Origin of the sequence: Polaribacter sp. 20A6, assembly GCF_011378915.1 — a bacterium.
In the GTDB taxonomy this organism is placed as follows: domain Bacteria; phylum Bacteroidota; class Bacteroidia; order Flavobacteriales; family Flavobacteriaceae; genus Polaribacter; species Polaribacter sejongensis.
This window is the reverse complement of sequence record NZ_WTPZ01000001.1, coordinates 922744-967860: the sequence shown is the minus strand read 5'-3', so window position 1 is coordinate 967860 and position 45117 is coordinate 922744. Positions and strand designations below refer to the sequence as shown.

Here is a 45117-nt window from a genome sequence, read left to right as displayed (position 1 = left end):
AGGAATCCCATCATGCTTAAGCCAACTTTTGATCCTCCTTATATGATTCCTCCTTTGTCGGAATGACAAAACTGTGTGTTGAACTCAAAGTTCTCATTACAAACAACGCCTATGTCATTCCGAAGAATTGAGGAATCTCATCATGCTTGAACCAACTTTTGATCCTCCTTTGTCGAAATGTCAAAACTGTGTGTAAAACTCAGAGGTAACATTCCAAACAACGCCTGTGTCATTCCGAAGTAATGAGGAATCCCATCATGCTCGATCCAACTTTATCCTCCTTATGAGATTCCTCCTTTGTCGGAATGACAAGATTGTGTTTAAAACTCAGAGGTAACATTCCCAACAACGCTTTTGTCATTCCGAAGTAATGAGGAATCCCATCATGCTTGAACCAACTTTTAATCCTCCTTATGAGATTCCTCCTTTGTCGGAATGACAAAACTGTGTATAAAACTCAATGGTGTCATTCCAAACAACGTCTTGTCATTCCGAAGTAATGAGGAATCTCATCATGCTCGATCCAACTTTATCCTCCTTATGAGATTCCTCCTTTGTCGGAATGACAAGATTGTGTTTAAAACTCAGAGGTAACATTCCCAATAACGCTTTTGTCATTCCGAAGAATTGAGGAATCCCATCATGCTCAAGTAAACCTTAAACCTCCTTATGAGATTCCTCCTTTGTCGGAATGACAAGACCTATAGTATTCTAATCTTCTTCTATAATAAAGACAGTTTCATAGATAAAATGTGAAATATTATCTATTTTGTTTTATTTAAAGAAATAATACAAATACTTTTAAACTTTACTAGATCAAATAATTAAAGATACATATGTATAAAAATATTTTAATAGTAGTTTCTGTGCTATTTCTTGGTTTTACAACACAAAGTAATTCACAGAATAACAAAAACACAAATATTCCGGTTTTAAATTTTGAAACTTTAGAGCCTTATTTATATACAGATTCGGAAGAAATACATATTGTCAATTTTTGGGCGATGTGGTGTGCACCTTGTGTAAAAGAATTGCCAATATTAGAAGCGTATCAAAAGCAGCATCCTAATGTAAAAATTACATTGGTAAGTTTAGATTTTCCAGATGATCTAGAAACAAAAGTAAAACCGTTTTTAAAACGAAAAGGAATTACATCTAATGTAGTTCTTTTAGACGACCCAGACGCTAATAGTTGGATCGATAAAATAGACCCAAATTGGTCTGGATCTATACCATTTACAATTATATTCAATAATAAAAAAAGGACTTTTCATGAACGTATGTTTGAGAGTTTAGAAGACCTTGAGAATGAAATAAAAAAAATAAATTAAAACCACAATCATGAAAAAAAGCAAATTAGTTTTCGCTGCCATTATTTTAATGAGCAGTCTATTTATTACCCATACAGCAACGGCACAAGATAGAAAAGGTCCACCACCAAACGGAGATAGAAAAGGTCCTCCAAGAGGCGGACACAGCCCCGTACAATCTAAAACATTAGAAGAAATTGGTGGATATAAAATAGGAGATGTGGCTGCTGATTTTAAATTAAAAAATGTAGATGAAAGTACGTTTTCTTTATCAGATATTAAGGATGCAAAAGGATACATTGTCGTTTTTACGTGTAATGAATGTCCGTTTTCTAAATTGTATGAAGACAGATTAGCAGCGCTTCATAATACCTACGCTTCTAAAGGATATGCTGTGGTTGCTATCAATCCGAACGTAAGTGAAGATAATGACAAAGAAAGTTTTAAAGCCATGCAAAAAAGAGCGTCAGAAAAAGCATTTCCGTTTGTGTATTTAGCTGATGAAAACCAGGAAGTATCTCCTAAATTTGGAGCTGTAAGAACGCCACACGTGTTTTTATTAGACGCAGATAAAAAAGTACAATACATTGGTACTATTGATGATAATGCAAGGTCTGCAGAAGCTGTTAAAGTAAAATATGTAGAAGATGCTATTACGGCTTTAGAAAATGGTAAAAAACCGACACCAAACTTTACAAAAGCTATTGGATGTCCTGTAAAAGTGAAATAGTACGTTATTAAAATACGTCATTATTTATAGAGTAACATCGTAAAAAGACTGTTAAAATACTAGTGCGTGTGTGTTTGTGTTTCTTTTTTCTTCGGAAAATATCACAAACATTTGCGCACTTTTTATTTTATATCCATAAAAATAAACATTCAAAATAGTATTATGAAGCTGTTTCGTAAAATAAGAAGAAATTTAATAGACTTAGGCAAGTTTAAATCCTATGCCTTGTATGCTTAGGTGAAATAGTTTTGATTGTAATTGCTGTTCCTATTGCTTGGAAGATAAATGATTTAAGCGATATTCAAAAAAACAACAGTCTGGTAGATGAAATTTACACCAATCTACATGATGAATTAACAACCAATTTGCGTTTGTTAAAACGTTCTATTGAAGAAAACACAGAAACTATTACGGGGTTAGAAAACACGTTAAATTATGTAGGTAAAAGCACCAATAAATTGACACAAGGTGCAAAAGATACCATTTTGAATGTAGCCGTAAATGAAGTGAATTTACAAGACAGTTCTGTAAAATCTATTCTTAGTACAGCTAAAATGGAATTGATAGAAAGTAGTAAACTAAAAGATTTAATAGCTACGTATTTAACCAAAATTGAGCAATTTAATAATCAGGATAAGAAAAATAAAAACATCGTAGAAAACAAGATAAAACCTACTCTAGAAAAGTTTATTTCATTAATAGACATACTACCTAATAATGATCTAAAATATAAACAGATTAAAGAATTTGGGCGTAAATCTGATTATAAAGCCTTACTTTCTAGTCAAAAATATCAGAATAATGTTATCGATCGCTTAATACAAACTCAAATACAATTAGGGTATGCAAGAACTTTACATAGTAAAACTAAAATACTGATTACTAGATTACAAGAAGAAATAGAATAGCCTATCATAAATCGTTTGTTTACACCAATATTGAGTTAACAAAAACCGCTTTATAACGATCATTTACCCATGTATTATTGCAGAGTTTTGAGTGTTTTGTTCTAATCATTTAATAAATCATAAAGTCAATTTAATTTCATCTATTGTGAGCTCTAATTAAGCGGCAAATACATGGAGTTTGTCTATTTCGTTTTATCAAGCCAACCGATAAAAGTACTTTTGATGCAACATAAAATCATAGATATATAACATGAAAAAAGTCGCATTAACTTTAGTATTATCAGCTACAATGTTTAGCTGTAATAGTATTCAGAATATTGGTTCTTCATCTAACCTTAAACAAGCAGCAACCTTATTAGGTTCTTTAAGCTCTAATTCTACAGTACAGCAAATTACAACTCTTTTTACTTTATTAGATACCAATAAAGATGAAGCAATTAGCACAACAGAAGCAATTGGTTCTGTAGCAGAAAACTTTAATGTATTAGATACAGATAGTAACTCTACTTTAAATCTAACTGAATTAACAGGTTTATTAGATTTATTGAAATAATATAGTTTTGAATTGGAGAGAGGGCATACTTTAATAAGTATGCCTTCTTTTGTTTTTAATAGCATTTGCTTAATCTTGATTGTATGGTAAAACAATTAAAATTAAAAAGGCCTTACTAAGCCTATTAAAGGATGTTTTATTTATCAAGCAATTCTACAATGCGCTCTAACTGACAATGGCATGTTAAAATGAATAAAGAGTAGGTGTTTATTGGTTGACTTTTGTTCGTGCATAATTCCATCTATAAAATTTACTAGTTGATAGATATAAATATCCCGTTTGTCTATTCATTTAAAAAGTCATTAAACCTAAGATATATCTAAGAGTCTTAGAAGTATACAAAAGGAAGTTTAATTTAAAACATTAAAATTATGAAAACATTTATAAAATCATTCGTGTTACCATCTTTGTTTATTGTTGCGGTTGCAACACAAGTTTCTGCACAAAAGCGTACAACAACAACTAAAACGACTACAACCATTAAAAGAAGTACAGCAAGTAAAAGAATTCCTAGTAAAAAAGTAACTTATAAAAAACCTACCAAGAAAGTTGTTTCTGTAAGAAATGTACCCAACAGAACGGTTGTTACTTATAAAAATCAAAACTACTATTATGCAAATAATAAGTATTACACACAATCTAGAGGACGTTATATAGTAATAGCTCCAAAAATTGGATTTAGAGTACGTGTTTTACCAACAAATTATAAAAGAATCATGTTTAACAATTACAACTATTACAATGTAAATGGTACTTTTTATATACAAATAAATAATGAATATGAAGTAGTAGAACCAGAAGTAGGAACAGTAGTTTATGAGTTACCAGATGATTATGAAAAAGTTGTGATAGATGGACAAAGCTATTATGAATATGCAAATATTCTATATGAAAAAGTACAAGTAGATGGTACAAGAGCTTATGAAGTAGTGGGTATTATTGATGTGAACTAACACAATTATATTGGTTGATTTATTGAAAAGTGGTTGTCTAAAAAAAAAGTATTTGTCAATCTGAATTCATTTCAGATTCTTATGAATATTAAAATTCAATAAGTAGAGATACTGAAACAAGTTCAGTATGACAAGGTTTTATACTTTTAGACAGCCACTTTTTATGTTTGATTCTTAAAAAAAATGATAGGTAATACTATTCTTTTTTATAATTGATAAAACTAGAATTACTAGGCAGTTCAAAAATTTCTAAGTTAAAATAGGGAACCGCTGCAATTACATGATCAAAAATATCAGACATAATGTATTCGTAGTTTTTCCACCGTTTGTCACTACTAAAAGCATAAATTTCAATCGGAATACCTTGCGTATCTGGTGGCATTTGGCGCACCATAATCATCATATCTTTGTTGGTTCCAGAATGATTTTCTATATACGTTTCTATATATTTTCTAAAAACACCAATGTTCGTAAGGTTTCTACCGTTTAATAATAGTTCTTTATTGATGTTATTTTTTTCATTATACGCATCAATGTCTGCTTGTCTTGTTTCTAAATAAGCGCTAATAGACTGAATTTTCTTAAAGTCTTCAACTTCTTGTGTCGATAGATAATGAATGCTCTCTAAATTGATATTCAAAGATCTTTTAATACGTCTACCACCAGAATTGGTCATTCCCCTCCAGTTTTTAAACGAGTCAGAAATTAGCGCGTAGGTAGGGATTGTTGTAATCGTTTTGTCAAAGTTTTGAACCTTTACAGTAGATAAATTAATTTCAATAACATCTCCATCTGCACCATATTTTTCAAACGTAATCCAATCGCCAATTCTCACCATATCATTGATAGACACCTGAATACTAGCAACAAAACCTAAAATAGTATCTTTAAAAATCAAGATAATAACAGCAGAAGCAGCACCAATGGTAGTAATAAATTTGATAAACTCGATACCTGTAATAATAGCAAAGGCTGATAAAATACCGATTGCCCATGCAAAAATCATAAACACCTGAATGTAACTATCTATCGGTTTATCCTTTAAATTTGGTAAGGTTTTAAAATAGTCTTTTAGAGAATTTAAGAAACTTCTTACTATCCAAAGGACTAAAACAATGGTAAATACCTCTAAACTTTTCTGAATTATATTTTCTATATATTGAAAATCAAAAAACACAAAAGGCACACATTCTAAAGCAAAAATTAACGGAACGATATGCGCTATATTTCGAGGTACTTTATTTTTTACTAAAATATCATCAAAATTAGTCTTACTTTTTGAAGCAAATTGACTGAACAACTGTACAAGAATTTTTCTAATGATATAATCAATTAAAAAGGTAAGAATCGATACAGTAATTAGTAAAGCAAACATGTTTATATATGCTGCATAGGTTTCGGGGATTCCTGTATTTACTAAATAATCGTATAATAGATGTGTAATTTTCATAAATGAAGATTTTAAATAAGCCTTAATGTTAAAAAAAGGGGCGACTTATTATATAATTGTATTTAAAACAAACCAAATTATTCAGTTCGTTTTATAAAGTAGTAGCATTTTAGCCTATAGCTAACATGTATAATAATTATATAGAGCTAGGCATAAAGTAAATTATTGAGATTAAAAAGTGTGTCGTTGCTCTTGTGTAGAAGACGCATTTAACAATTCATTGAACTTTTTAATAGAATCAAAGTTTTGTGAAATTGCATCCGAAACCGCAATTCCAGAAACTCCAGTTTCTAAAATGGCAGCAACATCATCTGTCGTGATTCCTCCAGCTCCAATAATAGGAGTTTCAGTTTTTAAAGCTTCCACAATTAAAGAAAAACCATTTAAACCTAAATCCTTTGTAGAATTCTCTTTCGTTTCTTTATCCTTAAACGGACTTAAAGTAATATAATCTACTTTTTTGCTAATTAAGGCGTTACAATCTTGCAAGGTGTTTGCTGTTGCGCCAACAATTTGCCAAGTGTACAAATGTTCTAAAGCCGTTGTAGCGCAGAAATCTATGTCCTCTAAATGAACACCATCTGCTTTTACTTCTTTCGCAATTTTAAAGTGATTGCTTAAAATTAATCTAGTTTGAAAATGAGATGTAATTTCTCTCGCTTCCAGTGCTAATTTTAAATATTTCTTTTCAGAAATACCTGCAATTTTTAATTGTACCAATTCTGCTCCAGACGAACACGCTTTCTGAATATTTTCTAGATGTTCTTTTAGAGAATTACCTTGAGATATATAGTGTAGTTTAGGAATCATTTTGTGTTCGTTTTGGGTGAGAGTTAAAACTTTTAAAAAGTATTTTATTTAACAGATACTGTTTTAGCGTATTGCATAAAATAAGACTCAAATCGTTTTAAAATAGGGTCCATTTTTTCTGAATACAATACATATTGGCATTTATGTATACTTTGTGTAATTGCCATTAATGCTGCATAGGCCGTTTTTTCAACCAAAAAAGATGCATCATCGATACTTAAAATCTTTAATTGTGTGGTATTTACACCTTCTAATAAAAGCAATTTATTCATGGTTTTAGGCGTAGCAATAAGTACGTCCACTCCTTCAAAAATTTCAGATTTTAACAATTCTATGTGTTCTCTTTCATCACAAGCATAGACACGTAAAGCATCGTATTTACTAAGTTTTATAAATTCGTCATGCAATGCAAGTGCTTTTTCAGAATTCTCTACTAAAACCAATGCCCTTGGTGCAGAACCAACTTCTTGGCACTTTAACTTATGCAAAGTAGTAAGTACTAGTGTAGTCGTTTTTCCGCTGTTTGCTGGAGCTGTACAATAAATGTTTGCACCACTTTTAATAACAGGTATACTTTTACTTTGAAATGGAGTAGGAGTTGTTATTTCTAAAGATTCTAAAATCTCTTTTATATCAGCGTGTAATTTTTTAAAAGGCATATCGAGTAAAAAGCTAATTATGTATTGTGAAAATGAACGGCAAATATACAATTTAATTGACGTATTTATTTCTTTTGAGGCCTCCATTTTATAGCAACCTTGACAGGAAATTTACACCAAACAATTCCTAATGTTTTTTTAACTTGGATTAAAATAATTGTTAGGACTAGTATTTAGGATTGAAACTGAGTTAGAAATGCATATATCAGAATAATAGATAAAATAAAAACACTTTAAAAAGCTCAATTAAATAGGTCGCTTTAAGCGTATGTATTCTTCCTTTTCTTTAAACACATATAAGACCTATTTTTATGATTTTTTGCAGGTTTAAAAAGAGGATATATGTGTGTAAATATTTTAAGAAAAATATATCATAATTACTTAGGTTATAAAGAACTAATTCAATTGTTTTGCAGATTCAAAACTTTAGAATAAATGGATAATTTAATAACCTTTGCAATAACTGTTTTTACAGGCTTTTTTGCAATAACTAACCCAATCTCGAACATGACGGTTTTTGTGTCTTTAACGAGAGGTTTGGACAAAGAAACGAAAAGAGACATTAACAAACGAAGTAATATTATTGCTTTTGTAATTGTAACTGTTTTTGTGCTTTTAGGTAAATATATTTTTGAATTGTTTAATATAAGTGTCCCTGCATTTAAGATTACAGGAGGTATTTTAATATTTTACATAGGATTTGAAATGCTACAATCTAAAAAATCTGATGTAAAAAACATTAAAAATGTAGATGTTGATGAAGATATTGCGGTGTCTCCATTGGCAATTCCTATTTTGGCAGGTCCAGGAACCATTGTAACTGCTATGAATTTTGTAGCAAATGTAGAAACTATACACATTATTTTAGTGATTGCTATCTTCGGAACTATGAGTTTAATTACTTTTTATACGTTTAGATTGAGTGATTTAATTGTAAAAGTAGTAGGGAATAACGTAATTTCTGTGATTGGTAAAATAATGGGTTTAATTATTGCCATTATTGGTACAGGTATGGTAATTACAGGTATTAAAATTTCTTTTGATTTGATTACTACATAATTCCAAAGTATATTTTTTAGTTGAAATTTTTATTTCAAAGGTTTCAATACAATCATAAATAAAAAAAGCCAGTTAGTAATTTTACTAACTGGCTTTTACTTTTTAAAAAGAATGCTTAATTCTTTACAATTTTCATGGTCGTATTCAATTCAGCAATGTGTAAGACATAAACTCCTGAATGCAACCTAGCCATATTGTCTAAGGTTACTTTACCAGTTGATACATCCACTTTTTTACTAAAAACAACAGCACCTAACATATCTATAATTTTTACGGTAGCTATTGTTATATTCGTTGATGTATTTAGTTGTAAGTGTAATTTATCATCAAAAGGAATAGGAAACGTTTTAACCGTATTTACTGCATTTCTGTCAACACTTAAAACAGTTCCTTTATTTCCTGGTGAACCAATAGCAGCTTCATTTGAATCATTTACTGCGGTTGCATTCGCAAAATAAGGCGCTTTATTAATTTCACTGAATCCAGCTTTTTCAACATCATACGATTGTCCTGGGTTAGAAGCCGTATCCGGATAGGTTTCAAAATCAACGATTGTTCCAACCGCAGTTGGTTCTCCAATCCATAAAGTCACAGCATCTCCACCGCCAGATAAACCAGCACCAGCATAGGTTCCTATTTGAACATCTGAAATTGAATAAGCTCCGCCCCAAACTGAAATATAATTGTCTGTGTCTGAAGCATCAATTGCAATTACAGATTCTCCTGGTTGAATAGAAGTAATCCCAGAAATTAAAACTGCTGAAGCAGCATCTTGAGAATCATCATCAAAATAAAGTCCACCTAATTCTGGAGTCCAAGGCAATGGTCCGTTATTCGTAATTTCAAACCAATCTGCAGTAAGATTATCTCCTTCACCGTTCCCTGGCCAGATTTCTGTAATATTTAAAACAGGTCCCACAAGTTTGTTGTAAGAATTTGGTGTATTAATTGCTTCACCTTCTACCGGAGTTCCTGTAACCCCATCAAAACCTTCACCATTATAGTCATTTCTTACCCAATCGCTTGTACTATCTGTGTCTATACCATTTGGAATACGAGAAGCACCTCCAACTTGATTTTCATTTCCATCAAAACCAGGCGCTAAATCTAATGCATATAATAAATCTCCCGATTGACCTTCCGAACTTGCAATACCATCTAGAATTGCAGACCAATAAGTGGTATCTATAGTTCCATCATCGTTGGTATCAATATCATCACCAAGTGTTCCTGTATAATCTTTCACTAATAAAAATGTAGTTGCTCCGTTTTCAAGAATATTCTCTTGGAAAGGAGTGGTCCAATATCCATTTTCATCCGTAGTACCAATTGTAAAAGTTGCATCATCTATTAAACCTGTATTACCACTGTCTCCTTCAATTTCTACAATGGTATAATTTGAATAATCTGTAAAAGGATCTCCATAAATTTCTATAAACTCTCGTGTATCTGTACCAGAATGATCTATTACAAACTCGTTAATTACCGGAGTTTTAACAAATGGTGTACCAACAGTACCTAAAGTAACCACATCACTTCTAAATTTTTTCCATTGATCACGTAAACCTTTATTTTCTTCACCATCATTATAAATAACGGTTGCACCTAAATCTACCAATAATTTTACAGTATCTGCATCTCCATCAGTTCCTAAAAAGGTTGAATTTGGTAACGAAACCAAACCTTCAAAAGAACCATTCGCGTTTAATGCTGTTAAATCTGCATTTCTTAGTTCTGGTTGGTCAGCCTCATTTCCGGTCCAAGTATATAATTTAAAGTCTATTTTTGTTCCGAAAGGACCACCGATTAAAATGCATCCGTTTTCGTTACATTCCATACTTCTTAAACTTCTACCAGCCAAATCTAATAAAATAGGCGTTCCAAAAGTTGCAGAACCAGCTTCCATACCAGGCAAACTTGTAAAATTAGTAACCGGTATAACAATCGCTTTATTTTCTACAGTAGAACTACGCAATCCTAAGTAAGCAGTGGTTGTGCTGTTTGGTGCTAGTGCCAATGCTTCAACTTCTAAAACAGTACTTAATTGAAAATAGTTAGCACCTAATCCATGTAAATTATTCTCATCCCAGTTTAATAAATCTGCTTGTAAACTGTTGTATTTATCGTTGTAGGTTAAGTTTGATGTTGCTCCAGTTCCTGATAAAGTAGTTGTAAAAATTACTGATCTATCAGCTTCTGCAGTAGAACCAATCCAATAAATAGTATCATCCAATCTAAAAGAACCTTCTAAATCTGCTTCTTTGGTTGAACCTAAAAAACTATTAAAATCGATTTCTTTTACCGGTAAACCTGATTGATTTGCGTTATACAAACGAATCGTTTGATCTTCATCATCACCAATCCAAATATAATTTTCATCAATTGCAATTCCTGTAGAACCGTCTGCAGAACCAGTATGAAAACGACTAGTATTTGGTGTAACAGAAGCTGCTGAAGCTGCATAATTAATGGTATACGTTGCAGTGTTATCTTCTGTATCTTTTACAGTGATTGTTATCGTTGAGAAACCAAAAGTACTTGGTATAATTTTTAATAGTCTTTCTCCACTAGCACCCGTAAGAACTAAGTTCGAGTTAGAAACAACCGCTTCATTACTACTGTTTACTGAAACAGTTAAATCTGATAATGCTGTATTAGAGTCAGAAATTAAAAAAGGAATACCAATGGTGCTTGCAGGATCGGTAGTATCATTTACAACACCACTTACAAAGCCAGCATTTGTTTCAGATACATCTAAAAACGATGTTAAATTAGCGGTATCTACAACGATATTTATTGTAGAAGCAGCTACTTTTTCTAAATTACCAGGAGACCCTATTGCAGATTCACCTTCATTATTTACAGCCGTAGCTGCAGGTACAAATGGCCCTTCTCCAAGAATACTAAAACTTCCTTTGGTAACATCGTAAGACTGACCAGGATTTGTTGCTGTATCTGGATACGCTTCAGAATCTACTCTTGTGCTATTATCCGTTGGAGTAGTGGTACTTACAAATAAATTAACGATATCTCCACCGCCGCCTAATCCTTTTCCATCATGCGTAGCAACCTGAACATTGGTTAAGTTGTAAACGCTTTCCCAAACAGCAATAAATTCTGTAGAATTTTCATCTTTTATAGCAATAATAGATTCTCCTGGTTGTATTATGGTAACGCCATTTAACATTACAGCATCGTCTACATAGTCAATTTCATCTCTATCATCTACATAATAAAGGTTTCCTTCGGCAGAAGTCCATACCCCAGAACCTGTATTTGTTATTTCGAACCAATCACCAGTAAGATTATCACCTTTGCCGTTACCAGACCATATTTCTGTAATTTGTAAATTAGGTGCTGTAGAACCTGTGTTTCCTGGAGATGCAATGGCAGATTCACCTTCTTCATTAACTGCTGTAGCAACCGGAACATACGGTGCTTCACCAGTAACACTAAAAGCGCCTTTTATAACATCGTAAGACTGACCAGGATTTGCTTCTGTATCTGGATACGCTGCAGAATCTACTCTTGTGCTATTATTCGTAGGAACCGTTGCACTGATAAATAAATTAACAACATCACCACCTTTCCCTAATCCTTTTCCGTCGTGTGTTCCTATTTGAACATCTGTTAGATCATAAACGTCATCCCAAACCGATGTAAATTCTGTAGCATCTTCATCTTTAATAGCAATAATAGATTCTCCTGGCTTAATAACAGCAATACCGTTTATAAGTACAGCGTCATCTATATAATCAATTTCATCTCTATCATCAATAAAATAAAGGTCTCCCATGGCAGGAGTCCATGCTTCTGAGCCTGTATTTGTTATTTCAAACCAATCACCTGTAAGATTATTCCCCTTACTATTACCGGACCATATTTCTGTTATTTTTAAGGTTGTTTGTGAAAAACCAACAAAATAGCTAAATAAGGCTGCAGTTAAAATTGTAATTTTTTTATACATATTTTCTCTTTTAGAATAGTCACAATATTAATCTTACATCGTTAAAATAATTGAAACTTATTATTACAAATTGGTTAATTAAATAAGGGTATGTAAATAAATTGTTTATTCTGAAAGTGTTTTTTAAGTTGTAATTAGTTTATTTAAGTGATTTTAAAGGAGGTAAACTGTATTCTTTTGGCGCTGCTATAGAGGTTCTTTTATTCTTGACTCTTCATCCTTATTTAAAGTAGAAACCCTTTGTTTTTTTCAGCAATGATAAAAAAAGGTCTTTTAATTAAAACTAATTTTTAACATTCGATTTCTTAAAAAAATAAGTAATTAATTTAATAATCGTGATATCTTTGAACTTAATATAATGATTTGCAACTTTTGCATTTGTAATTATAAAAAAGGAACAAAATAAATAAAGTAAAAATATGACAGGAAGTTTACTTTTTGTAGCAATTATATTGTTAGCAGGAGCAATTATTTGCGTGTCTATTGCCAAACGATTGGGCTTAAGTTCTGTATTAGGCTATTTGATAGCAGGTGTAGTTATTGGGCCTTATATGCTAGGAGTTATTGGGGAAGAAGGACAAGATATTATGCATATTTCTGAATTTGGAGTTGTAATAATGCTGTTTTTAATTGGTCTAGAAATTGAACCGAAGAATTTTTGGGAGATGCGAAAAACCATTTTAGGAATGGGAGGTATACAGGTTTCCCTAACCATGTTGTTGTCTTATTACCTCTTTACTTCTTTTGATTATGAGTCTAAAGTTGCCTTGGTATTATCTATGGCAGTCGCACTTTCTTCTACTGCCATTGTACTACAAACGATAAAAGAAAAAGGATTGATGCATACCACTTCTGGGGCTTCTGCTTTTTCAATTTTACTATTTCAGGATATCATTGTTATTTTTATGATTGGTTCTATTCCGTTAATGGCGAGTTCTAGTCCAAAGATGCCTGCAGATAATCATGGTGGTCATGTTAACTTATTAGATGGTTTGCCAATGGAATTGCAAACGCTAGCCATTATTGCATCCGTAGTTTTTATTATTATAGCAGGTCGTTATTTAATTGTACCAATGCTACGTAAGGTTGTAAAATCTGGAGTTAGAGAACTCTTAATTGCAGCTGCTTTTTTAATTGTTTTCGGAATTTCCTTTGTTATGGAATACGTAGGCTTAAGTCCGGCATTGGGAGCCTTTTTAGGTGGTGTAGTATTATCTAATAGTGAGTTTAAGCACGAGCTAGAAAGTACTTTAGAACCTTTTAAAAACTTAATGCTAGGGCTGTTTTTTATAGCTGTTGGAGCTTCTATTAACTTTATTGTAATTCAAAATAATCCTTTTACTATTGGAGGTATTTTAGTTGCCGTTATATTTATTAAAGCCATTGTTTTATTTATAGTAGGACTTGTTTTTAAATTAAAAATAGATCAAAATTTATTGTTGACTTTTAATTTATCACAAGTAGGGGAGTTTGCTTTTGTATTGTTGTCATTTGCTTTTCAGTCTAGTATTTTAGAGCAAGAACAATTAGATATTATGCTTGTAGTTACCGCCTTAACAATGGGAATTACACCTATTGCAAGTATGATTAACGAACGCTTAATTCTTCCTAGAATAGGTACAAAAGAGTCTATAAAAAGGCCAATGGATGAACATACTAAATCTGAAAAAATTATATTGGTTGGTTTTGGTCAATTTGGTAGTACTGTAGGTCGTTTTTTAAAATCTCATGATATAGAAACCACTATTTTAGATCACGATTCTAATCGTGTAGATTATCTTAGAAGATTAGGTTTTGAAGTGTATTATGGTGATGCAACACGTATGGGATTGTTAGAATCTGCGGGTATTGCAGAAGCAAAGATTTTAATTTGCGCAGTAGACAACCCTGATGCTGCACATCAAATAAGTAAACAGGTTAAGAAAAAATATCCGCATGTAGAATTAATGGTTCGAGCAAGAAACAGATATGATGCTTATGAGTTGGTGAATTTAGGAATTGAAAATATTTATCGTGAAACATTAGACACTTCCTTAACCTTGGCTTGTGATGTTTTAACTAAAGTTGGTTTCGAAAAAGAAACATTAAAAAGCCAAGTAGCCAAATTTATTAAGTACGACGAAGAAAGTATAAGACGTTTGGCGGCTGAACCAAAAGGAGACGATGATTATATATTTAAAAAGCGTGAAGAGTACAAACAACAAGTAGAATCTTTGAAAGAAGATTTTAAAAGAGATAAAAAACAATCTTAAACTAATTGTTTGGCACATGTGTTTTAATGTATTGAAATAAAGCATCTTACTCTTTTTTCTTGTATAGTTTTATAACAAGCTATATTAAGAAATAAACTTGTTATTAGCGTAACGCTACATGATGTAAATGAAAATATTTGTCCTGCTTCGGTAGGACTTTTTTTGTGATTAGATTCTAATAGAAAGGAGTAAATTACTTGAATATTCAAGGTTTATTTGAATCTTTAAGTAGATTATCTACGTAGTAAAAAAGGTATTAAAGTTGATCTTTATCAATGATAAAAAAGTAGAAGTTAAAAAGTGATAGGTAAGAAGATACTGTTTAATAAAATGGAAGAAGATAAAAAAAAATGGTTGTCTAAAAGGAAGTTTTACATCAATCTGAAGCTAGTTCAGTATAACATGATTTAAAACTTTTTAGACAACCACTTGTACTTAAATAATAATACTATTTTTTACTAGAACCACTAAATTTATAAGTAACTCCAAAGTTTAATCCGAAAGAAGAATAAGGTACTTTTTGAGATAATTCAGTAGTATGAGATGAGTCTCCTGATGCAATTGCTGCTGCTTGTGCTGCTGCATCCGCATGTGATAATTCATCTACATATGTTGTATTTAAAAAAACATCAGTTGGAGCACCAGTAGGAGTTGGTAAATTATTTAAAGATTTAAATCCAGGAAATGCTACACTACCATCGGCAGCAACAATGTTTGTGTTAAACTCTGTTAACTCAGAATCTTTTCTTTTTAAACTAATTCCGTAATATTCTGCTTCTACAAAAAGAGAAAAATGTTCATTTAAATCAAAAGAATATCCCAATGCACCTACAAAACCTAAAGGAAATTGTCCGTGAAAGTCTTCAACATAATTTGTTTCAGAATAAGAACCACTAGTTAATCCAAAAGCATTGTACTCTGGTTCACTTAAGAAAGCTTTATTATAAACAACCGCTTCTGTTTTACCACCAACTTTTATTAAAGCACCAATACGCCCGTAAAAGTTGTTTGTAAAATTGTATACCATAGATGCAGATGCTCCAAATGCACGTGCTCTAGCTATAGCATTTACTTCTTGACTAGGTACAGAAACTTTTGTAATAGTTTGATCTGCACCATGTAAATATCCTACACCTAATTCTAATCCAAATTTTTCATTAAAAAAATAAGTTCCTCTTAATTGAAAATTTGAACCTTCTCCGTAACTACCATAATTGTTTTCTGTACTTGTTGTAGTTGTTGTAGTTCCTGTAAGCATTCCGGCACTACTCATTGCGTAACCGCTACTTGCAGATACTTGAAATTGTGCAAAAGATGCTGTACTCACTAAAATTGCTGCTACTGCTGTAATTAATTGTTTCATACTATTTAATTTTTGAATTATTTATAAAAAGATAGAAATTATAGGCGCTACCGTATCTCAAATAAAAGGATTTGATATCTAACTATTGGAGATCATTTTAAGTGCCATAAATTAAAATCGAAGGCAAATATACTTTTTTTTTGATAAGGTTGATGAACCTAACTAAAGGTAAATAAAAACCATTGAATTATTTCGTTTTAAAGTAAAAATATTACTTATTAATTCTTAGCCATATTCGTTAAAAAGCTGATAATATTGGTATTTAATTCCCGTTTTGGTGTGTAAATGAAAATCTAAAGCATTTAATTATTAAAAAATAGTTTAACTATTTTGTGACATTAGTCTAAAATCAATTTCCCTAATTTATTATTCCCAGATAACCAAGCGGTTTTACGATCTACAAACTGAATAGCGTAATAGGCTTCTTTACTGACTTCTACCCAAGTTAGACCTCCGTTATTAGAGAATGAAATTCCTGTTTTACCAACAGCAAAAACCTCTTTTCCGTTGGTTTTAGGCACATACTGCACACAGCTTTTGTAATTAGGGTTTTGTCCGTCTGCAACTAAAGTCCAAGTGAGTCCACCATCATCTGTTATGGCTTTATTGGCTTTGTTTTCTAATGGTTTTGAGTAGTCACCACCTATAACAATTCCGTTATTTTTATCAGTAAAATCAATAGAATAAATACCTTGTGGTCCATTTCCTTGTACAATTGGCGTGTTGTAAATCTGCCAAGTAGTTCCATAATCCTCCGACTTTAAAACGTGTGCTTTTTTTCCTCCGGATGCAATCCATACTGTGCTTCCAATCGTTTTTATATTGGTATTACTTGCCGCAAAAAAAGCTTCACCATCTTCAAATTCAGGTAAATTAGCACACGGAATTTTATGCCAAGTATCTCCACCATCCGAAGTTAAAAGAATAGACGCACAGTTTTCCGTAGGATCTCCAACTGCAATTCCGTGTTGGTTATCATCAAAAAATTGCAAAGCATCATAAAAAACTTTCTCGTGGTTCTCTGTATATTTTAAGGTTTCTTTTCCATCTGAAAGATGATATAATAAAGCAGGATTACCAATACTTAAAGCAAAAACAGCTTTATTATTAGATGCGATACTTCTAAAATTCGGGCGAATAGAATCTTGATATTTCACTTCTAATACCCTTGGTGTCAACTTAGAATCTTCACTATCAGAAAAGAAACCAATATCTCCATTAGAACCCGCATACATAACTTCATGCTTATTGATAACCTGAATTGCACGAATGCTAACGCTGTCTATTTTAAACTCTTTTACGGTAATAGCATTGATTTCTCTAGGTTGATAATTGACTGCACAAGACGCCAAACCTAGGAAACCAAAAATAAATATGATTATTCTCTTCATTTTTGATACTTTTATAGCACTAAAATATAACAAATCATTTTTAGATAATGAAAAAAGCATTGGTAATTTCAGGAGGAGGAAGTAAAGGAGCATTTGCAGGAGGAGTTGCGCAATACTTAATGAAAAAAGAAAAAAAAGATTACGACATATACATTGGTACTTCTACGGGAAGTTTAATGGTTTCTCACTTAGCTCTTGGCAAATTAGATGAACTAAAGGAATTATATACGAATGTAAATCAGAAAACTATTTTTAGTAATAATCCTTTTAAAATAAAAAAAGTAGCTGGAGAAAAAGTGGTTACTATTCGACATTTAAATACCTTTTGGAACTTTTTAAACGGAAGAAAAACTTTTGGAGAAAGTAAAAACTTACGAACTTTAATTAAGAAAAAAATCACCAAAGAAATATATAATGAAATTAGAAAAAATAACAAAGAGGTTGTTGTAACAGTTTCTAATTTAACAGCCAATCAAATTGAATATAAGTCTATAAATGAATGTACCTATGATGATTTTTGTGATTGGATTTGGGGTTCTTGCAACTATGTGCCTTTTATGAGTTTGTTAGAAAAAAATAATTGTCAGTATGCTGATGGTGGTTTTGGGTCTTTAGTGCCTATTAGAGAAGCTATTTTAAGAGGCGCCACAGAAATTGATGCTATTATTTTAGAAACAGAAGTTACTCAGTTTAACAAGTTGCCCGCTACAAACCCTTTTTCCTTATTGTTTGATGTGTTCGATTTTATGTTAGCACACGTAGAAAGACACAATATTACCATTGGTAAATTAGCAGCTACTAATAAAAATATTAAACTAAACTTGTATTATACTCCAACGGTTTTAACTACAAACTCTTTAGTTTTTGATGAAACTTTAATGCGTAAATGGTGGAAGTCTGGTTATAAATACGCAAAGTCTAAGAGAGAAGAATTAATGAGTGAATTTAGACCTGATGTTTTAACAGATCAAGAAATTGAAGAAGGTTTAGACGATTTAGATGACTTAAATTTATAAGTTAATTAGTTTTTTATGCCTTCAGATAAATCGGTTATGATATTTCATTAATTATTCGCTAGCGCGAGCGTCTCGCTCGTGAAACTAGAAATAAAACATAACAAACGATTTTCGCAACGCTTGTTTGAGTCATTTATAGTGATTGTATTTTTTCTAAATTAGTATGTTTATAAAGTGTAGGCACGAGCGGGACACTCGCGCCAGCGGATAAAATTAATTAGATTATGCAATAATAACACATAACGATTGAGCGAGTACTCTTCGCTAACGCGAGCGTCTCGCTCGTGTAACAACAAATAAAATACAACAAACGATTTTCGCAACACCTGTTTGAGTCATTTATAATGATTATTTTTTAGTCTAAAATAGTATGTTTATATTGTGTAGGCACGAGCGAGACGCTCACGCCAGCGGATAAGCTTAGTTAGATTATTCAATAATAACACATAACGATTGAGCGAGTACCCTTCGCTAACGCGAGCGTCTCGCTCGTGTAACAACAAATAAAATACAAGAAGCGATTTTCACAATACCTGTTTGAGTCATTATAATGATTGTATTTTTTCTAAAAGAGTATGTTTATATTGTGTGGGTACGAGCGGGACGCTCGAGCCAACGGATAAGCTTATTTAGATTATTCAATAATAACACATAACGATTGAGCAAGTACCCTTCGCTAACGCGAGCGTCTCGCTCGTGTAACAACAAATAAAATACAAGAAGCGATTTTCACAACACTTGTTTGAGTCATTATAATGATTGTTTTTTTAGTCTAAAATAGTATGTTTATATTGTGTGGGCACGAGCGGGACGCTCGAGCCAGCAGGTAAACATAATAAACTTAAATATATGAGCAGAAAATATAAATTTGGAGAAAAATCAGGAGCTTATTTTATCAGTTTTGCTACGGTAAATTGGATAGATGTATTTACAAGAGATGCTTATTTTTGGTGTATTATAGAATCCTTAGATTATTGTAGAAAGAATAAGGGAATGGAAATTTATGGATATTGTATAATGCCAAGTCATATACATTTAATTTTTCGTTCTGCATTAAATGATCCTTCTGGATTAATTAGAGACTTTAAAGGTTTTACTTCAAAAAAAATGTTGAAAATTATTGAAGAAAACTCACAAGAAAGCAGAAAAGACTGGATGCTATGGATGTTTGATAGAACTGGAAGAAAGAATAGTAACATTACAAATAGACAGTTTTGGCAACAGCATAACCAACCAATTGAAATTTGGTCTTTAAAGGTATTTGAGCAAAAACTTAAATATATTCATAATAATCCTGTAGAAACTGGTTTTGTAACGGATGTTATAGATTGGAAATATAGTAGTGCTAGAAATTATGGAAATAACGACTCAAGTATCTTAGAAATAGATTTGAATTAGATTACGAAAAAACAAAGTTACATAACTATTGAATTTGTATTCACGCTAGCGACAGCGGAGTTGTTGAGTTAAGATCTGTACAAATAATGTTACATTACCATAGAAATAGCATTCACGCTAGCGCGAGCGTCTCGCTCGTGACAAATTAATAAAAAGGCAGCAAGCAAGTTACAAAAAGCATTTATAAGATGTTTTGATGACTAGATTTTTAATAAAATAACACGTTATGAGTATAGACACGAGCGGGACGCTCGCGCTAGCGGAGATAGTGGAAACAAAAAAAATAGAATAAAAAAGCAGTTGTATTTACAATTACTTTTTTATTCTATTTTTAAGATATATTATTTTAAATCTACATACATATTATTACTTGCTGGAGTAGCAAGTTTAGAATTATAAATTTCTGGACTTTCTTGAACATTTGTTTTAAAAACTCCTTTTGCCTCGGGGGCAGTTATGTATTCTATAGTTATTGCTAATAAAGGCTCTGAAGGATCTCCTAAATCACCTAAATTACCATAATCTTCTGCTAATTCAACTCCTGGTAATGTTACTTCTGGAGTAAAGCCATTAATTTCATCTTGATTGTCTTTATTAGATATTTTTAAAACAATAGGTTGCATTGCATATGTATGATTAACATTTAAATTAGCACCTGTTCTAGAGTAATCTTCAGAGTCATATAAAGTAATAGACCCTACTTGTTTCCCTCGTGTTGTTGTACCTACAAGCACAACATTTATATAAGGTCTTAAAGCATTTATAACCAATTCTGAGGCTGATGCGGTACTACCTGAAACTATAAAATAAACTGTAGCAAGGTTTAAGCTATTTATAGATTCTTGCAAAATAACAGCTCCATTTTCATCGGTATTCTTTATTTCATTTGGAAAATAATCAATCAAATTATCAGGGTTAAAGACTTTCATCGCTTTTTCATTCCATACTTGTTTAGAAAAAACGTTATCAGTAGGTTGTGTACTTATCATACTACCTAAATAAGTTGCTGTTCTAACAGAACCACCACCATTATAACGTAAATCTATAATTAAATCATCTACAAGTTGTGTCTCAAAATAATTGAAAGCTGCGTTTAACTCTCCGTCAAAAGAACTAGAAAATTGATTGTATAATAAGTAACCAATTTTTTTACCACTATCATTAATAACTTTAGAAATTGCAACAGGGTTTTCTGTTACGAGTTCTTTTGTTAAAGAAATTGTTGTGCCATTAGCTATAGGAATTCCATCCTTAAAATCTGCCAAACCAATTTCTAAATTGGTATTATTACTAAAAAGTAAGCTTTGAAAATTGTTTTCAGTTAATTGTGTTCCGTTAACAGTCGTAAAAATCATACCTCTTGTAACTCCTTTTATATCTGCATCAGAAGTAGGTATTACATATCTCACATACCCATAAACATTGGTAGCGTTAACGCTGAAAAGATTTATGCCAAACTCCATTCCCGTGCTTAGATTTATTCCTTCAAAAGAGTTTTCTAGAGCTACATAATCATCAACAATCCAAGAAAAACGGTCGTACCCTTTTTCATTTAGACCATAACCATTTTCTTCTGTGTATAATAAATTATCAAATAAATTTTCTGGAGATGAAGAACCTTCTAAATAACTATTTAATTGATTCTGATTGCTAAAACGTAAATCAGCTAAATCAGGAACATCACTTTGCCATAAATAGTAAGCATTTAGACCACCCCAAATAAAATTTTCAACCTCTAAATCAGTGGGAATGCCATCTTCACTTTTATCACAATTAATAAAGAGTAGGGAAATTATAAAAAAGACAATTACTTTAGGGAATAATTTAAACGTCATGAATTTATGTTTATAGAATACAACGCAATATAAAAAGAAATAGTATTATTTTTAAATATGTTGTAACAAAATATATTGTGCATCGTCTTAATTATGTAAACCGATAATAACAATATAAAACTAGTATATGTTTACAAGAAAAATCAACCAAACCAAATGAACCAGTCAGACTTTTTAAAAGTTGTTTTACCCTTTAAGGATAAAGTCTTCCGTTTAGCAAAAAGACTTTTAGTTTCTACAGAAGAAGCTGAAGATGCTACACAAGAGCTGATCTTTAAATTATGGAAAAGCAAAGAAAAGATTGCTGATTATAAAAATGTTGAAGCGTTTGCAATGACCATGACAAAAAACTATTGTTATGACCGTTTAAAAAGTAAACAAGCAAGTAATTTAACATTAATACACAGTAATTATAAAGAAAAAGATACGTCTCTAGATAAGCAAGTAGAACATCGAGACAGTGTAAACCAAGTACACCAATTGATAGAAGCATTGCCAGAGCAACAAAAAATTATTATTCAATTAAGAGATATTGAGCAATATGATTTTGATGAAATCTGCAAAATGGTAGACATGAAACCAACAGCAGTAAGAGTTGCGCTATCTAGAGCAAGAAAAACAATAAGAGAACAATTAATTAAAAAACATAACTATGGAGTTAGCTAACATAGAAAAATTAGTAGAAAAATACGAAAACGGAGAAACGTCTTTGCAAGAAGAAACAACCTTAAGAAACTATTTTACAGGAGGGTCTGTTGCACCACATTTGCAAGAATACGAATACATGTTTAACTATTTTGCTACTAGCAAAGATGAAACGTACACAAAAACCATTGAGTTAGAGCCTAAGAAATCTAAAAAGAGCAACTTAAAATGGTTATCTGTAGCTGCGTCTGTAGTCTTATTATTTAGTGTATTTATTGGTCAGCAAGAATACAAAAGATACCAAGCTAAAAAACAATTCGAGCAAATAAGTAAAGGGTTAATGCTTTTATCAGCTAACCTTCAAAAAGGAGAGCAAGCGGTTGCCACCTTATATACTTATGAAGATACCGTAAAAAAAATATTAAAATAAAAAACCAAGTAACAATAGTAAAACCAAGTAAACACAGAAATTATGAAAAAAATAGCAATATTAATAGCGTTAGTAGTTGCCCCAATGGTAACAAGCGCACAGTCCTTTTTTGACACTTTAGAAGATATGAATGGAGTAGATATGGTAGTAGTTACCAAAGATGCTTTTGAATTAATCTCTAAATTTAAAAATGTTCAAGTAGACGATAATGAAGGTATGAAAGTCTTTCAAATGATTCAAGATTTAAAAGAATTTAAAATGTTTTCTACCAAAGACACAGACATCGCAAACAAAATGGAAGCGATGGCAAATACCGCAATTAAAAAACAAAATTTAACACAGTTAATGCGAATTAAGGACGATAATTCTCGTGTGAAAATTTACGTAAAATCTACTCCAAACAAAGATTATGTGAGTGAAGTTTTAATGTTTATTAAAGGTATTGATAAACAAACAAGTGGACAGGCAGACGCGATCGTTGTTTCTTTAACAGGAAACATAGATATTAATAAAATGTCTGAATTAGCAGATACTTTTTCTAAAAATTAAATCATTAAAATAATGTCTGTTTGAGCGCAGTCGGAAACTTTATCTGTTCTAAAAAGATAGCAATAATTTTCAACTGGGCTCAAAAAGGCACTTTTATCAACAAAAACTTAAAATAAATCATGAAAAACACAACCAAAATACTTTCTCTTTTATTACTTGTCTTGATGATTACTTCATGTAAAAATGAAAAATCATTACAAGGATATTTAGTAGAAAGCCAAGAAAAATCGGGTTTCATAACTGTAGATATTCCTACAAGTTTTTTACAATTAAAGTCTGAAGATGTTTCCGAAGAAGTAAAAGAAACCTTAAAAAGTATTCGAAAAGTAAACGTAGTAGCTTTACCAATTAAAGGAAATGAAGCTGCGTATGAAGTTGAGAAAATTAAATTAAAAAGTATTTTTAAAGATAATGAAGATTATAAATCTTTAATGTCTCTAAAAGCGCAAGGAATGAATGTAAGCATTTATTATACTGGTGATACTGAATCTATAGATGAAGTAATTGCTTTTGGTTACGGTAATGAAATTGGAGTAGGAGTTGCCCGTTTATTAGGCGATAACATGAATCCTGCTAAAATTATAGAAATGATGAATAGCGTAAAATTTGATGGAGACAATGTGAATCTAGATCATTTTAGTGCCATTTTTAAAGGGAAATAGAACTTAATTTTTTTATCTGTAAAAGCTGTAATTTCATTAGAAGTTACAGCTTTTTTGTTATTATATTTGTTAAAAAATATGAATTTAAAGATTAGTTTATTAATATGTCTCTTTTTTCTTATTATTTCTTGTGAATCTAATGAAAGTGTTGAGGAAAAAGTAATTCCAGATGTAAAAATTATTTCACATACTATTTTAGAGAATAATGAAAATTTTATAAAAACTCAAGTTGATTTAGAATTTTCAGACTCAAAAAATAAATTTTTAGAAGAACATGGTGTTTTTTGGTATAAAAAATCAACTCCTAAAAGAAAAATTAACTTTGGGGTTTTAGAAGCATCTCATTTTACAGCAGCTATTTCACAAGGTTTATTAAAAGATTCTATTTATAAAACCTATCCATTTATTAAGTTTCAAGACAAATATATTTATGGAGATACTATCACTTTCAAAAGTTTATTTACTTCTATTATAACAGTAAATGAAATTTTACCTAAAAATGGGTTTATAAATGATACAATTCAAATTATTGGTAAAAACTTTTGTGTAGAAGATTTTAGGAATAGTGTTTACCTTGGTCAATTTTCTCAATTAGATATTATTTCTGAATCAGATACTTTAATTAAAGGTACTATTCCTGCTTATTTAAAAGAATCAACACTTCCTTTAACTCTTAAAACCTGTAACACAACCACGCAAATAAAAGATGAATTTACGATAGATGAACCTATTTTAGATTCTTTAAGTTCTGGAGAAAAATATATAGGAGATGAATTAACCATTTATGGGAAAAACATTCATTCCTCAATCTCTGAAGTTTGGATAGACAATATAAAAGTAGAAGTTTTAAATAGTAATTCCATAGATAGTTTTTCAGTTAAAATCCCTAAAAATTTATCTATAGGTAAAGTAAATTTTAAATTAAAGGTAATTGATAAAGTAATTGAAAAGGAAAAATATTTCCAAACAACAACTCCATTTATAGAGAGCTTATTGCCACAAACAGTTGGTTTTCTAGACACTTTAACCATCAAAGGGAATTATTTTAAACAGAAGAACTCTCAATTAAAAGTATATGTAGGAAATAGTTTGCAAAGTATAGTAAGTCATAAAAAAAACGAAGTTAAAATTTTTATTGACCGATATTTTAACGAAACAGAGCCAAAAGTAAAATTAGAATTTAATGACTTTACGATTGAAGAACCTGTTCAAATAAAACCTCCAGCTATCAAAGGTTTCAATAAAGAGATTTATCATTTAAACGAAACTAATTTTGTGATAAAAACAGAAAGTTTTTTAGATGATGATATAGAAATAGGAGGAAGAGCAAAAACATTTGGAGTTAAAAGTGAAGTTGATGTGTCAGGTAATTTAGGTTTATCTCTAAATAGTTGGTTAGACATTGATTTTTATAGTTGGGGATATAATCTAACAACACCTGGTAGTTTAGAGATTAAAATTAAAACACAGTTTGGAGAAGATTCTAAATTGGTTAAAATTCATAAACCAGAAATAACTTCGGTAAATAAAGAAGAGTTTTTATATAATGATCATATTATTTTAACAGGAAATAATTTTGCATATAGAAGTTTTACAAAAGTTTATATAGATAATGAAGAAGTGCCTTTTCAATCAAATTCAACTTATACGCTAAATAATAGTAAAATAGAATTTCCTTTAAATATAAATACAACTGCAGGAAAGCATAAACTTTACGTAATTACTGCTGGGCAAAAATCTAATGAAATAGAATATAATATTAAAAAAACAGAAGTTTTTTCTTTAAATAAAAATATGGGTACCAGAAAAGACCTTTATGAAATTCAAGGGAAAAATCTTAAAAAACTAGAAATAACTGCAGATAATTTTTATGTTTTTCAAATAAGTGAGGAAGATGAAAAAGTTACGTTTAGATTACCTTATTTTAATAAATTAAAACCAAGTTTTAAAATTACAGCTTCAAGTGGTGACCAAAAATTTGATTTAGGTACTTTTAATGGTATCGAACCTTATGATATTTTTGAAGATGCTTTTGAGAATGATGTTCGTTATTATAAAAAACACATTACTTTTTCTGATGAAGAAAATTGGTATTATTGTAATAATGATGGTGTTTTTAAGTTTTCGTTAATAAAACATAAATGGGAAGTTTTCGATACAAATTCGCCTCCTTTTAATACCCCTCTTTTTGGAGAAAGCACATTTGTTTCTTTGGAAAATGGAATCGCAAAATATGCAATTGGAAGCCAGTTACATACTTACAACACAAATACTAAAGAATGGAATCTAATAAATCTAAAAAACATAAGTATAAAAACAGGTATTGTAGTTGGTGATTTTATTTATGCAAAACAATATGATAAAATAAATTTTATAAAATATAATTTAAAAAATCAAACATTTGAAGATTTAAATAAACCATCAGATTTAAATATATCTTTTGAGAATATTACTTTTGGAGACAATAAAATATTTATAAATCCAGTGCAAGGAAGTGGATATTATTTTGATATTACGAATGATACTTGGAATAATATAGGAAGACCAAGGAATTTTTCAGGAACTTACAATAATGTTGCTCTAAAATATTTTAAAGGAAATTTATATTTTAGTGGTGGTTATACAGATGGGGGAATAGAACATAGATTGTATGAGTATAATTTAATCTCAAATTCTTGGACAGAGAAAACACCAATGCTGCAAAAACTATTGAGTCATTCTATGTTTATAAAAAATGGTAAAATCTACTTTAGTCTTGGCATGAATGAAAATTATAGTATAAATTCTAATATTCAAGTTTATGATTTTATTAATGACCCGAACTAGTTTAACGGGTAATTAACGTTATATGGTATCGTATTTGCTAATTTTGTTTTAATAATAACACTATTTATGATAATTAAAAAAGTTTCATTTCTCCTTTTAATATTGATGAGTTCAATAAGTTTTTCTCAAACTTATAAAACCTATAAACCAGAAAGAGATAAAATTCACAGTTTGGTGCACACAAAATTAAAAGTAGATTTTAATTTTAGCGAAAAACAATTAAACGGGGAAGCTTGGGTTACTGCAAAACCTCATTTTTATGCAACTAATAAAATTACATTAGATGCAAAAGCGATGCTAATTCATCAAGTTTCTTTAAATAACAAGAACTTAGACTATAATTATGATGACGGTAGCATTGTTATTGATTTACCAAAAGAATATAAAAAAGACGAAGAATTTACGCTTTATATAAAATACACTGCACGCCCAGAAAAAGTACAACAGAAAGGAAGCGCAGCAATAACTGATGCAAAAGGATTGTATTTTATAAATGCTGATGGTTTAGATAAAAACAAGCCAACTCAAATCTGGACACAAGGTGAAACGGAAGCAAGTAGCTGTTGGTTTCCTACTATAGACAGTCCGAATCAAAAAACTACACAAGAAATTTATATCACCGTTCCAGATAAGTTTGTGACACTTTCTAACGGAAAATTAGAAAGTTCAATTAAGAACGGAACAAACAGAACCGATTATTGGAAAATGGATCAAAAGCATGCGCCTTACTTATTTTTTATGGGAGTAGGAGAGTATGAGGTTATTAAAGATTCTTATAAAAATATTCCTGTAGATTACTATGTAGAAAAAGAATATGCTCCGTATGCCAAAGATATTTTTGGTCTAACTCCAGAAATGATTGGTTTCTTTTCTGATATTTTAGGCGTAGAATATCCTTGGAATAAATACAGTCAAATTGTAGGAAGAGATTACGTTTCTGGTGCCATGGAAAATACAACAGCTGTAGTTCACGGAGAACAAGCATACCAAGCACCAGGTCAATTAATTGATGAAAACGTACAGGAAAATACTATTGCACACGAAATTTTTCATCACTGGTTTGGTAATTTAGTAACTACAGAAAGTTGGTCTAACTTAACTTTAAATGAATCTTTCGCTAATTATAGCGAGTATTTATGGAGAGAACATAAATATGGGAAATTAGATGCAGACATGCACTTATTTGAAGATAGTCAGGCGTATTTAAGTGGACAAAATACTGACAAACATTTGGTTCGTTTTAATTACGTGGACAAAGAAGATATGTTCGATTTAGTAAGCTATAATAAAGGTGGTGCTATTTTACATATGTTGAGAAATTATTTAGGTGATGAAGCTTTTTTCTTAGGATTAAAAACTTTTTTAAATGAAAATAAATACAAAGCAGCAGAAGTACATCAATTAAGATTGGTTTTTGAAAAAATAACAGGTAAAGACTTGAACTGGTTTTTTAACCAATGGTACTTTGGAGCGGGACATCCAAAAATAAATGTTTCTTACGACTATAATACGATTCAGAAAAAAGTAACTGTAAACCTGTTACAGTTAAATGTAAATGAATTTAAATTCCCATTAGCCATTGATATTTTTGAAAATGGAAAAAAAACAAGACATAACGTTTTTGTAAATGGAAATGACGCTTCTTTTACGTTTCCTTACACAAAACAGCCAACGTTAATTCAGATAAATGCTGACGGAGTTTTATTATCTGAAATAACAGAGAACAAGGTTTTAAGTGATTATATCTTTCAGTTAAAAAATGCAGAGAACTATCAACATAGAAGAGAAGCTTTGTTAGAAGTAGCAAAGAAACAGGAAGAAAAAGATGCCTTTAATGCTGTTGAAGCTGCAATGAGTGATGCTTCTTACAAAATTAGAATACTTGCTTTACAGAAAATCGACTTAATTAATAAGTTTTCTAAAAAAGATGCCATTAGTAAAATAATGCAAATGGCTAATAATGATGATAAAACATTGGTGCAGGCAACAGCAATTGAAACTTTGGGTAAATTAACAGACCCAGCGTTAAAAACAATCTTCGAAAAAGGACTGGAAAGTAAATCGTATTCTGTTATAGGGAAATCTTTGGTTGCTATGTATTATATAGATAAACCTACAGCAATTGCTAAATCTAAAGAGTTACCAGATGAAATTAAAAAGATATTGGCAACGCCACTAACACGAATTTATATTGAAGAAAAAGACGAAAAAGAACTTCCTTTTATAGCAAAGAGTGTGTTATCTGGAATGTTTTTAACTGGAGACGATACTACCAAAAGTTTGTATCAAAAAGCATTTAAACAAATCTCTGAAAGCAATAACTCTGAGGCAATTCAGAATTTAGTAGACGATATGGTAGTGAAAGGAAATCAATATAAATCCTTTAATTTTGATAAAGTGGTAATCAATTTAATGAGAACCATGATAAATGATCAAAAAACCAAAAATACAGAGAATAAAGTTAGAAATACAGAAATTATTAAGGAAGGAATGGCAAAGTTATTATAGATAACTGTTGATTAACTTACTGTGTATTTAAGTTTACATCCATAATATTATTCAAATATTATTTTGATAACAAAACTTGTATTAAGAACACTAATCTTAGAAATTAAAATTAGTGTTCTTAATACAAGTTTTGTTCATTTAAATCGTAAAAGCCACAAGAATAAACCGGCTTTTATTCAGATTAAAAAAAAGAGTTTTATTTGTTGTTTAAGACATCTTTTTCAAAGCCTCAATAATTTCTTCTGGTTCAGAGCGTGTTCTATAATCTACATTTACATAGTTCCAAGCCACTACACCATCAGATTTTAATATAAAAGTAGCTGGTATTGGCAACACACTACCATTTCCATTGTTTATTTTTTCTAAATCTAAACCACGATCAGCTCGCATGTGTTCTGCTAAAAACTCTGGTACTTCCCAAGCAACACCATATTCTGATGCTACTTTTGCATCTTGGTCAGACAGAACAATAAAATCCATTTCACTAATCTCACTTTTTGTCAAAGAACCATCTGGTACTTGCGGACTAATAGCAACTAATGTAGCTCCCAAAGATTTAATTTCGCTCAATTTTGCTTGTAAAGCTCTTAGTTGTAAATTGCAATACGGACACCAATCACCACGATAAAATGTAATTACTAGAGGACCATTTTCTAATAAAGAACCTAAAGAAATTAATTTTCCTTCAGGGTTAGGTAATTCAAAAAAAGGAGCTTTTTCTCCTACTTTCAGCGCATTTTTTCCATCTTCAAAAGCTTTTGCCTTGGCTATAATTTCATCAACTCCTTTCATAAAATTAGGATTGTTTTTTCTTCCTGCTGCTATTTTTGCGTCCGTTTGTTCTCTTAGGTTATTCATTATTTTCTGTAATTAGTTTTTAGCGATATTTCAAATGTAAATATTTATTAGGCTGTTTTATGTGAAATTAATATTAAAACTTAAAGTAGAATTCTAATTAATTTTAAAAGAATATTTTTAAGCATTACTAAAATTGATTAAAAGCAAACACCTAGAAAACTACATAGTTTCTGTAAATCTATTTATTACTGTTCAAAAATGATACTTCGCTCTGTAGTTTTTTTATACAGGTTCTTGGAAATTTCTGCGCTATTTTCTACAGCACCATAGTTTTTACTAGTTGGGTCTAGCGTATATTCTAGTTGATATGCTATCATTTTATAAAAAGGAATCAAAAATTTTTTGGTATTACATTGCTCTAAGTCGGCTTCTTTTAATAAGTTTAAAACTGTATAAACCGACTCTATGGTGCTTAAACAAAGAGGATCTGGCTGTTGCTTAATAATAAATTTCGATTTAATCTGATTATCAAAACTCACTCTTTTTAGGGCTTGCAAGTTGGTGCTCAATTTTAGCATTTTACGAGCGCAAGGCCAAGTGCCATCCAAAATAAAAATATGTGCATTAGTTCCTATAACCGTTTGCGTTTCAGTATTATTACTTGTCGATAAATTAAAGCTTTCTTTACCCGGATATAATAAGAAAAACGTACTATTTTCTTTTGCTAATATTTCATTGATCCGTTTATTATTAGTAAAATCGACACCTACTATTATTTCTGAATTTTCAAGTTGAAGATTCGTCATATAGCCGGTTCCTTTTTTTTCTTTTTTATATTCCTTTGGGTGCATCAAAATAACAAATCGTGTCTGAGTATGTAATGTACTGATGTACTTACAAATACAAGTACTTGAAGAACGCATGCATTTGTAACATTTTATTCTTGTTTCTTTTATCTCTACTGGCAAAGTGAATCTCTTTTTGTTTTTAATATATACTATAACGAATTTAATATTTTTCACTCATAATAATCTAAAGTTAAAAAGTAGGTTATAACAACTTATCAACCAAAAATCTATTTCCACAGCGTCATGCATAAAAACCATCCAAAGTTTTAACCACAGTTCCCTAATCAGATAGTATCTTTGCACTTTATTTTATTTATGTCTATAAACACACTTTTAATTACTCCGCCTTTTACACAATTAAACACGGCGTATCCTGCAACCGCATACATCAAAGGATTTTTAGATTCTAAAAATGTACCAACTACTCAAATAGATTTAAGTATCGAGTTGTTTACGGCTGTTTTTACAAAAGAATTTATAGACGCTATTTTTAAACAAGCAGCAATGTTGGGCAACAAAGAATTGCCTTTGGTTTGGAAACAAAAAGAAGAATACATTAATAAGGTAGATTCTGTAATGGATTATTTGCGAGTGCAAGAAGTTACAGCTGCATATCAAATAGTACATAAAGATTATTTACCACACGGACATAGGCGAATAAAATTAGACAAAGATTTAAGCACTGAGTTTGGGAAATTAGGAATTTTAGACAAAGCCAAACATATTGCAACTTTGTTTGTAGAAGAGTTGGGTGATTTTATAAATACCAATGTAGATGAGTTTTTCTCTTTTACACGTTATGCAGAACAAATTGGTAGAGCTGCTTCTAGTTTTGATGAGTTAGATGACTGTTTGCAGTTTGAAACTACGCTGATAGAAGACGAAATGTTGTATATTTTAGAAGAGAAACTAAAGCAAGATTCGTATGATTTAATTTGTTTTACAGTTCCTTTTCCTGGTAATTTGTTTTCCGCTTTGCGATGTGCGCAGTTTATAAAACAAAATTATCCAGAGATTAAAATAGGAATGGGTGGCGGTTATTGTAACACCGAATTAAGAAGATTATCAGACCCAAGAATTTTCGATTTTGTAGATTTTATCACTTTAGATGATGGTGAAGGTCCGTTGTTAAAAATTACAGAATTTTTAGGCGGAAAAATAGGAGAGGAGTCTTTAGAAAGAACTTATATCTGTAGAGATAACAAAGTGATTTATGCAAATAAATTGCCAAATACCATTTTTCATCATAAAAATTTACCTGCACCAAGTTATATTGGTTTACCTACAGAAAAGTATTTGTCTTTTTTAGATGTAATGAATCCGATGCACAGAATGTGGTCTGACGGAAAGTGGAATAAACTCACTATTTCTCACGGTTGTTATTGGAAACAATGCTCTTTTTGTGATGTAACTTTAGATTATATTGGTAATTACGAAAACACAACAGCAGAAGATTTAGTAAATAAAATTGAAAAAATAATTTCAGAAACAGGTATTACAGGTTTTCATTTTGTGGATGAAGCTGCGCCACCAAAAATGCTAAGAGCTTTAGCAAATAAGTTGATGGAGCGAAAAGTCTACATTACTTGGTGGACAAATATTCGTTTCGAAAAAACATTTACGCCAGAATTATGTGCTTTACTTTCTAAATCTGGTTGTATTGCCGTAACCGGCGGATTAGAAGTTGCGTCTGATAGATTATTGGCAAAGATGAAAAAAGGCGTAGATATTGGTCAAGTTGCTAGAGTTACCAAAGCTTTTTCTGATGAAAATATTATGGTACACGCGTATTTAATGTTTGGTTTTCCTACAGAAACAGCGCAAGAAACCATCGATTCTTTAGAAGTTGTACGTCAGTTATTTTATCATAATTGTATTCAATCTGCATTTTGGCATCAATTTGCTTGTACAAGCCATAGTCCGGTTGGTAAAAATCCTGATGAATTTGAAATCAATATTATTGGTCCGGAATTTAAAGGTTTTGCAGAAAATGATTTGTATCACGAAGATCCAACAGGAGCAGAGCATCATTTATACAGCCAAGGATTAAATACTGCTTTAAATAACTACTTAAATCACAAAGGATTTGAAATTCCTTTACACGAATATTTCGATTTTAAAGTTCCTAAAATAACTTTAGAAAGTAATTTGGTAGCTGATTTTTTAGAAGTATAAAATTATTTTTTTTAGAAGCTATTTCCTGCTTTCACTACTCGCTTTTTTTATCCTTTTAGAAGGATAAAAAAAGAGCTCAAACAAACCGTTCAATCAGGGCTAAAACTTGTTTGTAAACATTGCCCCTTTACTAGAACTAATTGTTATTCAATATCCAATTAAATAAATTCTCTTTATCAATAATAGACCAACTATGAGGATGTCTATCTCCATTTGCTCTATAACCTTTATTTTTTGTAGTAATATATGTTACATCTTTAAAATCAAGTTTATGTAAAGATTTAGATAATTTTTGAATGTAATATGCATTTGTTTGTTCAAAATCAGTCTTTCTATTTACTTTCCACCAATTTAGATCTGGCTCAGTATATAATCTAATTTTAGTGTTTTTTAAATTACTGAGGTTTTTAGTGTAATTAGATTCAGAAGTAAATACTGCATGTTTTTCGTACTTAGAAATTCCATCTTTTGGGTTTCCTAGTTCTTTATTAAATAGCTGAAGTATCCAAGTACTTTCTTGAACAGCTACGTCAGAAAAATTCTTTTTTATATTTATTTCAGAAGCTTTATACAATGCTAAAAGATCAATAGGAGAATCCGCTATAAAAACTCCTTTAGGATCAATATAAAACTCTTTCATGCCGGTAATATAATTACTGATTAGTAAACTTACAATTCCTCCACTTGAAAAACCGCCAATATAAATATCTTTATGGCTTAAATTATGTTTCTCTAAAGTGTTTTGTAAAAGTGTTGCTAAGTTCTTTTTGTCATTTTCCTCAAGCCAAAGTTTGTTGCTATAATTCATTAAAACCAAACTTATTTGATTCTTTTTAGCAATGTCTAAAACCTGGAATTCTCTTTTTATATCTGCAGCTTTTTCTCCAAAACCACCAAATAAAATTAATACAGCTTTAGAATCTTCAATTGGTTTTATAATTTCGAAATCATCAGTAATAAAAGTCTCTATTTTAACCTTTTTTTCAAATTCTTTTTTCTTTTCTGATTTACAGGAAATCAAAAATGATAAGAGTATTATAAGTGCAACATTTTTCTTCATTCTTAGCTTTTTATAACTTTACGTTAATTTTTTTCGGTTTTAATACTGAAACAAAATCAACGTAAGTTGCTAAGTTAATTGTTTTTATTTTGCATACGCTCCAGAAGAATAGGTTAACTCGTAACTATGTGTATATACTTCAAAAACGATTCCGAAAGGATCTTCTACATAACACATTTTAAAAGGTTTGTCTTTTGGGTAATATTCTCTAATAGGCATTCTTTGTTTGCCTCCGTACGCCACAATTTTATCTACCAATTCTTCAATATTTGGGTCTTGAATACAAAAGTGAAAAAGCCCTGTATTAAAAGGACTAAATTCTGGTGCTTCTTTTATGCCTTGTGGAAATGAAAATAACTCAACTCCAATTCCGTCTGAAGTAGATAAATGTGCGATTTCGAATTCTTCCCAATCTTCACCAAAAACATCAATACACATTAAACCAATGGCAGTTTCTTTTTCTTTTTTAACTACAGAAGGTTCCATAATAATATACCAACCCATTACTTCTGAATAGAATTTTACAGCTTCTTTAATATTTGGAACGGTAAGACCTATATGTGAAAATGATTTTGGGTACTCTTGCTTTGTTTTCATAATTTCTAATTTACATTACAAAATTAATTTATATTTGCCTATTTGGCAATAACTTACCTAAAAGTAGTATAGTTACTAAAACGAGTAAAATAATGATTATCAGTAAAATAAATAATAAATTTTGATAGAAAAAATTACTTGTCCGCTAAATTACACTATGAATTTAATTGGCACAAAGTGGAAGCCTTTAGTTTTGTTTCATTTACTAGAAGGAGGATTGCGTTCAGGTGTTTTACAAAAACATATTGATGGTATTTCTAACAAAATGTTTACACAAACTGTAAGAGAATTAGAAAAAGATGGACTTATTTCTCGAAAAGTATATCCTGTTGTTCCGCCAAAGGTGGAATATAAACTAACCAAAAGAGGGCAATCTTTAGAAGGAATTCTAAGAAGTTTAGACAAGTGGGGTTTAGAGGATGTTGAGCAATAAGCGAACTATTTTATTCCGTTTAATAATAAAAATACTCAAAACAATTATTAAAGTTGTTTTGAGTATATCTTATATTATTAAAAAAAAGTTCAGTTCTTTTTTAAACGAACAATAGTATAATTGTTAGTAGAATTCCACCGACAGCAAAATACATTCCTTTTTTAAAAACAGGCATTTTTGGTGTATACATCCAAAAAGCAGAAAAGACAAAGAATAGTAAAGAGACTCCAAAAAAGATGTTTAAAAAATAAAGCGGACTACTCGTATTTGCTTTATGAAGTTTTTCCATTTTGTCTAATACAAATGGTAATTGCATTTTTTTGATGGTTGCTAGACCGGTTGTTTGGTTGTAATTTCCATTTCTTAAATATAAAACAGCTCCTTCATGTTTTATTACTTTAGCTCCTTTTTTAAATATTGGTGCTAAGTCTCGTTCAGTTAAATTTGGTGCTAATTTTTTCTCCGTGATTACTTCTGATTTTAAGAAATCGGTATTCCTAAAAACCATTAAAATTCCACTTAATGCGTATACAAACATGATTCCGGCTAAAAAATAACCTAAATATCTGTGAATAATTCTAACTTGAAAAGAGAATGGAGTCTTTCTTTTTACCATAATGTTATTTAATTTAAAAGTATATTATAAGGACTTATATTTCCGTTAATGGTTTAATCTAAAAGTGTTTTTTTAATCATTTTTTTTAATGATTATTTCGTTTTAACATGTACATCCATTTGTGGAAAAGGAATAGCAATATTATTTTCAACAAACTTACGCCTTATAACTCTACGGATATCACTTTTCATTCTATCGGATCTAAAAATCGTGCTACTATAAAACAATACTTGAAAATTTAAAGACGATTCACCAAAACTCAATAATCGTGCTTCTACCTTTTTATTTATACTAACTTCTGCGTGTTCTCTAGCGCTTTCTTCTAAAATTTTAATTACAAATTCTACATCACAATTGTAAGAAACTCTAATATCAATTCTAAAACGATTCAAGTTAGCTTGATGACTCCAATTAATTACTTTATTAGTAGTGATTAAAGAATTAGGAATAATAATAGAAATATCGTCTGTATTTAATCCTTTGGATGTTCGCAAACCAATTTCTTGTATTTTTACAGTATCTCCATCAATTTCTAAAACATCAGAAATTCTAATAGACCTTTCAGAAAGCAAAATAATACCAGAAATAACATCATTAAACGTTTGTTGTAAACCAAGTCCAACCCCAACTAATAATGCTGCAGACCCTGCTATTAAAAGGGTTACTTCAATACCTAAGGCCTCTAACATAAAACCAAATGAAAGTACCCAAATTATATATTTTATAATCTGGAATAAGGAATAGGTATTTCCTTTGCTAAACTCATCTACACTCTTATTTCTAAATAAAGATTTTTTTAACAACCATAAAGCAACTTTTGTAACTAAGTAAATTAATAGTACTAGGCATAAAGCACCTATCTTTAAGCTGTATTCTTCAAAACTAAAGAGTTCAAATTCTAAAATTGTCTTTAATAATTCCATATAATTATTATTTGTAAAGTATTATTTTGGGTAGATTACTTTCTAATACTTCCGATTAAATAAAAGATAAGCAGCACAAAAATGATTATAAAAAAATTAACTGCTATGTTCTTAATGCGGGCTGCTTTATATTTCTTTCTAATTTCTTCTTTTAAAATTTTCATTTCTGTTTTCGAAATCTCAGGAAATTTTAATTCATGACGAGAACTATTTGTAAAAAAACCTTCTTTTCTATTTTGAAGCTCATATTTTAAAGAAACTTTTCTGTTTTTAGCAGCTTCTTGTTTTTTAATTAATGTAGTTAATGCTCCAAACGCTCCATGCATAATTATTATTATTTTTTACAAAACATATTTGTCAAAAATATCATTCAATTCTTTCTCGGGCTCATCACATAAACCAGGATGCGTTTTAGAACTCTGTATAATGGTACTTCTGCAGGCTGCTAACCATCTAAAACGATCTGATATTTCAAATTCACCAATTTTACCACCTGCAGCTTTTCCTTCACAAATTAGTTTCCAAGCATTTAAATAGTTGTTTAAAATCTCTAACTCTAATTCTGGTGCTAATGCTTTTAGTTTATCAGCATTGATGTGGTATTTTATGGCCAAGAATTTTTTACGTTTAGAAAACAAAATAACACCCACATTAAAGAATTCTTCGCGTTCTACTTTTGGAACCAATCTAATAATAGCATATTCAAATGTAACTTTATCTTGCATCTTCCGCTTCTTTTACTAATTCATCAATCATAGAAAGTTTTGCGTTTAAAAAACGATTATAAGCTGCTCTCATTTCAGTAGGATTTAAAACATCTCCTTCATTTATCAACCAATCTTCAGGCAAGTTTGCTACAATTTCATGTATTACATCTGCATTTATTACTTTTTTAATTTCCGATGAAGCTTCTTGTAGATGCGTCGCTTTAGGCAAAAGTACATGGTCTTTTATTAAAGGAAAAGTTCTTGTTAAATGGTTTTCCCAAGTTGCCCAATTATGATGAAAGTAAAAACTGGCTCCATTATCAATAATCCAAAGTTCATTATTCCAATTTAGTAAGTTGGTGTTTTTAGCGGTTCTGTCAATATTACTTATCAAGCTATCTAAAATAACTACTTTAGAAGCCGTAAGCGCATCTGCAACCGAAACTAAAGGATCATACGTAATTGCGCTCGATAAAAAATGCAGCCCTAAATTTAAACCGACACTAAATTTTAGTAAATCCTGAATTTCTTCATCGGGTTCTGTTTTACTAAAAGAATCATCTAAATTCATAAAAACCAACTCTGGCACTTTTAAGCCAATTGCTCTTGCAAGTTCTCCTCCAATAAATTCTGAAATCAATGCTTTTTTACCTTGACCTGCGCCTCTAAATTTAAGTACGTATAAAAAGCCATCGTCTGCTTTTACGATTGCAGGCAAAGATCCGCCTTCTCGTAAAGGTTGTAAGTATTGTACAACATTTACGGTTCTAATATCAATTGTATTCATAAATACTAAATTATACTAATTCTATAACTTGAAGTTTAATAAGAAGATTTTTTTTATCATTTCTGATATTCATCAAAAGTACCATCAGAATAAAAAACGACAATACGTTGTATTTTTTTTCCAACTGTTTCAGGCGAAGTGTCGTTAAAAAAAGTTGGAGCAGTAGCTGCCTTCGGTTCTGCATTTTTAGGAAAACTACCTTTTCCGTTTAACAACCAATACATATCTACATCACTAAATTCTGTAGTTACTTTTAAAATAAAATCTAAACTTGGTTTATTTCTTCCGGATAGGATATGGGAAATGCTGGAGCGTTGTACACCCACTTTATCTGCAAACATAGAGGCAGATAATTGATGAAATTCCATCACTTGTTTTAAACGTGTAGTAAATTCAGATATGTTTACCATTGTAATAATATTTCTTTATACAAATGTATACAATCTAATGATAGTAACAAAAGATATAATTGTAAACAGTTTAAATAGTGATTTACCTCATTAAGTAAAACTTCAGGTAAACTACATAAACATCTAAATAATAATGTTTTAATATTTAACTATAAGGTTTTATTATCTATTTTTACTTAAGAACAATATGAATAGTACTGATTACATAATGCAATTTACAAAAGTAACACACTCATCTGAAAACTCTATTTACATTTGTAACAAGTAATGAATTTACAATTGTAACTTGTAAACTATTAACAATTGTAAATGCATAAATGACCATCAATTATTCAATTAAAAAATATTTTAAAACGGTAATTATTGTAATCCTTAGAGCTTCTTTTTTATAAATAATTATAGATATGATTAAATTTATATGATAGTTAGCTTTTAAAAATTCTTTATTTTTGAAAAAAAATATTAGCATACCATGAATACTTTACCAATCGATTTTTTAGAAAATATTTATTCCGTAGAAAAAGAAAATGCGCTACAAGGAAAATGGATTACCTATAAAGACATCGAAAATTTATTTTCTAAATACGCTTCAAAATTTGAGGTTTCAAAAATTGGTACTTCAGAAGAAGACAGACCTATTCATCAATTAAAAATTGGTACGGGCTCTAAAAAAATATTATTATGGTCTCAAATGCACGGAAACGAAAGCACAGGTACAAGAGCATTGTTTGATCTTTTTAACTGTATTTTAAATTCATCTGAGAGTACTTTTACAAAAATACTAGAAGAATGTACGTTGGTTTTTATACCGATGTTAAACCCAGATGGCGCACTTGCATACACTAGAGTTAATGCCAATAATGTTGATTTAAATAGAGATGCCGTAAATAGAGAAGCAAAAGAAAGCAGACTATTGCGCAGCATTCTAGAAGATTTTAATCCGCAGTTTTGTTTCAACCTACACGATCAGAGAACTATTTTTAGCGTAGAAGGAACTAAAAACCCTGCAACGATATCTTTTTTAGCTCCTTCGGAAGAAATTACAAGAGGACTTACAAAAGGGAGGATAGCTACTATGGATGTGATTGTAAGCATGAATGCGATGCTACAGAACGTGATTCCTAATTTTATTGGTAGATATACGGATGAATTTTACCCGACAGCTACAGGAGATAATTTTCAAAAATTAGGATATAACACTATTTTAATTGAATCTGGTCATTATCCGGATGACTACGACAGGGAAGAGTCTAGAAAATATACTTTCTTTTCTATATTACAAGGACTGCATCACATAGCAAACTCAAATTCGTTTATCAATTATGAGGATTATTTCAATATTCCGAATAATGATAAAATTTTCTACGATGTTATTCATAGATATGCTGATCATAAGCAAGACGTTGCATACCAATATGAAGACAAAATAATAGAAGGTAAGTTTGTATCAAAATTAAACAAAGTAGATGAAAATAGTTTAAATTCTAAGGTTGGACACTGCGAAATCGTTTTCGAAGATAAAAAAGTTTAAGTATTTGTTAGTTTTATGTTAGTTTAATTAAATTAAAATCATAAATTTGCGTAGTAATTTGAATAATACGTAAAAAATGAAAAAATTTATATTAGACGAAATAGATCATCAGATTTTAGATGTGTTAATTGAAAATGCAAGGACTCCTTTTACCGATATTGCAAAACAACTATTGGTATCTGCAGGTACCATTCACGTACGTGTAAAAAAAATGGAAGATGAAGGTATTATTCAAGGATCTACACTTACATTAAATTATGAGAAAATGGGATATTCTTTTATAGCACATGTAGGTGTGTATTTAGAGAAAACATCTATGACTCAGAATGTTATTGCAGATTTAAGAAACATTCCAAACGTTACTGTAGCCTATGTAACTGCTGGCAAATACAATATTTTTTGTAAAGTAAGAGCAAAAGGTACTAATGACGCAAAGGATATTATTTACAGAATAGATGATATTCCTGGAGTAAACAGAACAGAAACAATGATCGCTTTAGAAGAAAGTATCAATGATAAAAAGAGAATGATGCACGAGATTTTTCAACAACTGTAAGCTTCTTTTTTTTAATACTATTTAAAACCTTATCTGTAAAATGATAAGGTTTTTTTTATGGATTCTATCGCTTTATCTGTATGTTTGTTAGTATAACTATAAAATCTACAATTTATGTCTTCAAAAATTGATTTTATTAAACCTCTTTCTATTCATAACGATACGTTATTAAGTCTCTATAAAAACATGTTAAAACCTCGCTTAATCGAGGAAAAAATGCTGATTCTTTTAAGGCAAGGAAAAATATCTAAATGGTTTTCCGGAATCGGTCAAGAAGCAATTTCTGTTGGTGTTACAGCAGCTTTAGAGAAAGATGAGTATATTTTACCAATGCACAGAAATTTAGGAGTTTTTACTACTAGAGAAATCCCTTTGCATAAATTATTTTCTCAGTGGCAAGGAAAAATGAACGGCTTTACAAAAGGTAGAGATAGAAGTTTTCATTTTGGTACACAAGAATACAATATTGTAGGCATGATCTCTCATTTAGGTCCACAATTAGGTGTTGCAGACGGAATTGCATTGGCCAACTTATTAAAGAAAAATAACAAAGTATGTGCTGTTTTTTCTGGTGATGGCGCCACGAGTGAAGGTGATTTTCATGAAGCGCTAAATGTAGCGGCAGTTTGGGATTTACCAGTCTTATTTTGTATTGAAAACAATGGTTACGGCTTATCTACACCTTCTTTAGAGCAATTTAAATGCGAACATATTGCAGATAAAGGTATTGGTTACGGAATGGAAAGCCATATTATTGATGGTAATAATATTTTAGAAGTATATTCAAAAGTTAGTCAACTAGCAAAAAGTGTCAGAGAAAAACCAAGACCAATTTTATTAGAGTTTAAAACGTTTAGAATGCGCGGGCACGAAGAGGCGAGTGGCACTAAATATGTTCCGCAAGCGGATTTAGATTTTTGGGCAGCCAAAGATCCTGTAGAAAATTATCAAGAGTTTCTTAAAAATGAAGGGGTTTTATCGGAAGCACTAGAGGTTTCTCTTAAAACAGAAATAGTTCACGAAATAAATGAACACCTTCAAATCGCTTTTGATGAGGAAAAAATAATTCCGAATTTAGAAACGGAACTCAATGACGTGTATCAAGATGATGTATCTAATGAAATTACACCTTCAACAAAAAAGAAAATCATTCGATTTGTAGACGCTATTTCTGAAGGCTTAGAACAATCCATGGAAAAACATGCCGACTTAGTAATCATGGGGCAAGATGTTGCAGAATATGGTGGTGTTTTTAAAGTTACAGATGGTTTTGTAGCAAAATTTGGAAAAGAACGTATTCGTAATACACCTATATGTGAGTCTGCCATTGTTTCTGCCGCGTATGGTTTATCTGTAAACGGAATGAAAGCAGTAGTTGAAATGCAATTTGCAGATTTTGCTTCTTCTGGCTTTAACCCGATTGTAAATTTATTAGCAAAATCTCATTATAGATGGCAACAAAAAGCCGATGTTGTCATAAGAATGCCTTGTGGGGCAGATATAGGCGCAGGTCCTTTTCATAGCCAAACCAATGAAGCTTGGTTTACCAAAACTCCTGGATTAAAAGTAGTGTATCCTGCATTTCCGCAAGACGCAAAAGGGTTGTTAATTGCAGCGGTTAACGACCCAAATCCGGTACTTTTCTTTGAACACAAAGCATTGTACAGATCTGTTTATCAAGAAGTTTCAGAGAATTGTTTTACTATAGAAATGGGTAAAGCAGCACTTTTACAAGAAGGAACGCAGCTAACAATAATTAGTTACGGAGCAGCAATACATTGGGTTTTAGAGGTTTTAGAAAATAATAAACATATTTCTACAGATGTTATAGACTTAAGAACTCTACAACCTTTAGATGTAGAAACAATTTATAAATCAGTTAAAAAAACAGGTAAAGCTATTGTAGTTCAAGAAGATTCTTTGTTTGGCGGAATTTCGAGTGATATTTCTGCTTTAATCAACGAAAATTGTTTTGAATACTTAGACGCTCCCGTAAAGAGAGTCGCTAGTTTAGAAACGCCAATTCCGTTTGATAAAAATTTAGAAAATCAATATTTAGGAAAAAATAGATTAGAAAAAGTGATTTTAAATTTGATAGATTATTAAAATTTGTTATTTTTAGAACTTAATCCCCTACTAATGAACAACAAACAAATCACTTTAAAAAACCGTCCACAAGGAACTCCAGACAAAAACACTTGGCAATTTGAAGAAATTCCAATTCCGAGTTTAAAAGAAGGAGAGATTTTAATTCAACAACATTATATTTCTTTAGATCCAGCAATGCGTGGTTGGATGAATGATACCAAATCTTACATCTTTCCAGTTGCATTAGATAGTGTTATGAGAGCAGGTTCTATAGGTAAAGTGATTCAAAATAACAACAATCCTAATTTTCAAATTGGCGATTGTGTTTCTGGTTGGGGAGGCGTGCAGCAATATATTATTTCTGATGGAGAAGGTTGTTTTAAAGTTGATGAAAAAATGGCACCGATGCCCGCTTATTTAGGTATTTTAGGAATGCCCGGAATGACTGCTTATTTTGGTATTTTAGAAGTAGCAAATATAAAAGAAGGAGATATTGTATTGGTTTCTTGTGCTGCAGGTGCTGTTGGCAGTATTGTTGGACAGATTGCAAAAAATAAAAGGTTGTAAAGTAATTGGTATTGCTGGTGGAAAAGAAAAATGCGATTATATTGTAAATGAGTTGGGGTTTGATGCCGCTATCGATTATAAATCTGAAAATATTTATACCGCTCTAAAACAAAAATGCCCAAAAGGAATTGATGTTTATTTTGATAATGTAGGTGGAAAAATTTTGGATGCCGCTTTAAGCAAATTACGCATGAAAGCAACCGTAGTAATTTGTGGAGCAATTTCTCAATACAACAATAAATCTAAGGTAACAGGGCCTAGTAACTACCTCTCTTTATTGGTTACACGCTCTTCTATGAAAGGTATGGTGGTAACAGATTATTCAAAAGATTTTGGCAAAGCAGCAAAGCAAATGGCTATTTGGATACAAGAAGGTAAATTAAAATCTCGCGAAGATATCTATGAGGGAATTGAAAATTTTCAAGAAACCTATAACAGACTATTTTCTGGAGAGAAAAAGGGTAAATTAGTGATAAAAGTGATAGAATAATGGAAACAGAACACTTTTTTCAATGCCCACATTGCTGGGAAGAAATTTCAATGATATTAGACCAAAGCGTCTACCAACAAACCTACATAGAAGATTGCGAAGTCTGTTGCAACCCTATAGAAATTACGCCAGTTTTTGAAGAAGGAGAATTGATTAATTTTAACGCACAATCTTTAGAACAGTGATTATTACACAGAGATTCGCAAATATTTTTTAAAACTCCGTGAACCTCTGTGCTATTTCTTTGTGAATCATTACGAAACAACTTTTTCAATCAAGGCTAGAATTTTTAAGAAAATAATTAAAAAAAACTCCGTGACCCTCTGTGTTTTTACTCCGTGAACCTCCGCGAAACAACCTAACTACCAACTTTTTCATTCAACAGGATTTACCCAAGAAAAAGCTTTAAATAAACCAATCCAATCCTCTGGAAAAGAAGCTTTTAAGGTAAGTTTACCTTCCGTAAACGGATGTTTAAATTCTAGTTTCCCTGCATGTAAAAACATATTTTTCCAACCAAAATTTTCCTCAAACATTACATCATGGTTCTTATCACCATATTTTGAATCACCAATTAAAGGGTGACTTATTTTATTCGAGTGCACACGCAGTTGATGCATTCTTCCTGTTTTTGGAGACAACTCAACCAAACTATAACGAGAAGAATCATACGGTTTTACAGGAATATCTAAAGTGACTTGCTCTAGAGTTCTTAAATGTGTTAAAGCCTCTTTGTGAACATTGGCATCTCTTCCTTTTACAGGAGAATCAATAATTTTTGATTCCGGAGAAAAACCACGAACCACTCCATAATACGTTTTCTGAATTTCATTAGCAGTAAACAAGTCTTGAAACTTAGAAACAAAGTGTGTTTCCTTTGCTAATAAAATAATTCCAGATGTTTTTCTATCCAATCGATGAATCGGATAAAATTTACCACCAACTTGTTCATCTAACAGTTGTAAAAGAGATTTTTCATCAGCAACATTTCTAGAATGATGCGCATGGTGTACAAGTACATTATTAGGTTTAGCAACGCAAATAATAAACTCATCTTGATAAATTATAGGAATTTCCATACTAAAATATTATAATATTTTTTAAAGTTGATAGGCTAATGCTAATATTTGGTTGTTTTTATCTACTATTTCAAATAAATATAGATCTTTTTAAAACTAATTTTTCCTTAATTTTAGAAGTAGAATTAACAAAAGAGCAATAGTACCACAAACAAAAAAACCAATAAATAGAGGCAAA

Annotated in this window: 42 protein-coding genes (1 of these 42 only partly in view); 23 read left to right on the top strand and 19 right to left on the bottom strand. The window is 30.7% G+C overall.

The annotated features are described in order from the left end of the window. The first annotated feature begins 836 nt into the window (after window positions 1-836). From GQS57_RS03910 to GQS57_RS03890, 5 genes are all read left to right on the top strand, one after another. Entirely contained in the window at window positions 837-1331 is a 495-nt protein-coding gene (locus tag GQS57_RS03910) for a TlpA disulfide reductase family protein (protein WP_165731254.1), read from the top strand. A gap of 10 nt (window positions 1332-1341) precedes the next feature. Beyond that, window positions 1342-2040: a thioredoxin family protein gene (locus GQS57_RS03905; RefSeq protein WP_165731253.1), complete on the top strand. Its 699-nt coding sequence runs from the start codon at window positions 1342-1344 to the stop codon at window positions 2038-2040. A gap of 248 nt (window positions 2041-2288) precedes the next feature. After that, on the top strand, window positions 2289-2948 hold the full coding sequence (locus GQS57_RS03900; protein WP_165731252.1) for a hypothetical protein: 660 nt from the start codon (window positions 2289-2291) through the stop codon (window positions 2946-2948). Window positions 2949-3198: 250 nt separating this feature from the next. Next, a complete protein-coding gene (locus tag GQS57_RS03895; protein WP_165731251.1) occupies window positions 3199-3501 on the top strand; it encodes a hypothetical protein in 303 nt (100 codons plus the stop codon). Window positions 3502-3872: 371 nt separating this feature from the next. Beyond that, complete coding sequence (locus GQS57_RS03890; RefSeq protein WP_165731250.1) at window positions 3873-4454, top strand: DUF6515 family protein; 582 nt, start codon at window positions 3873-3875, stop codon at window positions 4452-4454. 196 nt (window positions 4455-4650) lie between these two features. Here GQS57_RS03890 and GQS57_RS03885 read toward each other — a convergent pair whose 3' ends face one another. The 3 genes from GQS57_RS03885 to GQS57_RS03875 all read right to left on the bottom strand — a co-directional run bounded on the left by GQS57_RS03885 (window position 4651) and on the right by GQS57_RS03875 (window position 7373). Next, the gene (locus GQS57_RS03885) at window positions 4651-5904 is read right to left on the bottom strand and encodes a mechanosensitive ion channel family protein (protein WP_165731249.1); all 1254 of its coding nucleotides are present in this window, start codon (window positions 5902-5904) and stop codon (window positions 4651-4653) included. A 171-nt stretch (window positions 5905-6075) separates the two neighbouring features. Then, entirely contained in the window at window positions 6076-6714 is a 639-nt protein-coding gene (locus GQS57_RS03880; RefSeq protein ID WP_165731248.1) for a thiamine phosphate synthase, read from the bottom strand. Between the two features lie 44 nt (window positions 6715-6758). Next, window positions 6759-7373: a DEAD/DEAH box helicase gene (locus tag GQS57_RS03875; RefSeq protein WP_165731247.1), complete on the bottom strand. Its 615-nt coding sequence runs from the start codon at window positions 7371-7373 to the stop codon at window positions 6759-6761. A gap of 435 nt (window positions 7374-7808) precedes the next feature. On the opposite strand from GQS57_RS03875, the gene GQS57_RS03870 reads away from it, so the two are divergent. Next, entirely contained in the window at window positions 7809-8432 is a 624-nt protein-coding gene (locus tag GQS57_RS03870; RefSeq protein ID WP_165731246.1) for a MarC family protein, read from the top strand. Window positions 8433-8547: 115 nt separating this feature from the next. Here the strand turns inward: GQS57_RS03870 and GQS57_RS03865 are convergent, their stop codons facing one another. After that, window positions 8548-12399, bottom strand: a complete 3852-nt coding sequence (locus GQS57_RS03865; protein ID WP_165731245.1) for a T9SS type A sorting domain-containing protein — start codon at window positions 12397-12399, stop codon at window positions 8548-8550. A gap of 419 nt (window positions 12400-12818) precedes the next feature. Between GQS57_RS03865 and GQS57_RS03860 the strand changes: the two genes are divergently transcribed. Then, complete coding sequence (locus tag GQS57_RS03860) at window positions 12819-14651, top strand: cation:proton antiporter (protein ID WP_165731244.1); 1833 nt, start codon at window positions 12819-12821, stop codon at window positions 14649-14651. Between the two features lie 448 nt (window positions 14652-15099). Here the strand turns inward: GQS57_RS03860 and GQS57_RS03855 are convergent, their stop codons facing one another. Both GQS57_RS03855 and GQS57_RS03850 read right to left on the bottom strand, forming a co-directional pair. Further along, a complete protein-coding gene (locus tag GQS57_RS03855; protein WP_165731243.1) occupies window positions 15100-16014 on the bottom strand; it encodes an outer membrane beta-barrel protein in 915 nt (304 codons plus the stop codon). A gap of 338 nt (window positions 16015-16352) precedes the next feature. Continuing rightward, complete coding sequence (locus GQS57_RS03850) at window positions 16353-17405, bottom strand: oxidoreductase (protein WP_165731242.1); 1053 nt, start codon at window positions 17403-17405, stop codon at window positions 16353-16355. A gap of 47 nt (window positions 17406-17452) precedes the next feature. On the opposite strand from GQS57_RS03850, the gene GQS57_RS03845 reads away from it, so the two are divergent. Both GQS57_RS03845 and GQS57_RS03840 read left to right on the top strand, forming a co-directional pair. Then, window positions 17453-18421 carry a patatin family protein gene (locus tag GQS57_RS03845; protein WP_165731241.1) on the top strand — a complete coding sequence of 323 codons (969 nt, stop codon included), beginning with the start codon at window positions 17453-17455 and terminating at the stop codon, window positions 18419-18421. Window positions 18422-19270: 849 nt separating this feature from the next. After that, window positions 19271-19819 carry a transposase gene (locus GQS57_RS03840; RefSeq protein ID WP_165731240.1) on the top strand — a complete coding sequence of 183 codons (549 nt, stop codon included), beginning with the start codon at window positions 19271-19273 and terminating at the stop codon, window positions 19817-19819. Window positions 19820-20160: 341 nt separating this feature from the next. On the opposite strand, the gene GQS57_RS03835 is transcribed toward GQS57_RS03840, so the two are convergent. Next, entirely contained in the window at window positions 20161-21654 is a 1494-nt protein-coding gene (locus GQS57_RS03835) for a S41 family peptidase (RefSeq protein WP_165731239.1), read from the bottom strand. A 156-nt stretch (window positions 21655-21810) separates the two neighbouring features. Here GQS57_RS03835 and GQS57_RS03830 point away from each other — a divergent pair, with 156 nt between their 5' ends. The 6 genes from GQS57_RS03830 (at window position 21811) to GQS57_RS03805 (ending at window position 29274) form a co-directional block, all read left to right on the top strand. Further along, the gene (locus GQS57_RS03830) at window positions 21811-22320 is read left to right on the top strand and encodes an RNA polymerase sigma factor (RefSeq protein WP_165731238.1); all 510 of its coding nucleotides are present in this window, start codon (window positions 21811-21813) and stop codon (window positions 22318-22320) included. Next, window positions 22307-22729 (top strand): hypothetical protein, encoded by a 423-nt coding sequence (locus GQS57_RS03825; RefSeq protein WP_165731237.1) that lies wholly within the window; start codon window positions 22307-22309, stop codon window positions 22727-22729. The genes GQS57_RS03830 and GQS57_RS03825 overlap by 14 nt, the downstream gene beginning before the upstream one ends. A gap of 42 nt (window positions 22730-22771) precedes the next feature. Continuing rightward, a complete protein-coding gene (locus tag GQS57_RS03820) occupies window positions 22772-23278 on the top strand; it encodes a DUF4252 domain-containing protein (protein WP_165731236.1) in 507 nt (168 codons plus the stop codon). A gap of 119 nt (window positions 23279-23397) precedes the next feature. Further along, on the top strand, window positions 23398-23940 hold the full coding sequence (locus GQS57_RS03815) for a DUF4252 domain-containing protein (RefSeq protein WP_165731235.1): 543 nt from the start codon (window positions 23398-23400) through the stop codon (window positions 23938-23940). A gap of 78 nt (window positions 23941-24018) precedes the next feature. Beyond that, window positions 24019-26766 (top strand): kelch repeat-containing protein, encoded by a 2748-nt coding sequence (locus GQS57_RS03810; protein WP_165731234.1) that lies wholly within the window; start codon window positions 24019-24021, stop codon window positions 26764-26766. A 105-nt stretch (window positions 26767-26871) separates the two neighbouring features. Further along, window positions 26872-29274: a M1 family metallopeptidase gene (locus GQS57_RS03805; protein WP_240915422.1), complete on the top strand. Its 2403-nt coding sequence runs from the start codon at window positions 26872-26874 to the stop codon at window positions 29272-29274. Window positions 29275-29481: 207 nt separating this feature from the next. Here the strand turns inward: GQS57_RS03805 and GQS57_RS03800 are convergent, their stop codons facing one another. Both GQS57_RS03800 and GQS57_RS03795 read right to left on the bottom strand, forming a co-directional pair. Continuing rightward, a complete protein-coding gene (locus tag GQS57_RS03800; protein ID WP_165731232.1) occupies window positions 29482-30132 on the bottom strand; it encodes a peroxiredoxin-like family protein in 651 nt (216 codons plus the stop codon). 185 nt (window positions 30133-30317) lie between these two features. Further along, complete coding sequence (locus GQS57_RS03795) at window positions 30318-31040, bottom strand: tRNA-uridine aminocarboxypropyltransferase (RefSeq protein WP_240915421.1); 723 nt, start codon at window positions 31038-31040, stop codon at window positions 30318-30320. Window positions 31041-31235: 195 nt separating this feature from the next. Here GQS57_RS03795 and GQS57_RS03790 point away from each other — a divergent pair, with 195 nt between their 5' ends. Further along, window positions 31236-33095, top strand: coding sequence for a radical SAM protein (locus GQS57_RS03790; RefSeq protein WP_165731231.1), 1860 nt, complete (start codon window positions 31236-31238; stop codon window positions 33093-33095). Between the two features lie 136 nt (window positions 33096-33231). On the opposite strand, the gene GQS57_RS03785 is transcribed toward GQS57_RS03790, so the two are convergent. Both GQS57_RS03785 and GQS57_RS03780 read right to left on the bottom strand, forming a co-directional pair. Further along, window positions 33232-34155 (bottom strand): hypothetical protein, encoded by a 924-nt coding sequence (locus tag GQS57_RS03785; RefSeq protein ID WP_165731230.1) that lies wholly within the window; start codon window positions 34153-34155, stop codon window positions 33232-33234. An 84-nt stretch (window positions 34156-34239) separates the two neighbouring features. Then, a complete protein-coding gene (locus GQS57_RS03780; RefSeq protein WP_165731229.1) occupies window positions 34240-34752 on the bottom strand; it encodes a VOC family protein in 513 nt (170 codons plus the stop codon). Window positions 34753-34873: 121 nt separating this feature from the next. On the opposite strand from GQS57_RS03780, the gene GQS57_RS03775 reads away from it, so the two are divergent. Next, window positions 34874-35185, top strand: coding sequence for a helix-turn-helix domain-containing protein (locus GQS57_RS03775; RefSeq protein WP_240915420.1), 312 nt, complete (start codon window positions 34874-34876; stop codon window positions 35183-35185). 100 nt (window positions 35186-35285) lie between these two features. Here the strand turns inward: GQS57_RS03775 and GQS57_RS03770 are convergent, their stop codons facing one another. The 6 genes from GQS57_RS03770 to GQS57_RS03745 all read right to left on the bottom strand — a co-directional run bounded on the left by GQS57_RS03770 (window position 35286) and on the right by GQS57_RS03745 (window position 38628). Beyond that, a complete protein-coding gene (locus GQS57_RS03770; RefSeq protein ID WP_165731228.1) occupies window positions 35286-35801 on the bottom strand; it encodes a PepSY domain-containing protein in 516 nt (171 codons plus the stop codon). Window positions 35802-35893: 92 nt separating this feature from the next. Then, window positions 35894-36724 carry a mechanosensitive ion channel family protein gene (locus GQS57_RS03765; RefSeq protein ID WP_165731227.1) on the bottom strand — a complete coding sequence of 277 codons (831 nt, stop codon included), beginning with the start codon at window positions 36722-36724 and terminating at the stop codon, window positions 35894-35896. A gap of 35 nt (window positions 36725-36759) precedes the next feature. Next, on the bottom strand, window positions 36760-37050 hold the full coding sequence (locus tag GQS57_RS03760) for a hypothetical protein (RefSeq protein WP_165731226.1): 291 nt from the start codon (window positions 37048-37050) through the stop codon (window positions 36760-36762). A gap of 15 nt (window positions 37051-37065) precedes the next feature. Then, complete coding sequence (locus GQS57_RS03755; RefSeq protein WP_165731225.1) at window positions 37066-37449, bottom strand: DUF3037 domain-containing protein; 384 nt, start codon at window positions 37447-37449, stop codon at window positions 37066-37068. Continuing rightward, complete coding sequence (locus tag GQS57_RS03750) at window positions 37439-38218, bottom strand: HipA family kinase (RefSeq protein WP_165731224.1); 780 nt, start codon at window positions 38216-38218, stop codon at window positions 37439-37441. Before GQS57_RS03750 ends, GQS57_RS03755 begins: the two co-directional genes overlap by 11 nt. A 56-nt stretch (window positions 38219-38274) precedes the next feature. Then, entirely contained in the window at window positions 38275-38628 is a 354-nt protein-coding gene (locus GQS57_RS03745; protein ID WP_165731223.1) for a helix-turn-helix domain-containing protein, read from the bottom strand. Window positions 38629-39100: 472 nt separating this feature from the next. On the opposite strand from GQS57_RS03745, the gene GQS57_RS03740 reads away from it, so the two are divergent. From GQS57_RS03740 to GQS57_RS03720, 6 genes are all read left to right on the top strand, one after another. Beyond that, window positions 39101-40159 (top strand): M14 family zinc carboxypeptidase, encoded by a 1059-nt coding sequence (locus tag GQS57_RS03740; RefSeq protein ID WP_165731222.1) that lies wholly within the window; start codon window positions 39101-39103, stop codon window positions 40157-40159. 76 nt (window positions 40160-40235) lie between these two features. Further along, the gene (locus GQS57_RS03735) at window positions 40236-40715 is read left to right on the top strand and encodes an Lrp/AsnC family transcriptional regulator (protein ID WP_068452778.1); all 480 of its coding nucleotides are present in this window, start codon (window positions 40236-40238) and stop codon (window positions 40713-40715) included. A gap of 114 nt (window positions 40716-40829) precedes the next feature. Then, the gene (locus tag GQS57_RS03730; protein WP_165731221.1) at window positions 40830-42821 is read left to right on the top strand and encodes a thiamine pyrophosphate-dependent enzyme; all 1992 of its coding nucleotides are present in this window, start codon (window positions 40830-40832) and stop codon (window positions 42819-42821) included. Between the two features lie 33 nt (window positions 42822-42854). Further along, complete coding sequence (locus GQS57_RS18970; RefSeq protein ID WP_240915419.1) at window positions 42855-43370, top strand: NADP-dependent oxidoreductase; 516 nt, start codon at window positions 42855-42857, stop codon at window positions 43368-43370. Continuing rightward, window positions 43348-43860, top strand: a complete 513-nt coding sequence (locus GQS57_RS18965) for an NADP-dependent oxidoreductase (protein ID WP_240915418.1) — start codon at window positions 43348-43350, stop codon at window positions 43858-43860. Before GQS57_RS18970 ends, GQS57_RS18965 begins: the two co-directional genes overlap by 23 nt. Beyond that, window positions 43860-44045: a CPXCG motif-containing cysteine-rich protein gene (locus GQS57_RS03720; RefSeq protein WP_165731220.1), complete on the top strand. Its 186-nt coding sequence runs from the start codon at window positions 43860-43862 to the stop codon at window positions 44043-44045. Before GQS57_RS18965 ends, GQS57_RS03720 begins: the two co-directional genes overlap by 1 nt. 189 nt (window positions 44046-44234) lie before the next feature. Here the strand turns inward: GQS57_RS03720 and GQS57_RS03715 are convergent, their stop codons facing one another. Continuing rightward, window positions 44235-44939, bottom strand: coding sequence for a pseudouridine synthase (locus tag GQS57_RS03715; RefSeq protein WP_165731219.1), 705 nt, complete (start codon window positions 44937-44939; stop codon window positions 44235-44237). Window positions 44940-45035: 96 nt separating this feature from the next. Next, on the bottom strand, window positions 45036-45117 hold the 3' portion of the coding sequence (locus GQS57_RS03710) for a multidrug effflux MFS transporter (protein ID WP_165731218.1). It continues 1112 nt past the right edge of the window; only the last 82 of its 1194 coding nucleotides appear in the window; its start codon lies off the right edge, out of view; it ends in the stop codon at window positions 45036-45038.

Excerpts from the sequence above, each read along its gene's own strand:
- GQS57_RS03800 (WP_165731232.1), bottom strand. The coding sequence starts at position 30,132 with ATGAATAACCTAAGAGAACAAACGGACGCAAAAATAGCAGCAGGAAGA.
- GQS57_RS03805 (WP_240915422.1), top strand. The coding sequence starts at position 26,872 with ATGAGTTCAATAAGTTTTTCTCAAACTTATAAAACCTATAAACCAGAA.
- GQS57_RS03735 (WP_068452778.1), top strand. The coding sequence starts at position 40,236 with ATGAAAAAATTTATATTAGACGAAATAGATCATCAGATTTTAGATGTG.
- GQS57_RS03745 (WP_165731223.1), bottom strand. The coding sequence starts at position 38,628 with ATGGTAAACATATCTGAATTTACTACACGTTTAAAACAAGTGATGGAA.
- GQS57_RS03785 (WP_165731230.1), bottom strand. The coding sequence starts at position 34,155 with ATGAAGAAAAATGTTGCACTTATAATACTCTTATCATTTTTGATTTCC.
- GQS57_RS03820 (WP_165731236.1), top strand. The coding sequence starts at position 22,772 with ATGAAAAAAATAGCAATATTAATAGCGTTAGTAGTTGCCCCAATGGTA.
- GQS57_RS03840 (WP_165731240.1), top strand. The coding sequence starts at position 19,271 with ATGAGCAGAAAATATAAATTTGGAGAAAAATCAGGAGCTTATTTTATC.
- GQS57_RS03715 (WP_165731219.1), bottom strand. The coding sequence starts at position 44,939 with ATGGAAATTCCTATAATTTATCAAGATGAGTTTATTATTTGCGTTGCT.
- GQS57_RS03810 (WP_165731234.1), top strand. The coding sequence starts at position 24,019 with ATGAATTTAAAGATTAGTTTATTAATATGTCTCTTTTTTCTTATTATT.
- GQS57_RS03880 (WP_165731248.1), bottom strand. The coding sequence starts at position 6,714 with ATGATTCCTAAACTACACTATATATCTCAAGGTAATTCTCTAAAAGAA.
- GQS57_RS03850 (WP_165731242.1), bottom strand. The coding sequence starts at position 17,405 with ATGAAGAGAATAATCATATTTATTTTTGGTTTCCTAGGTTTGGCGTCT.
- GQS57_RS03760 (WP_165731226.1), bottom strand. The coding sequence starts at position 37,050 with ATGCATGGAGCGTTTGGAGCATTAACTACATTAATTAAAAAACAAGAA.
- GQS57_RS03750 (WP_165731224.1), bottom strand. The coding sequence starts at position 38,218 with ATGAATACAATTGATATTAGAACCGTAAATGTTGTACAATACTTACAA.
- GQS57_RS03830 (WP_165731238.1), top strand. The coding sequence starts at position 21,811 with ATGAACCAGTCAGACTTTTTAAAAGTTGTTTTACCCTTTAAGGATAAA.
- GQS57_RS18970 (WP_240915419.1), top strand. The coding sequence starts at position 42,855 with ATGAACAACAAACAAATCACTTTAAAAAACCGTCCACAAGGAACTCCA.
- GQS57_RS03790 (WP_165731231.1), top strand. The coding sequence starts at position 31,236 with ATGTCTATAAACACACTTTTAATTACTCCGCCTTTTACACAATTAAAC.
- GQS57_RS03815 (WP_165731235.1), top strand. The coding sequence starts at position 23,398 with ATGAAAAACACAACCAAAATACTTTCTCTTTTATTACTTGTCTTGATG.
- GQS57_RS03870 (WP_165731246.1), top strand. The coding sequence starts at position 7,809 with ATGGATAATTTAATAACCTTTGCAATAACTGTTTTTACAGGCTTTTTT.
- GQS57_RS03855 (WP_165731243.1), bottom strand. The coding sequence starts at position 16,014 with ATGAAACAATTAATTACAGCAGTAGCAGCAATTTTAGTGAGTACAGCA.
- GQS57_RS03895 (WP_165731251.1), top strand. The coding sequence starts at position 3,199 with ATGAAAAAAGTCGCATTAACTTTAGTATTATCAGCTACAATGTTTAGC.
- GQS57_RS03905 (WP_165731253.1), top strand. The coding sequence starts at position 1,342 with ATGAAAAAAAGCAAATTAGTTTTCGCTGCCATTATTTTAATGAGCAGT.
- GQS57_RS03755 (WP_165731225.1), bottom strand. The coding sequence starts at position 37,449 with ATGCAAGATAAAGTTACATTTGAATATGCTATTATTAGATTGGTTCCA.
- GQS57_RS03740 (WP_165731222.1), top strand. The coding sequence starts at position 39,101 with ATGAATACTTTACCAATCGATTTTTTAGAAAATATTTATTCCGTAGAA.
- GQS57_RS03770 (WP_165731228.1), bottom strand. The coding sequence starts at position 35,801 with ATGGTAAAAAGAAAGACTCCATTCTCTTTTCAAGTTAGAATTATTCAC.
- GQS57_RS03890 (WP_165731250.1), top strand. The coding sequence starts at position 3,873 with ATGAAAACATTTATAAAATCATTCGTGTTACCATCTTTGTTTATTGTT.
- GQS57_RS03865 (WP_165731245.1), bottom strand. The coding sequence starts at position 12,399 with ATGTATAAAAAAATTACAATTTTAACTGCAGCCTTATTTAGCTATTTT.
- GQS57_RS03825 (WP_165731237.1), top strand. The coding sequence starts at position 22,307 with ATGGAGTTAGCTAACATAGAAAAATTAGTAGAAAAATACGAAAACGGA.
- GQS57_RS03730 (WP_165731221.1), top strand. The coding sequence starts at position 40,830 with ATGTCTTCAAAAATTGATTTTATTAAACCTCTTTCTATTCATAACGAT.
- GQS57_RS03885 (WP_165731249.1), bottom strand. The coding sequence starts at position 5,904 with ATGAAAATTACACATCTATTATACGATTATTTAGTAAATACAGGAATC.
- GQS57_RS03845 (WP_165731241.1), top strand. The coding sequence starts at position 17,453 with ATGAAAAAAGCATTGGTAATTTCAGGAGGAGGAAGTAAAGGAGCATTT.
- GQS57_RS03780 (WP_165731229.1), bottom strand. The coding sequence starts at position 34,752 with ATGAAAACAAAGCAAGAGTACCCAAAATCATTTTCACATATAGGTCTT.
- GQS57_RS03835 (WP_165731239.1), bottom strand. The coding sequence starts at position 21,654 with ATGACGTTTAAATTATTCCCTAAAGTAATTGTCTTTTTTATAATTTCC.
- GQS57_RS03875 (WP_165731247.1), bottom strand. The coding sequence starts at position 7,373 with ATGCCTTTTAAAAAATTACACGCTGATATAAAAGAGATTTTAGAATCT.
- GQS57_RS03765 (WP_165731227.1), bottom strand. The coding sequence starts at position 36,724 with ATGGAATTATTAAAGACAATTTTAGAATTTGAACTCTTTAGTTTTGAA.
- GQS57_RS03720 (WP_165731220.1), top strand. The coding sequence starts at position 43,860 with ATGGAAACAGAACACTTTTTTCAATGCCCACATTGCTGGGAAGAAATT.
- GQS57_RS03910 (WP_165731254.1), top strand. The coding sequence starts at position 837 with ATGTATAAAAATATTTTAATAGTAGTTTCTGTGCTATTTCTTGGTTTT.
- GQS57_RS03860 (WP_165731244.1), top strand. The coding sequence starts at position 12,819 with ATGACAGGAAGTTTACTTTTTGTAGCAATTATATTGTTAGCAGGAGCA.